The sequence below is a fragment of the Clostridium neonatale genome (assembly GCF_900465025.1).
In the GTDB taxonomy this organism is placed as follows: Bacteria; Bacillota; Clostridia; order Clostridiales; family Clostridiaceae; genus Clostridium; species Clostridium neonatale.
This window is the reverse complement of the sequence record NZ_UICR01000001.1, coordinates 1,124,385-1,182,055: the sequence shown is the minus strand read 5'-3', so window position 1 is coordinate 1,182,055 and position 57,671 is coordinate 1,124,385. Positions and strand designations below refer to the sequence as shown.

47 protein-coding genes and 1 other annotated feature (2 of these 48 cut by a window edge) are annotated in these 57,671 nt (G+C 28.6%); all 47 genes read right to left on the bottom strand.

Features of this window, described 5'->3' with window-relative positions:
• Positions 1-316 carry the 5' end (the start) of a pentapeptide repeat-containing protein gene (locus tag CNEONATNEC86_RS05325; RefSeq protein ID WP_159135639.1) on the bottom strand. The gene continues 329 nt to the left of window position 1, outside the view, so 316 of the gene's 645 nt are visible here — the first part of the coding sequence; it begins with the start codon at positions 314-316; its stop codon lies off the left edge, out of view.
• Between the two features lie 358 nt (positions 317-674).
• Positions 675-2,021, bottom strand: a complete 1,347-nt coding sequence (accC, locus tag CNEONATNEC86_RS05320; RefSeq protein ID WP_159135638.1) for an acetyl-CoA carboxylase biotin carboxylase subunit — start codon at positions 2,019-2,021, stop codon at positions 675-677.
• Between the two features lie 20 nt (positions 2,022-2,041).
• Positions 2,042-2,488, bottom strand: a complete 447-nt coding sequence (locus CNEONATNEC86_RS05315; protein ID WP_058294213.1) for an acetyl-CoA carboxylase biotin carboxyl carrier protein — start codon at positions 2,486-2,488, stop codon at positions 2,042-2,044.
• Between the two features lie 191 nt (positions 2,489-2,679).
• A complete protein-coding gene (locus CNEONATNEC86_RS05310) occupies positions 2,680-3,681 on the bottom strand; it encodes a 5-oxoprolinase subunit C family protein (protein WP_058294212.1) in 1,002 nt (333 codons plus the stop codon).
• On the bottom strand, positions 3,678-4,385 hold the full coding sequence (pxpB, locus tag CNEONATNEC86_RS05305) for a 5-oxoprolinase subunit PxpB (RefSeq protein ID WP_058294211.1): 708 nt from the start codon (positions 4,383-4,385) through the stop codon (positions 3,678-3,680). The genes CNEONATNEC86_RS05310 and pxpB overlap by 4 nt, the downstream gene beginning before the upstream one ends.
• Before the next feature lie 19 nt (positions 4,386-4,404).
• Positions 4,405-5,529 carry an alanine racemase gene (gene alr / locus CNEONATNEC86_RS05300; RefSeq protein ID WP_159135637.1) on the bottom strand — a complete coding sequence of 375 codons (1,125 nt, stop codon included), beginning with the start codon at positions 5,527-5,529 and terminating at the stop codon, positions 4,405-4,407.
• A 22-nt stretch (positions 5,530-5,551) separates the two neighbouring features.
• A complete protein-coding gene (locus CNEONATNEC86_RS05295) occupies positions 5,552-6,310 on the bottom strand; it encodes a LamB/YcsF family protein (RefSeq protein ID WP_159135636.1) in 759 nt (252 codons plus the stop codon).
• A gap of 101 nt (positions 6,311-6,411) precedes the next feature.
• The gene (locus CNEONATNEC86_RS05290) at positions 6,412-7,197 is read right to left on the bottom strand and encodes a putative hydro-lyase (protein WP_159135635.1); all 786 of its coding nucleotides are present in this window, start codon (positions 7,195-7,197) and stop codon (positions 6,412-6,414) included.
• Between the two features lie 15 nt (positions 7,198-7,212).
• Entirely contained in the window at positions 7,213-8,325 is a 1,113-nt protein-coding gene (locus tag CNEONATNEC86_RS05285) for a DUF4392 domain-containing protein (protein ID WP_159135634.1), read from the bottom strand.
• Between the two features lie 116 nt (positions 8,326-8,441).
• On the bottom strand, positions 8,442-9,296 hold the full coding sequence (locus tag CNEONATNEC86_RS05280) for an aminotransferase class IV (protein WP_159135633.1): 855 nt from the start codon (positions 9,294-9,296) through the stop codon (positions 8,442-8,444).
• Between the two features lie 241 nt (positions 9,297-9,537).
• Positions 9,538-9,963, bottom strand: coding sequence for an Lrp/AsnC family transcriptional regulator (locus CNEONATNEC86_RS05275; protein WP_058294205.1), 426 nt, complete (start codon positions 9,961-9,963; stop codon positions 9,538-9,540).
• A gap of 46 nt (positions 9,964-10,009) precedes the next feature.
• Positions 10,010-10,828 (bottom strand): C40 family peptidase, encoded by an 819-nt coding sequence (locus CNEONATNEC86_RS05270; protein WP_159135632.1) that lies wholly within the window; start codon positions 10,826-10,828, stop codon positions 10,010-10,012.
• A 25-nt stretch (positions 10,829-10,853) separates the two neighbouring features.
• Positions 10,854-11,828, bottom strand: a complete 975-nt coding sequence (locus CNEONATNEC86_RS05265; RefSeq protein WP_125149255.1) for an ABC transporter ATP-binding protein — start codon at positions 11,826-11,828, stop codon at positions 10,854-10,856.
• Entirely contained in the window at positions 11,818-12,879 is a 1,062-nt protein-coding gene (locus CNEONATNEC86_RS05260; protein ID WP_125149256.1) for an ABC transporter ATP-binding protein, read from the bottom strand. Before CNEONATNEC86_RS05260 ends, CNEONATNEC86_RS05265 begins: the two co-directional genes overlap by 11 nt.
• Before the next feature lie 14 nt (positions 12,880-12,893).
• Positions 12,894-13,868 carry an ABC transporter permease gene (locus tag CNEONATNEC86_RS05255; protein WP_125149257.1) on the bottom strand — a complete coding sequence of 325 codons (975 nt, stop codon included), beginning with the start codon at positions 13,866-13,868 and terminating at the stop codon, positions 12,894-12,896.
• A complete protein-coding gene (locus CNEONATNEC86_RS05250; protein WP_058294200.1) occupies positions 13,868-14,812 on the bottom strand; it encodes an ABC transporter permease in 945 nt (314 codons plus the stop codon). The genes CNEONATNEC86_RS05255 and CNEONATNEC86_RS05250 overlap by 1 nt, the downstream gene beginning before the upstream one ends.
• 82 nt (positions 14,813-14,894) lie before the next feature.
• Positions 14,895-16,742 carry a peptide ABC transporter substrate-binding protein gene (locus CNEONATNEC86_RS05245; RefSeq protein ID WP_200847539.1) on the bottom strand — a complete coding sequence of 616 codons (1,848 nt, stop codon included), beginning with the start codon at positions 16,740-16,742 and terminating at the stop codon, positions 14,895-14,897.
• 234 nt (positions 16,743-16,976) lie between these two features.
• A complete protein-coding gene (locus CNEONATNEC86_RS05240) occupies positions 16,977-17,777 on the bottom strand; it encodes a M55 family metallopeptidase (protein ID WP_058294199.1) in 801 nt (266 codons plus the stop codon).
• 15 nt (positions 17,778-17,792) lie between these two features.
• The gene (locus CNEONATNEC86_RS05235) at positions 17,793-18,566 is read right to left on the bottom strand and encodes a serine hydrolase (protein ID WP_159115769.1); all 774 of its coding nucleotides are present in this window, start codon (positions 18,564-18,566) and stop codon (positions 17,793-17,795) included.
• Positions 18,548-19,651: a dipeptide epimerase gene (locus CNEONATNEC86_RS05230; protein WP_159135631.1), complete on the bottom strand. Its 1,104-nt coding sequence runs from the start codon at positions 19,649-19,651 to the stop codon at positions 18,548-18,550. The genes CNEONATNEC86_RS05235 and CNEONATNEC86_RS05230 overlap by 19 nt, the downstream gene beginning before the upstream one ends.
• A gap of 21 nt (positions 19,652-19,672) precedes the next feature.
• The gene (locus tag CNEONATNEC86_RS05225; protein ID WP_159135630.1) at positions 19,673-20,578 is read right to left on the bottom strand and encodes a S66 peptidase family protein; all 906 of its coding nucleotides are present in this window, start codon (positions 20,576-20,578) and stop codon (positions 19,673-19,675) included.
• A gap of 58 nt (positions 20,579-20,636) precedes the next feature.
• Positions 20,637-21,479: a serine hydrolase gene (locus CNEONATNEC86_RS05220; protein WP_058294195.1), complete on the bottom strand. Its 843-nt coding sequence runs from the start codon at positions 21,477-21,479 to the stop codon at positions 20,637-20,639.
• Between the two features lie 180 nt (positions 21,480-21,659).
• Complete coding sequence (locus CNEONATNEC86_RS05215) at positions 21,660-22,850, bottom strand: phosphopentomutase (protein ID WP_159135629.1); 1,191 nt, start codon at positions 22,848-22,850, stop codon at positions 21,660-21,662.
• 389 nt (positions 22,851-23,239) lie between these two features.
• Positions 23,240-24,391 carry a toxic anion resistance protein gene (locus CNEONATNEC86_RS05210; protein WP_159115767.1) on the bottom strand — a complete coding sequence of 384 codons (1,152 nt, stop codon included), beginning with the start codon at positions 24,389-24,391 and terminating at the stop codon, positions 23,240-23,242.
• 14 nt (positions 24,392-24,405) lie between these two features.
• Positions 24,406-25,605 carry a 5-bromo-4-chloroindolyl phosphate hydrolysis family protein gene (locus CNEONATNEC86_RS05205; protein WP_159135628.1) on the bottom strand — a complete coding sequence of 400 codons (1,200 nt, stop codon included), beginning with the start codon at positions 25,603-25,605 and terminating at the stop codon, positions 24,406-24,408.
• Positions 25,606-26,167: 562 nt separating this feature from the next.
• Positions 26,168-29,020: a glycoside hydrolase family 66 protein gene (locus tag CNEONATNEC86_RS05200; protein ID WP_058294191.1), complete on the bottom strand. Its 2,853-nt coding sequence runs from the start codon at positions 29,018-29,020 to the stop codon at positions 26,168-26,170.
• A gap of 15 nt (positions 29,021-29,035) precedes the next feature.
• Complete coding sequence (locus CNEONATNEC86_RS05195; RefSeq protein ID WP_159115764.1) at positions 29,036-31,954, bottom strand: hypothetical protein; 2,919 nt, start codon at positions 31,952-31,954, stop codon at positions 29,036-29,038.
• 38 nt (positions 31,955-31,992) lie between these two features.
• Positions 31,993-33,975 (bottom strand): methyl-accepting chemotaxis protein, encoded by a 1,983-nt coding sequence (locus tag CNEONATNEC86_RS05190; RefSeq protein WP_243145347.1) that lies wholly within the window; start codon positions 33,973-33,975, stop codon positions 31,993-31,995.
• A 441-nt stretch (positions 33,976-34,416) separates the two neighbouring features.
• Entirely contained in the window at positions 34,417-35,298 is an 882-nt protein-coding gene (locus CNEONATNEC86_RS05185; protein ID WP_058294189.1) for a carbohydrate ABC transporter permease, read from the bottom strand.
• A 12-nt stretch (positions 35,299-35,310) separates the two neighbouring features.
• Positions 35,311-36,201, bottom strand: a complete 891-nt coding sequence (locus CNEONATNEC86_RS05180) for an ABC transporter permease (protein WP_058294188.1) — start codon at positions 36,199-36,201, stop codon at positions 35,311-35,313.
• 205 nt (positions 36,202-36,406) lie between these two features.
• Entirely contained in the window at positions 36,407-38,080 is a 1,674-nt protein-coding gene (locus CNEONATNEC86_RS05175) for an extracellular solute-binding protein (protein WP_058294187.1), read from the bottom strand.
• Positions 38,081-38,471: 391 nt separating this feature from the next.
• Entirely contained in the window at positions 38,472-40,220 is a 1,749-nt protein-coding gene (locus CNEONATNEC86_RS05170) for a sensor histidine kinase (RefSeq protein ID WP_058294186.1), read from the bottom strand.
• Positions 40,213-41,739 (bottom strand): response regulator, encoded by a 1,527-nt coding sequence (locus CNEONATNEC86_RS05165; RefSeq protein WP_058294185.1) that lies wholly within the window; start codon positions 41,737-41,739, stop codon positions 40,213-40,215. Before CNEONATNEC86_RS05165 ends, CNEONATNEC86_RS05170 begins: the two co-directional genes overlap by 8 nt.
• Positions 41,740-41,958: 219 nt before the next feature.
• Entirely contained in the window at positions 41,959-44,286 is a 2,328-nt protein-coding gene (locus CNEONATNEC86_RS05160; RefSeq protein WP_200848505.1) for a glycoside hydrolase family 66 protein, read from the bottom strand.
• 571 nt (positions 44,287-44,857) lie between these two features.
• The gene (locus tag CNEONATNEC86_RS05155; protein ID WP_058294184.1) at positions 44,858-46,498 is read right to left on the bottom strand and encodes a glycoside hydrolase family 13 protein; all 1,641 of its coding nucleotides are present in this window, start codon (positions 46,496-46,498) and stop codon (positions 44,858-44,860) included.
• 145 nt (positions 46,499-46,643) lie between these two features.
• Positions 46,644-47,648 carry a LacI family DNA-binding transcriptional regulator gene (locus tag CNEONATNEC86_RS05150; RefSeq protein WP_159135627.1) on the bottom strand — a complete coding sequence of 335 codons (1,005 nt, stop codon included), beginning with the start codon at positions 47,646-47,648 and terminating at the stop codon, positions 46,644-46,646.
• 293 nt (positions 47,649-47,941) lie between these two features.
• Positions 47,942-49,030, bottom strand: coding sequence for an iron-containing alcohol dehydrogenase family protein (locus CNEONATNEC86_RS05145; RefSeq protein ID WP_159115760.1), 1,089 nt, complete (start codon positions 49,028-49,030; stop codon positions 47,942-47,944).
• A 73-nt stretch (positions 49,031-49,103) separates the two neighbouring features.
• Positions 49,104-49,361, bottom strand: a binding site (T-box leader).
• 57 nt (positions 49,362-49,418) lie between these two features.
• Complete coding sequence (locus CNEONATNEC86_RS05140; RefSeq protein WP_159135626.1) at positions 49,419-50,762, bottom strand: MATE family efflux transporter; 1,344 nt, start codon at positions 50,760-50,762, stop codon at positions 49,419-49,421.
• Between the two features lie 221 nt (positions 50,763-50,983).
• Complete coding sequence (locus CNEONATNEC86_RS05135; RefSeq protein ID WP_058294180.1) at positions 50,984-51,268, bottom strand: DUF4491 family protein; 285 nt, start codon at positions 51,266-51,268, stop codon at positions 50,984-50,986.
• Between the two features lie 596 nt (positions 51,269-51,864).
• Positions 51,865-53,037, bottom strand: a complete 1,173-nt coding sequence (locus CNEONATNEC86_RS05130; RefSeq protein WP_159135625.1) for an SAM-dependent methyltransferase — start codon at positions 53,035-53,037, stop codon at positions 51,865-51,867.
• Between the two features lie 86 nt (positions 53,038-53,123).
• Positions 53,124-53,792 carry a FadR/GntR family transcriptional regulator gene (locus CNEONATNEC86_RS05125; protein ID WP_159135624.1) on the bottom strand — a complete coding sequence of 223 codons (669 nt, stop codon included), beginning with the start codon at positions 53,790-53,792 and terminating at the stop codon, positions 53,124-53,126.
• Positions 53,793-54,383, bottom strand: coding sequence for a hypothetical protein (locus tag CNEONATNEC86_RS05120; protein WP_058294177.1), 591 nt, complete (start codon positions 54,381-54,383; stop codon positions 53,793-53,795).
• A 20-nt stretch (positions 54,384-54,403) separates the two neighbouring features.
• Positions 54,404-55,108, bottom strand: a complete 705-nt coding sequence (locus tag CNEONATNEC86_RS05115; protein ID WP_125149270.1) for an LrgB family protein — start codon at positions 55,106-55,108, stop codon at positions 54,404-54,406.
• A complete protein-coding gene (locus tag CNEONATNEC86_RS05110) occupies positions 55,105-55,455 on the bottom strand; it encodes a CidA/LrgA family protein (protein ID WP_159135623.1) in 351 nt (116 codons plus the stop codon). Before CNEONATNEC86_RS05110 ends, CNEONATNEC86_RS05115 begins: the two co-directional genes overlap by 4 nt.
• Before the next feature lie 128 nt (positions 55,456-55,583).
• Complete coding sequence (locus CNEONATNEC86_RS05105) at positions 55,584-56,165, bottom strand: hypothetical protein (protein WP_159135622.1); 582 nt, start codon at positions 56,163-56,165, stop codon at positions 55,584-55,586.
• A complete protein-coding gene (locus CNEONATNEC86_RS05100; RefSeq protein WP_058294173.1) occupies positions 56,162-57,574 on the bottom strand; it encodes a sensor histidine kinase in 1,413 nt (470 codons plus the stop codon). The genes CNEONATNEC86_RS05105 and CNEONATNEC86_RS05100 overlap by 4 nt, the downstream gene beginning before the upstream one ends.
• 10 nt (positions 57,575-57,584) lie before the next feature.
• Positions 57,585-57,671 carry the final stretch of a response regulator transcription factor gene (locus tag CNEONATNEC86_RS05095; protein WP_058294172.1) on the bottom strand. It continues 576 nt past the right edge of the window, so only the last 87 of its 663 coding nucleotides appear in the window; the start codon falls outside the window, past its right edge — the gene reads right to left on this strand; it ends in the stop codon at positions 57,585-57,587.

Sequence of the window (57,671 nt, the reverse complement as noted above, 5' to 3'; positions counted from 1 at the left end):
TTGCTCCTAGTAGTTTACAATTAATAAATTCAACTCGCATTAAGCTTCCACCACTAAAATCTATATTAGATAAATCACAATTTTCAAATGTTGTATCTAATAAATCTATATTTTTTAAAGTACAATTATCAAATACCACATTCTTAAATATACATGAATCAATTGTAATTCCAGTACCTTCTTTATTTTCTATCAATTCATTTTCTATAATTTTATTCTGTATTTTTTCAGATATAATTACTTCTTCGTAAATATCATTAATCATCTCTGGTTCATCTATAAATTTAGGTTTTTGTATCTTTATTAAATTAGACATATAGCACCTCATATTTTCAATATCTATATTTATTATAATCCAAATACAGTACTTTTGTATATTTTAAATTAGTCCCCCATCAATAAATCCCAATACAAAAGACATACCTTTATTAAAAACAATATTACTACCAAACAATGAGTTTAGTGAAAAAGAAAGAAATTCAATATATGATATGCGTAGTATTGTATTAAAAAATTTAAGCTTTTAAATTCTTAGACAGAGGCTGTTCCAAGAATGTTTGTCCAAAACTTGTTTTGGGAGCAAGCATTTTGGGTCACAGCCTCTATCTTTAGAATTTTTAGCTTAGATTTCCCTACAATCGAGCTCATCATATATTGAATTTCGGCTATTATCACTAGACTATCTTATTTTCTTCTAAAAATCTAGTATTAAATTCTCCACTTTTAAATATTTCATTATCCATTAAAGCTTTATGAAATGGTATTGTTGTCTCTACGCCTTTAATTTCAAATTCACTTAAAGCACGCTTCATTCTTTCTATAGCTTCATTTCTATCTCTTCCCCATGCTATTACTTTTGATATCATAGAATCATAAAATGGTGGTATTGAATATCCTGAATATGCTGCACTGTCTATTCTAATTCCAATTCCACCTGGCTGTATATAATTATTAATCTTTCCTGGACTTGGAGTAAAATCTTTATATGGATTTTCTGCATTTATTCTACATTCAATTGCACATCCATTTATTTTTACATCCTCCTGAGAAAAAGACAATTGCCGTCCTTCTGCCACTTTTATCTGCTCTTTTATAAGATCAATTCCTGTAATCATCTCAGTAACACCATGCTCAACTTGAATCCTTGTATTCATCTCCATAAAATAAAACTTATTATCACTATCTAACAGAAATTCTACTGTGCCAACACTATTATAATTTACAGCTTTTGAAGCATTAACGGCTGCTTCCCCCATACTACTTCTTAATTCTTCACTCAATGCCTTTGATGGGGATTCTTCTACAAGCTTTTGATGACGCCTTTGAATTGTACAGTCACGCTCTCCTAAATGAACTACGTTTCCATAATTATCGCCAATTATTTGAATTTCAATATGCCTTGTAGATTCTAAGTATTTTTCTAAATAAACATCTGGATTACCAAAATAGCTTTCAGCTTCTTTTTCAGCTTGTTCAATTGCAGACACTAGTTCTTCTTTATTGTTTGCAACTTTCATGCCTTTTCCTCCACCGCCTGCTGACGCCTTAACTATAACAGGATAACCTATCTCTTTTGCTATCTTTACAGCTTCATTTTTATCATTTATAATACCTTCTGTTCCTGGTACAATTGGTACTCCTGCCAATTTCAACGTTTCTTTTGCATTTGACTTATCTCCAAGCTTATCTATTATAATATAATTTGGGCCTATAAAACATATATTAAACTCTTCACAAGCTTTAGCAAATGCTGTGCTTTCAGATAAAAATCCATATCCAGGATGAATAGCATCAGCTTTTGAATGAATAGCTACATTTATTATATTATTTATATTTAGATACGTATCTTTAGGCAAACTTTTTCCTATACAATATGATTCATCCGCTAATTTTACATGAAGCGAATTCTTATCACTTTCTGAATAAATTGCAACTGTAGAAATTCCAAGTTCACGACATGCACGTATAATTCTTACTGCGATTTCTCCTCTATTGGCTATAAGAATTTTATTGAACCCCATAAATTATCACTTCCTTACAATTATATAGGTTTAATTTCGAATAATGGTTGTCCGTATTCTACAAAATCCCCATCCTTAACTAAGATATCTATAACTTCTCCATTAATTCCTGATTCTACTTCATTAAATAACTTCATTACTTCAATTAATCCTACAACTGTATTTTCATTAATTACATCATGAAGCTTTACAAATTCTTCTGCGCCCTCTTCTTTTCTTATATAAAATGTTCCTGCCAACTCAGATTTTATATATATCTTTTGAACATCACTTTCTTTATTATCTTCTTTTAAATTAATCATTTTTTTATCTTGTTCATTATAAACATCTTCATTATTTAAATCACATTTTTTTGAATTTTCCTTATCTATTATTACTTTGCTTTTCTCCTGTTCAAATTCAAAATGTGAAATATTATGCTTTTCAACGATTTCAAGTATTTTTTCTAAATCTGATATATTAATCAATTTTCCACCTCCAAGAAACTCAATATATTTTTAGGTTTATCACAGAATTTTGTGAAAAGGTACTTTTTCAACATCAATTCTTTATTCAAAACCAAGTAAATAGGTCATATAAGAGATGTAGATTATTATTTATCACAAAATTTCAGGATGAACCTATTTTTATTTAATCTAAAACATCTATTATAACAGTTTTATATACTTACTATTTTTATTGATTTTTTTAATTCTTCTATATATAATTCTCTTTTAAAATATAGTTCTTCAGCTTCTTTTAATGTAATTTTTTTAAATATAATTTTATCTGATGGCTTAAGTTGAACTAACTTTGGAATATCATAAAGAGCTACATGTGCTATCTTAGGATATCCACCTGCTGTTGCCCTATCTGCTAAAAGTATTATAGGATTACCATCAGGCGGAACTTGAATGGTACCAAATGATACCTCTCCAGATATCATTTCTATTTTTTCACTTAATTCTACTTTAGGGCCATTTAATCTATATCCCATTCTATCTGACTTACTGTCTATTATAAAAGGCTTAGTAAAAAACTCTCTAATGCTCTCTTCTCTAATATCTTTAAATTGCATATCTTCGAAAACTCTTATATATATAGGAGAATTATGATTCATATTTAAACTTTTTGCATACCATTTTGTATAAACAAAACTTTCCTTTGTATTTATTACCTTCAATTTATCTATTATATCTAATGACATACTAGTCTTCTTACCTATATTTATTACATCGTCTTTTTTTATTGCCCTTCCATCTTGTCCACCAATTCCACATCTTAGATATGTACTTTTGCTTTCCATAACAACTGGAACATCAATTCCTCCGGCTATGGCAACATATGCTCTGCATCCACTTATACATTTTCCGAATTTCAGAATACAATCTTCATGTAAATATATAGGTCGTCCCATTGGAACTTTTTTTTCATTAATTGTAGGAGAAATATCTGCACCAGTTATTGAAATAAGATTTCCCTTTCTTATCTTTAGAGCTGGTCCGATTAGGGTGATTTCGAGAACACCTTCATTTTCATCATTTCCAACAAGAATATTAGCTATTTTCATTGAATACTGATCCATTGCGCCGCTTACAATTACACCGTATTTTTCGTACCCATATCTGCCTCTGTCTTGAATAGTTGTTAAAAGTCCTGAATTTAAAACAGATATACTCATGATATCTTCTCCTTTAATTTCATATATTCCTCATAAGATATAGGATAAAACTTTGCGATATCACCACATTTTAAAATAGTTTTCTCTTTGTTATTTAAATCAAATAATTTAAATGGAGTTCTACCTATTATCTGCCATCCTCCTGGTGTTTCTATTGGATAGATTCCTGTCTGCATTCCTGCAATACCTACTGATCCTTCTGGTATTACTGTTCTTGGAGTATCACGTCTTGGAGTAAATATCTTCTCACTTAATCCCCCAAGATAAGGGAAACCCGGAGCAAATCCAATCATATAAACTAAATATTTTCCATTTGAATGAATGTTTATAACATCCTCTATTGTAATATCATTTTTCTGAGCAACAATTTCTATGTCTGGTCCTAATTCATTTCCATAACAAACTGGAATTTCAACCACATGATCTTCATACTCACACGAAAAATCTAGATTTGAAATTATTTCTTTTATCTTAAACTCCATATATTTAAAAGGTTCTTTACTCTTTAATTTCATTGGATCATATATGATTGAAACACTCGTGAAATATGGAATATATTCCACAAGACCATAAAACAGATTTTCATCAAGCCACTTACAAAAAATTCTTATTTTTTTATTTATATTTTCATCGATTGTATTTCCAAATTCCACAACTGCTGAAATTTCACTAGATTGTATAACTTTGAACTCATTTCCCAACATATTTTCACCTACTTTATAACTATAATATATATGTCCTTGTTACCCTTTTTCCTATACCACAGACAAATTCATAATTAAAACTTCCTGCCATTTCAGCAAGTTCTTCAGCATTAATTTTATTTTCTCTATCTGTTCCAACTAAAGTTACTTCATCTTCAATCTGTACATTTTCTAGATGCGTAATATCCACCATCATCTGATCCATGCATATTCTTCCTATTATAGGAGCATATTGTCCATGAATAAGAACTTTTCCTTTTGATGATAATCCTCTCATATACCCATCCGCATAGCCAACTGAAATAGTTGCAATCCTAGTATTTCCCTTAGTAACATATGTTTTTCCGTAGCTTACTCCACATCCTTCTGATACTTCAGAAATATTAATTACATGTGCTTTCCATTCTAATGCACTTTTTAGTTTTAATGCACTTTTATTCACTTCATCAGATGGATATAAACCATATGTAATTATTCCACTCCTTACCATTTCAAAGCGATGATTATCAAATTCCATAATTCCTGCACTATTACACATATGTTTTATAGGAATATTTATATTATTATTTTCAAGTTTTCCTATAAATTCATCATATTTCTTCATCTGAATTTTTGCATAACTTTTATCTCTTTCATCAGCACAAGAAAAATGTGTAAACATGCCTTCAACAAATATATTATCCATTTTCATTATTTTCTTTATATTTTCAATACTTCTCTCATTTGGTTCAAACCCTATTCTATTCATGCCAGTTTCTAATGCAAGATGGATTTTTGCAATATGATTGAATCTTGCTGCACACTCTTCTAATTTTTCAACCATTTCTAAATTGTATACAGTTTGTGTAATATCATATTTTATTAAATCTTCATATTGTTTATAAGAAGTATATCCCAGAATCAAAATTGGTATATCAATATTGTTCTTACGAAGTTCTATTGCTTCTTCAATAGTCGCAACCCCAAAATAATCTACTTTCGCTTTAAGAAAATTTCCTATTACTGCTGCTCCATGTCCATATCCATCTGCCTTAATAACTGCCATGACTTTCACATTATTATCTATTAATTTTCTTACTTCATTTATATTGTGTTCTATAGCGTTCAAATCTACTTTTACATAAGTCCTTAGATATCCTTCCATAAAACAAATCTTCCTTCTTTCCTTATTCTAATGGTGCTATTTTTATATTCTCTTTTTCAAGAAACTTTTTTATATCTTTTACAAATTCTAATGCCTTTATATTATCTCCATGTACACATATTGATTCTGCATGTATAGGTATATCTACTCCGTTTATTGTTGTAACTTTGTTTTCTTTAATCATTCTAATAACTCTTTTAATTGCAATTTCTTTATCTGTAATTACTGCACCATTTACACTTCTATCAACTAGTGATCCATCCTCCTTATATGCTCTATCAGCAAATACCTCATTTGCACACTTTAGCCCTATATTCTTTGCTGCTTCAATCATCTTACTTCCACTTAATGCAAGTAAAATCAAATCAGAATCGACTTCTTTTATTCCTTCACATATGGCAAGTGCTAGATTTATATCTTTTCCTGCCATATTGTATAGTGCACCATGAGGCTTAACATGATTCATCTTTATTCCATGTGCTGTGCAAAATGCCTTTAATGCACCAATTTGATACTCTACAATTGTTTTTGCTTCTTTATATGAAATATTCATATTTCTTCTTCCAAACCCAGCCAAATCCTGAAAACCTGGATGTGCCCCAACAGATATCCCGTATTCCTTTGCTAGCTTCACAGTATTATACATAACTAATGGATCAGAAGCATGAAATCCACATGCAATACTTGCTGATGATATATATTTAATTACTTCTTCGTCACAGCCAATTTTATAATTTCCAAAGCTTTCACCTAAATCACAATTTAAATCTACTTTATACATACAAATCACCTTTATCAAATACTAATCTTAATTTTTAATCTACAATTGTAATACTATTTTTCTAAATTATGGAGGTATAACTCATTTTAAATTATAGTAAATCAATATTTCAGCTCTATATTTTTAACATCAGTTATAAGCATATGACCTGGAGAGTGTGTAATGACAATTTTAGGTTTTACGTTCATTACAACAGCTTGTGGAGTTACTCCACAAGGCCAGAAAACTGGAACTTCATTTTCTTTTATGTTCACTGAATCCCCAAAATCAGGCTTGTCTATACTTTTTATTCCTATTATAGATGGATCTCCGATATGAATTGGTGCTCCATGTACCTTTGGCATTGCGCCACTCACAAGCACCGATCTTACTATTTTTTCATATGGAATAGGTCTCATACTTACAACCATATTTCCATTAAATATTCCTGCTGGTGTACACTTAATATTTGTAATATACATAGGTACATTGCATTTTTCCTCTATATGTCTTATTTCGATATTATCTTCTATCATTTCTGACTCAAATGAAAAACTGCATCCAATTAAAAAACTTACAAAATCATCTCTCCATAAATCACCTATGTCTTTATATTCTCCAGTCAAAACTCCATCTTCATAAACCCTATACTTTGGAATATCTGTAGTAATATCAATGTCTTTTCCTAAAAAGTTAAGCATTTTATTTCCTACATCACTTACTTCTAAAATTGGACATGATTTTGTATTTCTTTGAGTGAAAAGCAAAAAATCATAAGCAATATCTTTAGGAAAAATTACTAAATTAGCTTGAGCATATCCTGCACACATTCCTGCGGTAGGAATTGTAATTTTACCATCTCTTATTAATTTACGAACATCATAAGGGTGCATTTCTGAATAATCCATATATACTTCCCCCTTTTACACTATTATTCTTACATTTTTATCTCTACATTCTTCTAAATCTTCTTTTTCAAAAAAGCCAAGATCAATTACCTTCTCAAACCATGTCACACATGTTTTCTCAAGATTTATTGCTGATAGGACACATTCTCTCATTAAATTCACAATTGAGCAGTTTATTTCAAGTCCAAATCCATCTATAGCTGGAATTAAATCTCCATACATGTCTATCATTCCACTCCTTGAAGATGCAATCATTGCGTCTTTTTCCATCTCTTTTGTATGCATAATATTTAAGTCATTTTTCAAATAAGAAAGTGCTGCAATAAGTCCATAACATCCCCAATCTGAAACTGTTGCTGTTATAATATTGTCTGCTTTTGTTTCCGCTACAATCCCTCCATTGCATCCACAATTGCAAGTTCCTTTTGCAGCATATGGTACATATTCGTACAAATGCTCCTTTATAGTTCCCATTCCTATTTCATTTCCAAGATCACCAATAGCTATATTTAAAACACCTTTTTCTTTTAATTTATTGAATAATACATCTTGCTTTGCTTCTAATTCAGTAACATCTAATCCAACTGCATTATGATAAACACCTTTTGAATTAGCACCTGGACATTCTATGCTTATAACTGCACTTGGAAAGCCTTTTGAAACAAGCTCATCAGCTTGTTTTGATGCTTCTTTTGCCTCTTTTGTAAATGGTATTGCCGCTAATGATAAAGGATACTCTGATAGACCCTCTATGCTATCATGAAAATGAAGCCCAACTACATATGCAAGATTTTCAACTGCTTTCATATTATCTTCAGGGCACACTATTACTGGCTTTACATTAAATCCTTTAACAAGTGCTCTTGCAAGAAGCATAGTACTTACAATCCCATCCATCTCTGCTTTTTTAAATGGCCTTAAAACAAAACCTGTCATTATATAAACTAGATCCCCTTCTTTTAGTGTATCTACTAATTTCTCTGCACTATTTATTGTTAATGGCTTTTTTGTATATTCTCTTGAAGCATTGTATAAAATCCTACACACGCCATAACCTCTTGGATCTAGGTTCATTAAATTATCAAGATTTTCTCCAAGATTAAATACTGTTAAATCCTTCTGATTCATACTAATTCATCAACTCCATCATATAATTATAGTTGTAAAATTTAATGCAAAACTATCTATTCTCTATGAGTAATCTTCTATATCTCATATCTTAGATATTAGTTTTAAATTATTCTTTACTTCTTTAAGCCTGTCTTTTCTTTAACTATTTTTAAATATTCATCTTGAATAAACTTAAGTAGTTCTGGTGCTTTTCCCCCTACTGGAATGCCATCAATTTCAATAGCTTGAATAGCAAGTAAGCTTGAAGCTGAAACAATAACCTCATCAGCTTCCATTAAATCTTTAACTGTAAATGGAGTTTCATCAACAGGTATATTGTTATCCTTACAAATTTGTATCATGTGTTTCCTTGCAATACCCGGTAAAATCAGATTATCAGTTGGTGCTGTTCTAAATATTCCACCTTTTAATATACTTACGTTATTATGAGCACATTCAGTTACTCTGTCACCTCTATGGAATACTACTTCATCGCATCCTGCCCTTTTAGCTTTTTCAGATGCTAAAACATTTGGTAGTAAGTTCAATGTTTTAGCATTACAGTGATAAAATCTTGTATCTTCAACTGTTATTAATTTATATTTTTTTTCAAAAGGTGCTATATCAGCTGATTTAAGCGGCTTTAATGTAACCCATAAATTCGCTTTTGAATCAGGATATGCATGATTACGTGGTGCTGTTCCTCTAGTTACCTGCCAATATACAAATTGCTCTGGTGAATCTACTTTTTTAACTAACCAAGTAAGTAAATCTCCAAGTTCTTGCTTTGTACATGGAATTTCTATTCCTAGTAATCCAGCGCTATTATAAAATCTTTCAATGTGATCATCCAATGCAAATATTGTGTGATTAGCACAAAATGTTGCATCATAAACTCCATCACCAAAATAACATGCGCGATCATTCATTGGTATTTTCATATTTTCGATTAAATCATATTCTCCATTGTAAAACCCTAAGTTCTCCATAAATAATTCCTCCTAAACTATATTAAAAAATAAAAAACCACATACATATAGACATATGAAACTGACTTCTTTGTCTGTATGTATATGGTCTTTTGGCTTCTCTAATTTATAAATTCATCATATATTATCAAATTATTTTTTTCAATAACTTACCCATATTTTGCTGTATTTTATTTTTATTTTGTATATTTGCAGAAATTTTTTCTGTAATTTCATTATTTTCGGAAATTTATCCATTTCACTAACTTTTTATATCTTTTAAAATAAAATATGTTTTTGTTCTAGAGACACCTTCTAAACTTTTTATATCCCTATGAATTTTTTCTAATTCCTCTGATGAACTGCATAAAATTTTCAACATAAAATCAAACTCTCCAGTTAAATAATAGCAAAGAACAACTTTATCATTTTGTTCTATTATATTTGTAAAAGATTCATAAAACTTCGGATGATCCAGACTCACTTCCATTAGTGCACTTGTTCCATTACCAAGCTTATTATTATCTACTGTTATTGTATAATTCTTTATTATATTATTGTTCTCCATTTTTTTTATACGTTCTAAAACTGCTGAAACTGATAAATGGATTTCTTTGCTTATTTGTGATGCTTTAATTCTAGCATTGCTCTTTAGACACTCTAATATTTTATAGTCTAGGTTATCCATATTATCTCACCCCGAATACTTAGTTTATAAACTTTAAGTTTTTATATTAAAATATACTTCCAAATCTCTTATCACATTTATCTAGATATTCATAATAATTATCTGCATTCTTATCAAAGCTATTAATTGATACTACGTCATTACTTGTTGCAGAATGTACATACTCTTCATTACCTAAATACATTGCAACATGTCCTGGAAAGAAGATTAAATCTCCCTTTTTTAATTTATCTCTTGTAATTTCCTTAATAGGAAAACCTTCTTTTATATCTGCATCCCTATAAATTAATATTCCATTTACCATATATGACATAGAGCAAAGACCAGAGCAATCTATTCCCATCGGTGTCTTTCCTCCCCATCTATACTGAGTTCCAATATAGCTTAAAGCCGATCTCACAAGATTTTCTCTTAAGTTTTCCTCATCCTTTACATCATAATCTGTTTTTAAATCACACAAAAACTCTTTACGTGTCCAGCCAATTCTGCCATCAGGTATCTTTACTTTTACAAAGCGATTATTTTCACTCACTTCTTTAAGACAGACAATATGTGCACCGCGTGTCATAGTTGTGATCTGACATCCTGATGCCTCAGGCTTGTCTAAAACATCTGCAAAACTATTTAATACTACTTTATTTTTTTCACTTTCATATTCTTTTGCTTTATTATCATCAATAAGAAGACTACTTCCATCTATATATCCTTCATAATTATAATGAGTTCTTATATAATACCAGTCATTTTCTAAAGCTTCTAGTATTTCAACATTCATTCCAAATAATACTTCATCTGCATTTTCTGAAAATTTATCAGGTTTACTTTTAATAAATCCAATAGCGCTATTTACCACTGCATATCTCATAAAGTTAATCCTCCTCGTAATTAAACTATATATTACCTACTGCTTCATTATTTAATGAATACATCATGCTCCCTGTAGCTTTATATTGTGAAATCTCTAATTCATTTGCCAATACAAAATGATCTTCTTCAATTTCAATGAACTTTGGCTTATCTTTATCATAACAATGACATTCTGGATCATATATAAGTATCTTTTTATTTCTTTCTTTTCTTGGATCAGGCTGAGGTATAGCAGATAATAATGCCTGAGTATATGGATGTATTGGATTATTAAATAAATCTTCTGCTTCTGCAAGTTCTACTATTTTTCCTTTATATATTACTGCAATTCTATCTGCAATAAACCTTACTACAGATAAATCATGAGCTACAAAAAGGTAAGTTAATCCATATTCTTTTTGCAATTTAGATAATAAATTAAGAACTTGTGCTCTTATTGATACATCAAGAGCTGATATTGGTTCATCAGCAATTATGAACTCAGGTCTCATTACAAGTGCTCTTGCTATCCCTATTCTTTGCCTCTGTCCACCTGAAAATTCATGTGGAAATCTGCTTGCAAATTCAGGCAGCAATCCAACTTGCAATAAAACTTTTTCTACTATTTCCTTTCTTTCTTCTTCATTTTTATAACTTTTTAAGTTATATAGGCCTTCTGATATTATATAATCAACCTTTGCTCTCTCATTTAATGATGCCATAGGATCTTGAAATATCATCTGAATTTTCCTTGTTATTTCATTATCTAGATCTCTTGCAATTTTTCCGCTTATTTTTTGTCCATTATATAATATTGCACCATCTGAGATTTCATTTATTCTTATAATTGCTCTTCCTATTGTTGTTTTTCCTGAACCTGACTCACCTACAAGACCAAATGTTTCTCCTTTATAAATTTTAAAACTCACATCATCAACAGCTTTAAATTTATCCTTACCACTTCCAAAATTAATGGTAATATTCTGAACATCTAATAAAACTTCATTATTATGCTTCATATTTATTCTCCTCCCATAGATTAAATAATCTTTTAAGTGATTTTGGGTATTCAACTTTAGGTGCTCTTGGATCTAAAAGCCATGTTTTTGCTTTATGTGTTTTACTTACCTCAAAATATGGAGGAGCTATTTCAAAGTCTATTTTAAGAGCCCTTGGATTACGATATGCAAATGCATCTCCCTTTATTTCCTTATATAAATTAACCGGAGTACCATTTATTGAATAAAGTTCTTCCCCTTTTACGCCTAGCTGCGGCAACGATGATAACAATGCCCATGTATATGGATGCTTTGCATTATAGAATATTTCTTCTACAAGTCCAACTTCTACTATATCACCTGCATACATTACAGCAACGCGGTCTGCAACATTTGCTACAACTCCAAGATCATGTGTTATAAAAACTATTGTAAGCTTATATTGCTTTTGAATATTTTTAAGCAAATCAAGTATTTGAGCCTGCATAGTTACATCAAGTGCTGTTGTTGGTTCATCGCATATTAAAATCTTAGGATTACATCCAATAGCAATTGCTATAACAACCCTTTGTCTCATTCCACCTGAAAATTCATGTGGATACTGATTATATCGCTTTTCTGGATTTGCTATACCAACATCCTCTAAAAGTTCTATTGCAAGCCTTTTAGCTTCAGCTCCCTTTAATCCTCTGTGGAGTTCTATGGCTTCCTGTATCTGCTTTCCAACAACTTTAAGTGGATTCAATGATGTCATTGGATCTTGTGATACCATTGCAATTTCTTTTCCTCTTATAGCCTGCCACTCTTTATTGGTTTTAAATTTTGCTAAATCCATCCCCTTATACATTATACTCCCACTATTAATATATCCATTACTTTCAAGGAGTCCCATAAAAGTTTTTGTAAAAACAGACTTTCCTGAACCTGATTCTCCTACAATTGCAATGCTTTCTCCTTTATATAAATCAAGTGAAATGCCACGTATTGCATTAAGTACTCTTCCTCTTACTTTAAATTTTACATCTACTTCCTTAGCAGAAAGTATTATTTCTCTATCAGTATAATCAGCCATACATTATCCTCTCCCTATTTATGATTTTTTGGATCTGCTGAGTCTGCAAATGTATTTCCTATAACATAAAATGATATTGTTATTATCGAAATTACAATAGTTGGAAATACTAATTGATATCTAAGTGCTGGCGTCATCATAAGCATTCTGCCTTCATTAACCAAATTTCCAAGTGAAGGAATGCTTATTGGCAATCCAAGGCCTATATATGTTAAAAATACTTCTGATCCAATTGCACTCGGGATTGCAAGTGCAATTCTAAGCATTATAACAGATACTAAATAAGGCAGTAAATTCTTGAGTATTATTCTCATTGTTGGAGTTCCAAGACATCTAGAGGCTAAATTATATTCTCTGTCACGTATTATTATTATCTGATTTCGTACAAATCTAGCCATTTCCAGCCATCCAGTAAGACATAAAGCAAAAATCATAGTTCCAATACTAGGTCTAAATATGTAAGTCATAAGTATTAAAACTATTGTAGTTGGTATATTATCCACCACATTATATATTTCAGTAATAATTTTTTCTAAAGATTTCACATACCCCCAAAGTGCTCCAACTACTATTCCAACTATGGCTTCAACTGCTCCAACTACAAATCCAATTAATAAAGATGTACGCGTTCCACTCCATATTCTTGCCCATAAATCTTGTCCAATTGAATTTGTACCAAACCAATATTCTAAAGAAGGTGCCAAATTTTTATCTTGCATTTGTGTTTGTTCATTTAAATATATTGTTGTTGGAGATTTTTGCCCAGGAATAAGTGGTTGAATCATTGTAAATACAAGTATGCTTATAACTAATATAAGCAAAAACATAGCTACTTTATGCTGCTTAAACGAATTCCATGTTGACTTCCAATAAGAGTAATTTGAATATCCTGTTTTCTCAGCTTCTGTATTATCAAACTCTGCAAACTCAAACAAAGATTCTTCTATTTCATCACCAAATTTTCCTACCATTTTACCAGTAATACTCATTATCTTCCACCTCCGTTTCTTTGTAATTTTATACGTGGATCTGTTATAGACATAGCTATATCACCTAATACCAATCCTAAAATTCCAAGAGAAGAATAAATAATAACAAGCCCTTGAACTAATGGATTATCTTGCCTTTGTATTGCTTCAACAAGTAACCCGCCCATTCCCGGTATTGAATACAATGATTCTATATATATTGATCCTGCAATAGTATAAAGAATTGATGCTGGTAGATATTGCGCCATTGGCACAAATGCATTTCTTAACACATGATGAACCATTATATTTTTTTCACTAACACCTTTTGCTCTTGCAAGTTTTACATAATCACTATTCATCTCATCAACCATATATCGTCTCATCCACATAGCGTATGCTGCTATATTTCCAAGTGACATTGATATTAATGGTAATATCCAGCTTACAGGATTGCTCTTATCAAATAGCATAGGTAATTTACATACATCTGTTACATATAACTGAATTACAAGATAGTAAATGGCTGCTGGAACTGCATTTATAAAAACTATATATCCATTTCCCAATTTATCTAAAATGCTATTTTTACTTTTTGCCATCATTATTCCTAAAGATATTCCAACAACAAGTGATATTACAATAGATCCAAGTCCAAAATATAAAGAATACGGTATCTTATCCTTTAATATTTTACTTACCTTGACATCAGGTCTATATGTAATTGACTTTCCAAATTCTCCTTTAGCAAGATCCTTATAGAAGTTTCCAATTTGTACTGGCATTGGATCTCTAAGACCTAAGTTAGTTAATATTGTTTCCTTTTGAATTTCACTCATTTTATCAGCATTCGATCCTAAATAGCCTTCCTCAGGCATTAATCTTAGTAACATAAACACAACTGTTATTATCACAAATAGTGTAAATACTGATTGTGACAATCTTTTAAATAGATATTTTACCATCGCTAATTCCCCCATATTATTGTCTATTAAAATGGGGTACTGCAAAACTTTTGTAAAGTCTCACAATACCCATTCCTATATTCTATGCAGCCTTCTTTAATGCTTCAGTACGTTCGCTTTGCCATTTTTCTAAAGCTGCTTTATATTCTTCATTACTCATAGATTTTTCAAGCATTGTTTGTCCTTTAAACTTCTCAGAAATAACTCCAAATGGAGAGAATTGTGCATCAAATGGATTTAATTTAGATACTTCATAAGTTCCACCATTTACTGTATAAGGTATAACTAAAGCTTTATTTATTAAATAACTTTCAGCACTTGCAAATAATTCATAGCGTTTTTGTATATCAGTAGATTCTGCTTTAGCTTCATCAAGCATCTTTTCATATTCTTCTCCAACACCATTTTCTGCAAGCTCAGGCTTATTATACGAACCACCTGTTGCAAATGGATCTGAATATGTTTCTGGATCAGCATAGTCTGGTCCCCAGTTACATAATAATAATGCATAATTTCCTGCTCTTCTTACATCTTTTAAATATCCTGTAGGTGGCTTTGCCTCAATTTGCACATCTATAAAGTCAGTTCCAAGTGTTCTTTCTAATTGCTGTTCTACTACTTGTTCACGTTTTGCATTATCAGAAGTTCCTGAGTTATACGGCAACAATACTTTTACTGGGAATGTAACGCTTCCTTGTAATTCTTTCATAGCTTTTTCTTTAAATTCTTTAGCTGTATTTTCATCATATGAATCCCTATTGGTTACTTCTGCAAGCCCTCCAACTTGAGTATAATCAGTTCCTTTAATATCAACAAAATTTTTAGGAGTTATTGTATTTAACATTTGTGATTGTGGATCATATGGTTCTGAAACCATTATAGCTGCTTTTCTATCTAAAGCATGGAAAATTGCTTGTCTGAAATTCTCATTATTAACAGCTTTCTTCCAGTTTGCCGGTTCATATTCTTCTGAGAATTGTGGATCAAAATTAAAAGCATAGAAATATGAGTAAAATCCATTTTTTCTTTGATGAATTATGTCTTTTTTCTCATCAGATTTAAACCATTCTTCCACAAGATCCGAAGGTATTTGCTCTACATAATCTATTTCATTTCTTAAATACATTTCTGGAGCTAATGTAGAAGCTTCTTTGTTATATATTAATTTTATCCTCTTTATCTTTATATTATCCTTGTCCCAATACTTATCATTTGCTACATATACTCTGCTGCTTTGTGGTTCAAATGTATCAAATACATATCCTCCATTGTATAAAATATTTTCTGGATCTGTCCCAAATTCATCTCCCTTTTCTTCTAAGAACTTTCCATTTACAGGGAAGAAGCATACATAAGTAAGCATTGACAAGAAATATGGTGCTGGTTTTTCCAAAGTATACTGTAAAGTATACTTATCTACAGCTTTTACACCAACTTCATTAAAATCTGTGATTTCTCCACTATAAAATTTTTCACCATTTTTAATTATGCCTGCTGCAATATCAGCTGTTTCAGATTCATTTTTATTGTTAAGTACATATTTTAGTGAATCTACAAAATCTTGAGCTTCAACATCAGCATATTCATCTCCATCTTTTGTAACCCACTTAACACCTTCTCGTATTTTAAATGTCCATACAGTGTTATCTTCATTTGCACTCCATTCAGTTGCAAGGCAAGGTTTAACTACTCCATACTTATCATATTCAACTAATGTATCAACCATATTGGCTAATGCCCCAAATTCATTTGTTTCTGCTGTTTTTAAATAATTTAATGTTTTAATTTCTTCAGAGTAAACTTGCCTATACTCTGCATTGTCTCCATCTGCACTACTTCCGCTATTAGAACCGCACCCTAATACACTTGTACTTAATAAAACTGTTGAAATAGCCATTGATATTAAACGTTTAAATAAGCTTTTTTTCATTTATATGTCCCCCTTACTTTTGTATAAAAAAATCATCATACTCTCTAAAAATAATCATAGTATAAAACCATTATTTTTATACTGATAAGTATTTAGTAGTAAAGCATGATGACCTCATTGCCATATTTTTAATAATGTATGTTAATATTTGATATTTTTTTAATATATTTTATATTTTGTTATAATTATATCACAAAATATCTTTTTGTAAATTATTTTTTCATTTTATTTCTTCTAAGTTAAAAAATGAATTATTCTTAAAATCTCATAGTAATTATTAGTATTAAATGTCACTGATCTTGGTTCTTTATATTCTGCACCTGGATAAAATGAATATCTATATGCACATTTATGATCTTTATATTCTATTTCTAATTGAAATTCTTCTGGCAATTTAACTTTCTTTAAATTCAAATCACCTTCTAAAGCTTCTTTAACTAATTTTTCTGTTTCAGTTACAGCCATCTTTGGATTCATATTTATAGTTGCTCCTCCTAAGCCATCTTTCACTCCAAGAGTAACTATTTGCGGGTTCACTTCTTTTACTTTTTGTGTAAGTCCGATATCTCCGCTTACAAACACAACAGGAACATCAAATAAGGCAGCTGCATATGTATTAAGTAAAAATTCACTTACATATTCTCCATTTAATTTAATAGACGATACTTCTGATATGCTCATTGTATGAGCTAATGGATTGCTTATTGTTCCTGCTGCATTATGATAACCAATAAATATTGCTGCATCAAAACTTTCATCTATTCCTCCAACCATTGATAGAGGATCACCAGTCCAGCCCCTAATTAATCTGGCCTTCTCTGGAAGTTCATCCATATCTATATTTCTTGCACTATCATGAGCATCTTTTATTATTATTTCATCTGCACCTGCTGAAATAGCACCATTTGTAGCAGCAACAACTTCTTTTGTCATTTGCTTTGCAAATTGCTCCCAGTCTGGAAGATTTTTTTCTGTTTCATTCCAATGAGTAGTTCCTGTTATTCCTTCAATATCACCACTTATATATACTTTCATCTTGCACCTCCACTTTTATATATTTTTATAATAATCATAAACTTCCTTAGAAATTTTGCCTATTATTTCATATGCATCCTTATTCTTTTTTACATCATGAACAAAAATGCCAATAAAATAATTATGATTCTTAGTATAAAATATGCCAACATCATTATTTAACTTATCAAGTTCGCCAGTCTTATTAGCTAATGTTACATTATCTCTTATATATCTTTTCAGCATAAAGTTATCTCTTTGATTTTTTAGTATATCTATTGCTTTTAAACTCATTTCAGAACTTATTAAAACTCCTCTATATAAACCTTCCATAGCTATCAGCATATCATTTAAGGATGTATAATTATTTCTTCCATATTCTATAGCCTTAAAATCCATCATTTTTCTTTCAAGTAGTGTATTTTTCATGTTAAGCTTCTTGATTCTATCATTTATATTTTCTAATCCAAGTATATCAATCAATACATTAGTAGCTGTATTATCACTACTTATAATCATCCATTCTATTAGTTCTTCAAAAGTGCATTCCTTAAGGTCTTGTTCTGTAATAACGCTGAAATCAACTTTATTATCATCACCTATATTAAATTTATCATCAAAATTTATTTCTCCTAAGTCAACTCTTGATAATGCTTCAATCATAATTGGAACTTTTATTATGCTTGCTGATACATATTTTTTATCTTCGTTATATTTAAAAATCACTTTATCTTCTTTTAAATCCTTAACTAATACAGCTATATCTGCACTAGAATTTTTAATAATATAATTTATTCTGTTAGTAAGCATTGTTTATCTATAGCCACCTTATCTCCAAAACCTATTCCAAAGTTTTCACTCATTTTAATGTTCTTTCCATTAAATATAGGACCACCACTTACAGGATCTATTTTACAAAGGGCTGGTCCATCTAAATCAACCATTGTAATTACTTTTCTTGCAGCACCAAGATTAGCTGCTGCACTTACACTTATTTTGCTTTCAAGCATACATCCAATCATACATTCAACTCCATAAATATCTGCAATATCACAAATCTTTAGAGCATTATATATGCCACCAGTTTTCATAAGCTTTATATTTATTAAGTCAGCTGCACCTTCTTCAATTATTTTCACAGCATCTAATGGAGAGAATACACTTTCATCTGCTAAAATTCTTGTGCTAGTATTATTGGTTACATATTTCATGCCTTCAATATCATGATATTTAACTGGCTGCTCTACTAAATCAATATCAAGATTTCTATCTTCTAAAGCCTTTATTATTTTAACGGCCTGCTTGCTTGTCCACCCTTGATTAGCATCAACTCTAAGCTTTATTTCTTTTCCCACTGCTTTTCTTATTTCTGTTATTCTTTCAATATCCTTTTCTCCCTCTTTGCCAACCTTTATTTTTAATATATCGAATCCATCATTTACTGCTTTTATACTATCACTAACCATTTCTTCTACACTATTTACACTTATAGTTATGTCTGTTGTAATTTCATTCCTATATCCACCTATAACCTTATATAAAGGTGATTTAATATTCTTAGAATATAAATCGTATATTGCCATATCTACAGCTGCTTTTGCACTTGTATTTTTTAATATGCATCCATGCATTTTTTCCATTATTATTTCAATACTATCTATCTCAATCCCAACAATAGCCGGTTTTATATAGTTTAATATTGCACTCTTTATAGATTCCTTTGTTTCACCTGTTATTACTGCTGTGGGTGCCGCCTCACCATATCCTATTTCACCGGTATCTGAAATTACTTTCACAATTATATCATTAACACATTCTACAGTTCTTAATGCGGTCTTAAACGGTGTTACTAATGGTACTGAAATTTCAGCTACTTCAATATTCTTTATAATCATTACTTTTCCCCCAATACGTCTTTATATTATAAATTTATCATTATCAATTTTAGCAAAAGCTCCCATTGGAATTGTCATTGTAGGTGTACTGTGCCCACAGGCTATATTACAAATTGTTGGCTTGTTCTCTGTTACAATAAGCTGTTTAAATATTTCATTTAATTCAAGACTATTTTCTTTATTTTTTGCTTCGCATCTTGTCCATTGTCCTAGGATTATTCCCACTGCATCTTTAAATTTTCCACTTTGCTTTAACTGTAGCAGCATCCTATCTATTCTATAAGGAACTTCATCAACATCCTCTAAGAACAAAATCTTTCCTTTAGTATTTACTTCATATTTTGTACCAAGTGATGAAGCAAGTAATGTGAGATTTCCTCCAGTAATCCTTCCTTCTGCATTTCCTTTTACAAGGATTTCAATCTTCTGATCTTTTGGATTTTCCATTATTCCTAAAGAATCATTACAGAAGATATTTCTTTTAAAAAAACTCATTGTATATTCATCTACACCTTCATAAAACTCAGATGCAGGCATTGGTGCATGAAATGTAATAAGATTACATTTTTGATTAAATGCAACATGAAGCGCAGTTATATCACTATATCCAGCAAAAACCTTCGGATTTTTTCTTATGGTTTTATAATCTAATAAATCTAAAATTCTGGCAGAACCATATCCACCTCTCATAGCAAAAATACCTTTTATGCTTTTATCAGCAAACATCATATTAATATCGTCAGCACGAATCGTATCCTCTCCTGCTAAAAATCCATTTTTTGATGTACAACTTTTCCCAACAACTGCTTCAAGTCCTAATGCTTCTACTGCATTAATTGCCGGTTTTATTCTTTCATCAGCAACTGGACTTGATGGAGCTATTAATGCTATTTTATCACCTTTTTTTAATGGCACTGGATGTATCATTTTTTTCTTTCCCCCTTTAGAGATAAAATATTAAAGACAAAAATTATATAATATACTTCTATTTAATTTTTCCTTTTAAAGCTATAAATTCATCAAATATCATTCTACTGACTTTTCCACCATAAACAGTTGCATCATGATTTGCATAATACAAGCTATCATGGAATTCTTTATTAAACATTACTATTACATATGGACCATATGGAGTAAACACTAATCCCCCATCATTTCTACATGCATCCATGCTTCCGCTCTTTGACGCAACATATATAAGTTCTTCCTCACCAGTATCTTCACTATCTAAATAATATTGTGGAAAATCTCTTACTATCATGCTGTTATAATGCTGCATTTTAAATATATCTAACATTTTATTTGATGCCTCTTCACTTATAAGCTCTTTTTTAGCAATCAATTCAAATAATCTACCATAATCTCTTGGCGTTGTTGTTCCTAGCTTATCATATTTCTCAAAATCTATTTTGTTGTGAAGTATTGTATCTTTAAATCCAAGTTCCTGTATTGTTTTATTTATGTGATCAATTCCTAAATAGTCTATCAATATATTTGTTGCAACATTGTCACTAACTATTATCATAAGCTTAGCAAAATTTATTGCAGTCATCTCTACTCCTTCATCTAAAGATTGAATAACCCCACTTCCGTTTATATAATTTTTCTTTGTATATTTTAGCTTTTCGTATAAATCTTTTGTTCCATTTTCCACCTGGCTAAATAGATCTGCTAAAATAAAAGACTTAATACAACTTGCAGTTTCAAATTTTTCGTCAGCCCCTATTTCAATTGTATTTCCTTTAAAATCATTTACATATACGCACATTTTTCCTGCATAACTTATTAATTCAGCTTCTATTCTTGCTTCTAATGATAACTTGTCCATATTACATCCCCCAATGCATTTATCCTATTTTAAATTTATTTAATAAAAAAATCCATAAAAACAAGACATAATTTTGACTTCGTTGTCTAGTTTTATGGATTTTATTACTATATCTACTAATTAATATTATAGTTTGTATATATTTTTTTACAAGTAGTAATTTTACAATTACTTTATATATTATTTAAGTTTTTCTAAAACAGATTCACCTATTGTATTTTCTGGCATCTTAACTTCAAAGTTTTCTGCTATTGTTGCTGCTATTGCTGCAAAGCTCTTACTTGTTTCTAATTGTCCATGATTCTTCATAGATGGTGAGTATGCTAAGAATGGAACATATTCACGAGTATGATCTGATCCCTTATAAGTTGGATCATTTCCATGGTCAGCTGTGATTATTAATAAATCATCTTCTTTTAAATTTTCTAAAACATTTCCTAAGTTTACATCAAATTTTTCTAATTCTTCTGCATAACCTTGTGGATTCCTTCTATGTCCCCATAAAGCATCGAAATCTACTAAGTTTACAAAACATAAACCTGTAAAATCTTTATTCATTATTTCTAATGTTTGCTCCATTCCATGAACTGAGCTCTTTGATTTATGAGTTTCTGTAACACCTTCACCATCAAAAATATCATTTATTTTTCCTACAGCAATCACATCAAAATTATTTTCTTTTAGTGTGTTCAGTATAGTTTTTCCATATGGCTTTAGAGCATAATCATGTCTGTTACTAGTACGCTTAAAGCCTTCTTCTTTATTTCCTAAATACGGTCTTGCAATTACTCTTCCAACTTTCCATTCATCTTTAAGAGTTAATTCTCTTGCAATTTCACAGCATCTATAAAGTTCATCTAATCCAAAAGTTTCTTCATGGCCACAGATTTGCAGAACTGAATCAGCTGAAGTATAAACTATCATATCACCTGTTTTCATTTGATGATCTGCAAGTTCATCTAATATTTCTGTACCACTTGCACTCTTGTTTCCTACTATTTTATGTGCTGTTCTTTTTTCTAATTCATCTAAAAGTTCTTTTGGAAAACCTGTATCAGTAAATGTTTGGAATGGCTTAATTATATGAAGTCCCATCATTTCCCAATGTCCTGTCATTGTATCCTTTCCGACACTTGCTTCTTTCATCTTCATTTGATATCCAAGTGGAGCATCAACCTTTTCTACATGCTTTATTGGATGAAGATTAGCTATTCCCATCTTTTGTAGATTAGGTATTTCAAATTTGTCCACAGATTCTGCTATATGACCTAAAGTATCCACATTTATATCGCCATACTCTTTTGCATCTTCCATTTCTCCTACACCTAATGAATCTATAACTATAGTAAATATTCTCTTATATTTTTTCATATTTTAATTCCTTTCTTGTTTTAAATAATCTATATTGCTATGTTTAGCATTTATTTATTTCTCCTCAATTATACAATAAATCACTTAATTATTTTATATTTTTAGTAGAAATCTGTATTTAATTTTAATACTTTTCATCATATTATATAAATTTTTTACTATTAATTTGTTAATTTTCTTCGAAATATTTCAATAAAACTTTCACAATTTTATTATTTTCAAATTATAACCCTATTATAGTTAATATATTATTATTTCTATTACCATATTATAAATAATAACAAAGACGCAACATATTTATTGTTACGCCTTTTTCTAAGAAGAAGATATTATTAATTTAAAATATCTAGCTTAAATTAATATTATACATATTTTATTTATATATAGAACTATTTTCTTAATTCTAAAAGTTTAGTTTTTAATTGTTCCTCAATATTTTGAAGTTCTGCTTCTGCAGCTTTACGTTTTTCTCTACCTTCAATTTGTATCTTAAGAACTTCATCAAGAGTTGTAATAAGTGATTCATTTGTTGTTTTTAAAGTTTCTATATCAACTATTCCACGTTCAGAAGCTTTTGCAGTTTCTATTGTTGACATTTTAAGTGTTTCTGCATTTTTTCTTAAAAGCTCGTTTGTCATATTTGTTACTTCATTTTGTACTTTTGCTGCATTGCTAGAATGGGCAACTCCAAGTGCTAATACAATTTGACTCTTCCAAAGCGGTATTGTATTTACAATTGTAGATTGTATTTTTTCTGACATTAATGAATCATTGTTTTGAATTAATCTTATTTGTGGTGCCATTTGAAGTGAAATCATTCTTGTAAGTTCTAAATCATGTATTTTCTTTTCAAATCTATCGCAAAGAGATACAAAGTCATTTGTTGCTTGTGCATCTTCTGGAAGTCCACTAGCTTGCGCTCTTTCTACTAGTTTTGGTAGTTCTTCTTGTTGCAATTTATTGAGCTTCTTTTTACCAGCTAGGATATACATAGAAAGCTCTTTAAAATATACTTTATTTATTTCATACATCTTATCAAGCATAGCAATATCTTTCAAAAGCTGTACTTGATGTTTTTCAAGCATTGTACAAATTTTGCTTACATTACCGTCTACCTTATCATATTTTGCTTTCATTTGAGAAAACTTTTCTACTGGTTTTTTAAATATACCTAAGAATCTTTTTTTTTCATCTGTAGCTTCGAAAGTTTTAAGTTCATTTACTACATTTGAAAGCATTTCTCCTACTTCACCTAAGTCTTTAGTTTTTACATTACTTAAAGCTGTTTCAGAAAAATCTGCAATTTTCTTTTGAGCTCCTACTCCATATTGCAAAATTGAATTTGAATTATTTATGTCAATTTTTTCTACAAAATCATCTACCATCTTTTTTTCTTCTTCTGTAAGATAACTTTCGTCAAGTACATCCTTCTCTGTAACTTCTTCATTTTTCTTTATTATTGAAGCTACTGATTCATCTTCAAAAGGTTCAAACGATAAATTTGGAACAACATTTATATCTTCTTTAAATTCATCTTTCACTTTAGTGTCCTCCTTTATTTTTCATTCATATCTTTTTCAAAATCATTTTTAGTTAATCCTTCTTGTTTAAATAGAGTTTCGAGCACAGAAATATCTGAAGAAATATCTAAAACAACATCTTCAAACATGTCATCTAATAAATTTTCAAAAGCAGTATTTATAAGATTGATACTCTTTTCAATTTCATTTTTAGCCGTTTTAATATTTTCGCCTTGCACTAATTGTTCATTTAATTCTTTATATGATGTAACCAATTTTAATGTTATTGGCAAATAATGATTTGTAAATTTACTAACATCAGATAATTTATTAGGATTTTTTTCAATATATTTAAATATTTCTGCCACTATTTTCTCTAACCTATATAATTTGTTGGATATGTTTTCCTCGGGAAGACAATCATTTATTTTTCTTATCTGCTTAATATAGTAATTCCCATTTTCTATTATTTCTCTTAATTCTTTCTTTTGAGGATCATTCATTTCTTCTTTTAATTCTTCATTTCTTCTTTCTTCTTCTTCTTTACGTAACTTTAATGCTTCTTGTGAATTTAAATAATTTTGATACACTTCATTAGTTAACATAAAATAAGTCTCTTCTTTATCTATATGTCCTTCTAAAAACATACCTTTGTGTATCATTTTTTCTAAATCTTTAACAACGTATTTCTCTGACTTGCTAACTGAATCTCCTAATTCTTTAATTAAACAATAGCTTCGTCCTTTTAAACAATGTACATATTTCCTGAAGCGTTTTATTCTTTTTCTTAAACTTGCTCCTCTAAATGTCATAAATATACTTCCAGTAAAAAAAGCCAATAATACTCCTAAACTTATACTGCTAAGTATAGAAAAACTATTCCATATAGAACTAAATACTGAAAATACAATTAATTGAATTGCAAAAATCACACTGCCAATTGTCCCCAAGGTCATATAAACTATCCCTGATACTTTTCCTTTTGGCTTTTTGCAAATATATACTTGTTTATTCTTTATATGTTTTTGTGTTACATTAATATTTGTTTTTAAATCTTCCATATTTCTATTAAAATTTTCTGATGCTCTTTTAAAACTTGTTTTTACATCATTTAAAGTACTTTCTGTTTTTTCATAAACATTATTTTTTATTCCTGTAAAATCTATAGAATTGAATGCATTTTCCACTGTAACTCTTATTTGTTCTTCTAAATCAGAAAAATCTTTTCTATCCATTATTTATGCCTCCAAGACTTTTTTATCTCATGAAAAATATAATAGACCAATTATATTTTATCATCTTAATTATATATCATCTTCAAATGAATTACAATTTATCACAGGTTTATCTATATTATGAATGTTTAATTACTCTTATTAATCGAATTCAATATAAATTTCGAATTCTTATATTCTTATATTCCTAAAAATATAAAAATAAAAATCCCTATATTCTCATATTGCCCCAAATATAAGACTATATATTTTTACTTGTATTATTATTTATTACTTTAACGTTACATCAATTATTAAAATACTCTTTGTAACGTTACTGGATTACATAAAATCATGTTACAATATTTATATCTTTTTCTCTGATATTTGCTTAATAATATATATTTATTGTTTGATTAGAAATTGTTATCTATTTAAATACCACAACAACATATAATTAATCTTTATATACTTATTACTCATAATTTTATTAATAAATAGATTTGTTTAATCAAAAAAAAGCTATTGCACTAGATGGATTAACATCAGTTAACAATAGCTTATCTTTATATATAATAGGGTTTTAATTTAAAATTAATTCAACATCATCAATTTGTAAGTTTGTCATATCTGCTGAATCTTGTATAAATGAAATTAATAAATTACCATTAGTGACATTGACATCTGCTGATATTTCCACATATGAATCTCCATGTGGAATTTTCACTTCAATTGGTTCTCCACCATAATTTGACATTTCTAATTTTGAAGATGTAGGAACTCCTGTATTTTGTTTAACTTTTGCCTTTATTGTATAACTTCCATTTTCTAATTCAGTTACTTTTTGTTGTAGCTTTTGCTTTCCTTGTCCCCAAAAATAACATTTATATTTTCCCGAATTAGCATCTTCGTCATTAACTCCAAATCCATCTTCAATGGCAGCTGTCCAACCTGTTGAATCTCCTGTCTCAAAGTCACCATTTGTTATTTTGCCAATTGATTCAGATATATTATCTATATTCGAAGTTTCCCCCTTCTTTACTGTCTTTTCTTCTTTTGATATTACTTTTCCATTTTCATCTACCAATTGAATATCATCAATTTGTAGATTTGCTTCACCATTTAAACTTGAAGTGTAGTTAAAAGCTATATTTAGCTTTCCATCCTTAACCTCAACACATCCTTCTATCTTCTGATAATCTTTAGTATGTTTAATATTAATTTTTTCAGTTTTATCACCTGTTGTTAATTCCATATCTGCATAATCTGGTATACCTGTATTTTGTTTTACCATAGCTGTAACAGTATATTTTCCATTTTTTAATCCAGTTACTGTTTGATCAATTTTTTGTGTATAAGGCTCCTTACCATAGAAAAATAATTTATTATTTCCTGATGCTGAATCCGATGAATCTATTCCATATTTATTACCTGTTATAGTCCATCCTAGGCTTCCATCTTCAAAACCTGGATTAGTTATTTTTCCTTCACTACCTGTTATATCATTATTAGTGTCAATAGTTTCAGAATTTGCTTTAGTTAAATAGATCATATTCCAATATTCCAATGATGGAACAGTAAATTCTATATAGCTACCATCATCATCACTACCTTTTGTGAATTGTAAATTTTGTGATATACAATCATTTATATCAGGTGATGCAATTGAAACACTCTGAATACTTTGATCTGTATAGTATTTAACTGCAAAGTTTTCTACTTTTTTAGGGGTAGATTTTATTCCATCTGCACATCTCCAGCCATTATCGTAAACTCCTAAAAGGTTTATCATTTGAATAACATCATAATTAGAATCTTTTTTGCTATATGTCCATATTTTATTAGCTTCACCTGTTCTGCTGTTTTCATATCCATTTACTTTAATTTCATTACTGCTATTTATTTGCCCATCTCTTAATAGATTTTCATAAGCCACAATAAAATCATAATACTTTCTTTCTCTAGCCTTTAATTCCTCATTCATTACAACATTTTTATTCGGGAAGTACTCTTGTGTAAGCATTCTTGTATCATCCCCAAGCTCAAGTCTTGACCCACCTGCTGCAAATACTGACGCACCTGTAAGTAATACTGATGAAGTATTAAAAGTACCAGGATTTTCTTCACTGTGCTTATTTGCAACATTATAGTTCATATATGCAGGTACTATTAATGACTTGCCTTTTGTTTCCATTCTAGCTTGATCTACAACTCCTTTTAAAGAATTATAAGTTGGGAATCCATCCCAATCCCAAATTTCTGTGTATACTCCATCTACATTACTAGTATTTACCTGTTCATGTCCCTTTCCACCAACAGGATTCATAATTATATATTTATTTGGGAAATTCTCTTTAGCTGTATTTAAAAATTCTTTAAAGGTTTCTGTTATTGATACAGGTGTTCCATCAGCTCTATAAACAGTTCCGAAATCCCCTACTGTATCCATATGCCACCCATCAAAATCAAAGGCTTCAAATACTTCCTTTTCTCTTGCAAAAAGATAATCCTGCCATTCTTTGTTTAATGGATCCATAAAATAAAGTGCATCTGTTTCCCATCCGCTAGGCATTCCCATTGTCCATTGTTCTCCATCAATTCCACTTGGGTCTTTATAAAGTCCCCATTCCTTCTTTACTCCAGTTCCATCCTTATAGTAATTTTGAGTAGCTCCATATATTAAATTATATTGCATTGATGCCATTCCAACATTATGACCATTTTCTATATATCCATCAATTGTTGACTTATATACATCATGTTGTGATAAATCCTTCCACTTTGGATCAACATTTGATACTTCACCTGCTACTGGATCATGATGTTTATCCTGCCAATCATAGTACTGTATTCCATTTATGTGGAATTTTTTCAATTGATTTATTATATCTTTTGTATTTACATCTTTTCCGTAGTTAGTTACATATCCATACCTTGGGAATTTCAACCAATTTGATGACACATCTACTGCTGTTGATGATCTTTCTATAACTTTTCCATTTGCATCTTTAGATGTTATTTCTATTAGATAGCCTTTATAGTCATCATTTGGAGTTGTCCAACTCAGTGTTAAATCTTTAGTCTGCTTATTTTTAATTGAAAAACTTTCTTTTATTATGTCACCAACTTGCTTATCTAAATGTTTTACTACTAACTCTATAGTTCCATTTTTAATTTCATTTCCAGTATAATTAACCAATTCAATATTTATATTTACAGTTGCCCCTGGATCATACATTGATTTGTCTGTATACACATCATATAGCAAAGTTTTCTGATTAAACACGTCTTTCCCAGAAGTATTAACTACAGGAAGTTTAATAAAATTTGAATCTGCATATGCAATATTAGGTATAGTACAAAAAGTTGATATAATTGTTGTGGATACAAGTGTTAAACTGCATAAAATTTTTATTTTTTTTCTCAAATTCTTCATAATTCTGCCTCCATTTTAAACTAAAGTACCATCACTTCCAATTTTATAACCATTAATAATGGTGTTAGTTAACATTCTTCCACTTCCATCCAAATAATACCATTTTTTATTATATTTTAACCAACCTATACTCATCTCACCATCAGTCCCCAAATGATACCAATTTTTAGAATCATTTACCCAACCAATTGCCATTTCTCCTAATTCATTAAAATAGTACCAGCTTCCATTTATATTTTTCCACTTAATTGCCATACTTCCATCTGATTGTAGATAATACCATTTACCATTTAAATTTTTCCATCCAACAACCATACTTCCATCCGGTTGGAGATAATACCACTTATTACTTAAATTTTTCCATCCTGTCTCCATAATTCCATTTTCATTAATTAAATACCATTTTTCATTTACCTTAATCCAAGAATTTTTTATTTGATTTCCATTTTCATCAAAATATTTCCATCCCTGTTTAGTTTCAAGCCATCCTTTTGCAATATTTACTTCATAATCTGATTCATCAAAGTTTTTTTCTTCTGATTCAGTACCATCATTATCTACATTACTATCTTTTTCATACTCATTAATATTAGTTACATAAACATACTCATCATTTCCATCATCGCCCCAAGCTACTAAATTAGACTTATTATAGACATCTAAATTATTTATTTCTAAAGGAACTACAAATTCTTCATTAAATCCAGATCCATTAAGTTTATATATTCGCTTTAATCCAAGTACCCATAATTCTCCTTCTGAATCTATTGAATAATATGGTTTCATTAAATTTCTAATTTCATCAGCATCTGTAGTTTCTATTTTTCTATTTTTCAATCTTGTAGAAACAGAAGGATCACAAACTTTACTTATTTTATTTCTGCTAACTCCTAAAACGTTATCTCTATTAGTTTGAAAATTTACTTGAATACACTGTATTTCATTTTTCTTATTCTCACCATCTTTGTTAAACCTTATAATATACAAATTTTCGTTTTTGGCAAATATATCTAAGTTATACCAGTCATCATTTATTTTAGGCTGAATCCATGATTTAAAATCTGATTCTCCATTCATTTCATAAGCATCAACTTGCTTAGGTACATATGCCTCATCAACTTTCTTACCTAAAGATTTAGATATTTTTAAAATATATTCTTTGCTATTTTCACCATCTGCATAAACTACATCTATATCTCTATCTGCTGAAAATTCTACATTAACCCTAGCATATACATAAGTTGAGTCTTGTGCTAAAATATCTAAACTTTTTAAAGTTGCTGTAATGTTTTCTTCTCCATATTTTTCTCCAAATTTTTCAATATTAGCTGTTTTAGTCTTTCCATCAACTTTATATATAAATTTAATATTTGCATAACTTGAAATATCCATATACTTTCCTAAATTATTTACAATTCCATAATATACAGGTAAATCACTTTCTATAGATAATCTAGAAGAGTTACCGTACAATCTTGCATCTACAAAATCATTATTTATTTCCACTGCTTCTGGTGATGTAAACACACTACTATTTTGAGTATCTAATACTTCAGGATTTTCAGGAATGTTATCAACAGTTGTTTTCTTTGTTGTTATTGAAATATCGTTATTATGACTTACTATTACATCTTCATCTAATTGAGTTGTTGATATTATTTGAATAACTACCTTCCCATCTACTGTTATAACTTTAACATCATCACATCCACAATATTCTCTTAATCTTCCTGCTATATACTCTGATGCCGCCTCTACATCTCCATTAAACGTTTTTCCTTGACCATCTAACTCTTTATTATCTGCTTCATTGGCTGTTACTGAAAACCAAAATTGATATTGATCTCCAAATAAAGTAGCTTCCACATTACTTCCTTTCTTTAAAGTAATATTGTCCCATTCATCCTTTGAATTAGCATTTATATCAATAGTAGTTATATATCTTGTTATACTTTCGTTTGGAGTATCTGGTACTTCAGGATCTACAGGAACATCTGGTTCACTTGGAATATCTGGTACTTCAGGATTTTCAGGAATGTTATCAACAGTTGTTTTCTTTGTTGTTATTGAAATATCGTTATTATGACTTACTATTACATCTTCATCTAATTGAGTTGTTGATATTATTTGAATAACTACCTTCCCATCTACTGTTATAACTTTAACATCATCACATCCACAATATTCTCTTAATCTTCCTGCTATATACTCTGATGCCGCCTCTACATCTCCATTAAATGTTTTTCCTTGACCATCTAACTCTTTATTATCTGCTTCATTGGCTGTTACTGAAAACCAAAATTGATATTGATCTCCAAATAAAGTAGATTCCACATTACTTCCTTTCTTTAAAGTAATATTGTCCCATTCATCCTTTGAATTAGCATTTATATCAATAGTAGTTATATATCTTGTGTTTTCATCATCTACTCCGTTATAGTCCACACTATATTGATACCAAACATCTCCAAAGCTTTCTTTGTTTGTAGATATTCTTTTATCCAAATTAAGATATTTACCAACATCCTCACCATATCTATCTGTATCTTTTAATTCTTTTATTAGCTTTCTTTTAATATCAAACTCTTGATCTTCTATACTTTCATCTTCAAATTTTCCAGTTTGTAAATTAAATAAATTTTTACCATTGTCATCATCTAATTCTATATACTTATTATCATACTTTTCTATGTCATATGCATCAGTATCCTCTAACTCTTTATATTTTCCATTACTATATAATACAGTTTTTTCTTCTTCACTTTCTCTGTTCCCATCATATAAATACTTATTGGAATAAGCTACAGCATTAGAAAAACTTCCCTCCTTTGATTTCAAAGTTTCTGCTGCAAATACTTTTACTGATGGGCATAATGTTGTGGCAGTAGTAGCACTTATAATTAAGGCTAATATTTTGTTAGTTCTTTTAATCATTATTTTCTCCCCTCTTTTGAAATAAATTTAATATATTTTTAGCCAACTTTAAATTCATCTATTGCTGAATTTAAAGTTTGAGCTAATAAACTTAATTCCTCTGAAACTTCAGATAATTTTTCAATCTTTTCAATCTGCTCTTTAGCTCCTAACGATACCTGTTTAGTCATTGCTGCCGATTCTTCCGAAATCAAGCAAATATTTTCCATTGATTCTTCTGTTTTATCTTTTGATTTGACTATCTCCTCAATTGAATCTACCATCTTTTCTATTTGATCTTCTATTTGATTCATACTTTCAAATATAATATTGAATGCATTGTCTGTTTTATCAACTGATTCCATCTGTTCTTCAATAATAATATTAGATGTATTAGCTTTTTCCATTACACTTTCTGATTTACTTTCTATTTGAGCAATGATTTTATTAATTTCTTCAGAAGATTTCTTTGATTTATCTGCAAGTTTTTTAACTTCTTCTGCAACTACTGCAAATCCTTTACCTACTTCTCCAGCTCTTGCCGCTTCAATTGCTGCATTTAATGCTAATAAATTAGTTTGTTCTGCTATTTCACTTATTAATTCAACTATTCCTCTTATATTTTTAATATCTGAATTCAAAACCTTTATATCATTTATAACATCACCAGTTACATTTTTTGTCTCTTCTGCTTTATTTTTTAAGATTTCAGCTGATCTAATAGCCTGACCTTTAATTTTTTCAGTTTCTCCAATAACCAAAGATACTTGTTTAGTTTTTGAATTTACATGATCTATTCCATTAGATAGATTATTCATACATGCTATTCCATCGTTTACATTGATTACTTGGTTCGCAGTTCCTTCTGCAATTTCAATCATTGCTGCTCCAATTTCTTCAGAAGATGCACTAGAATACTCTGAAGCTGTCTTAATTACATCTATAGCTATTATTACTTTTTCTGATAGCTCCTTAACATTACTAACTAAAGCGTTTATTTTCTTTAACATACCATTAAATGCAGTTATCACCTCTCCAATTTCATCATTACTTCTATCTATTATATTTAAGTTTAAATTTCCTTTTTTCCCTTCATTCATAAGCAATACTAACTTTTTTAGCGGATTTGATATACTTTTTTCTATAACTAGAGCTGCTATCATAGCTACCAAAAAAGATATTAAGCTTACTATTATAGTATTAATTTTCAAAATATTAGACTCTCTATCTAGATAGCTGTAGGGAATAGATCCTAATACGTACCAATCTGAATCACCTAATTTTGAATACGCAACTAATTCCTTACCATCATCTGTTGATAAATATTTATCTTTCTTTTTTCCATTCGATATTCCATTTTCTTTAATTTTTTCAACTAAATTTACATTCTCATACTGTGTTCCAATTAAGCTACTATTACTACTTAAGACAATGAGACCATCGGAGTCTATAACAAATATACTTGAACCTTTTCCTAGGTCTACATTTTTAAACAAATCAACAAATAATTTAGAGTTTATCTCTTCAATAATTGTTCCAAACTTTCCTCCTGTTTCTAAACTTTTAGCTTGAGCACATCCATAAATTTTATAACCTGATGGGCTTTTATTTAATGAAAATACAAACTTCCCTTTTTTCTCATCAGACAGTTCTTGTAGCTCTTTAACCAACATATCAGATAATTGATTTGAAAAACTTCCTATTTTTTTATTATCTTCGGTTATTATCCCTACCCCTGTCATATTATTTTGTGTAGATATCATACTTCTAATTGATTTACTTAACTCGCTTATCTTAATATAATCTGCTACTGAATTGTCATTTCCATTAAAATATTCTTGGATTTGTGGTTCTGCTATTATAGTCCTTGCAAAGTCAGAAGCTTTATTCATTTCACTATAAATATTAACTCCTATTTGTTCCATTATTTGATTTGAAAAGTTTGAAATTTTATTATCAATTGACTTTTTAGATTGCAATACTGCTGTTGTTCCAACTATTAACAACGGAATCAAAACTAATATGCTATAAGATATTATCAAACGAAATTTTATCTTCGATTTTCTTATGATTCCATTAAACTTTTTATCTTTTATATTTTCATTTTTAAACTTTATTTTCGATTTTTATTTTCTATGCTATTCTCTTTTTCAATATTTTCTGCCTAAAATAATTCCCTTATATATTTTTTTTATCCTTAATTTCTTTTTATCAGTTATATTAAAATTTTTTCATTATTATATACCTTTTCTATAAAAAATTGCTTTATACTGTTTATAAAAGATTGATATAAATAATTTATTGGGATGATTTAAGTTATATATATATTGCAATAATAAAACTTCATTTAAAATGTTTATAGGCAAGTAAATACCGCATACAAAATGTAGAAAAGTAATTTCAACATATAAATTTATATTCTATAAATTTATATAACTTACTCTTATTTCATCATTTTAAACAGTACAAAGCTTTAATTATACTTATTCCTTTACAGATCCCATAACCATTCCTGTAACAAAATATTTTTGTAAAAATGGGTATATAACTAATAATGGAATTGTTGACACAACTATTTTTGCTGAATTAAGTGTTTTATTAGAAATATCTGCAACACTTTGTAATTGAGCAGCATTTGTTACTTTAGTAATATCTACTGATAGTTGTTGTATATAAGTCTGTAATGGATAATTAGCTGTTTTATTTATATATAGCAAGCCACTAAAAAAGTCATTCCAATGCCCAACAATACTAAATAATGCAATTGTTGCTAATGCTGGAAGTGATATCGGAATATATATTTTAAATAAAATCTGCCATTTATTACAGCCTTCTAACATAGCTGCTTCTTCCAATGATTTTGGCACGCTTTTAAAGAAATTCATTAATAAAATCACATTAAAGATAGGAACTGCCCCTGGTAAAATAAGAGCCCAAATACTATCCAATAGATGCAAATTCTTTATTGTTATAAATAGTGGTACCATTCCACCTGAAAATAACATAGCAAATATCATAAGATTCATATAAATATTTCTTGCACCAAATTCTCTTTTATTCTTTGATAATGGATATGCCATTAAAACTACTAAGATTAGATTTAGCCCTGTTCCAAGTACAACTCTAGCTACTGAAATGCCAAATGATCGCCAAAACTGACTTTCTTTTAGCAACGTCTTATATGATGATAAAGTGAAATCTACTGGAACTAATCCTACAAGATTTCCTGCTGCTGCTGATTTATTGCTAAACGATATAGCTACCATATTTATTAGAGGAAATAAGCAGGCAGCCGTAAGTATCAATATTACACTCCATATACATATATCTGCTGCTCTACTTCCAAAGCTTTTAGATTTTATCATAATATCTCCTCCTTAGAAGATTTGCATATTAGCAAATTTTTTAGACAATTGATTTGCTGATACTAAAAGTATGCATCCAACCACCGATTTTAATAATCCAACTGCTGTCGCAAAGCTATACTGCATTCCAACTAGACCTACACGATATACATATGTATCAATTATGTCAGCTGTTTCATAAACAATAGGATTATATAAGTTAAACACTTGATCAAAACCAGCATTCAAAATATTTCCAAGATTTATTGCTGTCATAAGCATTATTATAGGTAAAATTCCTGGAATTGTTATATTAATTAATTGTTTAAATCTATTGGCACCATCTATGGCCGCTGCTTCATACAAACCCGAATCGATTCCTGTAAGTGCAGCTAAATAAACTATTGATCCATATCCAAACTCTTTCCATACATCAGTTCCTATTAAAATAGGTCTAATCCATGTGTTACTTGCCAAAAACAATGTTGGCTTGATTCCAAACATACCTAAAAATGCATTAACCGGCCCTTCAAAAGAGAAGATATTGGCTACAACTACTGCCAAAACTGCCCATGATAAGAAATGTGGCAAATACACAACTGTTTGAATTGTTTTTTTAGCCCATTTAATTCTTATTTCATTAAGTAACAATGCAAATGTTATTGGCACTATTGTGCTTAAAATAATTTTTCCTATAGCAATTATTAATGTATTTTTTAAAATACTCATACTATCTGGTATTTCAAGCATATATTTAAAATTATCAAGTCCTACCCATGGAGATCCTAGTATTCCTTTTGTAGGAATATAATCTTGAAAAGCCATTATTATACCAAACATAGGTATAAAACTAAACAATATTAAGAACATCATTCCTGGTGCAAGCATCATATGGTATCCTAATTGAGATTTTCTTTTTTTCATAAACGCGCCAGCCTTTCATATTTATTATTATTTATTTAACACGCATGTTATGTTAAATAAACAATTGATAAAAAACTTAAATATACCTTAATTGTCCTCAAATCCCTTTGAAATATTTATAATACTAATAAACAAAGAAATTAAGGACAATTAGACAATTATTTATTACTTCTTAAAGTTTAAAACACATAGTGTTAAATCTAGTTTATTTTTTTATGGCTTCCTCAACTTCTTTTGTAATTTGATCTCCGCCCGTACTCTTCCAAGTACTAACAAATTTATCAAAAGAATCTATAGGCTCTTCTCCTGTTACAATTTTTAAGAATGTTTCATCTTGAAGCTTTTGTAAGTTAGCCCACTTTAATTTCATACTTTCTGTTTGTCCAAAAAATACTGGATTAACTTCATTTACTTTTGTTTCTTCCATTAATTTTGGAGATATCATTCTTGAAGTATATCCACTCCATGCATCAGCACTTGGAGAGTTTGGATTTTCAAGATATTCCTTACATTTTTCATAATTACCCTTATCTGCGCCTAAAGATTCAGGATCTTTTTCTCCTTTTAGTGCTAAATCAATATTTTTATACATGTCAATTGTTGCATTATAATCATTAATAAGAATATTTATTGGTCTTACACCTGTATCAACGCCTTGTTTAGTATAATTCATAAGTTCTTCTCTTGCATAATCTTCATATACCATCTTGTCATTAATAACACTTGCTATTTTTACAAGTAATTCTGGATGTTCAAAACCTTTTCTAACAACATAAAATTCACTTGCTGGATTTTGTGTGTAAGCTGTAACACTTCCATCTTCATTTGCTGGTGCAATATACGGAGCCCATTGTGCATCTGGATTTAATTTTTTAGCATCATTTAATGGATAGTCTGGTGCCCACCATGGCCCAAAAAATGCTCCACATTGTCCATTAATAATAAGTGAAGTAACATCGTCCCCTTCTCTTACTGCTATTTGTGGATCAATTAAACCTTCTTTATAAAGTTCTGATAGTTTTTCTAAGCCTTTTTTCATATTATCAGTAGTAGATCCAAATACCACCTTACCATTTTCTTCAATCCATTGTCCTGGAAATGCATTATACATGCTCAAAATATTATCCATTTGGAATAATCCACCATATACTCCTCCTATGTTAGATGATCCTACAAGACCAATTGTTTTTCCAGCTCCATTATTACCAGGATCCTTTGTTATAAACTGTTGCAAAATATTCTCAACATCATCCATTGTCTTAGGAGCTTTTAGCCCCAACTTATCCATCCAATCTTGTCTGAGCCAAAGCATTGTAGGTACATTAGCACATTGAGTAGATGGTAATGCCATAAGCTTTCCATCAAACGTAGCGCTTTCCAAAGCTCTTCCACTATATGAATTATACATTTCTTTGATTTTGTCAGTAGCACAGTCATTATACGCATCTGTTAAATCTGCAATCATATCATTATCTACCAATTGTTTTAAAGTTGTTGCATCTACTTTCATAATATCTGGTATATCACCTGTTGCAATAGCCATTGAAACTTTTTGATCATAAGCATCTCCATTAGCTGCTTCAAATGCATTTTCATTTTGTACATTTAATATTTCTTTTAGATACCTTGTATACGCATTATCTTCATAAGTATCACCTTCTGGAAGTCGTGGACTTCCTGGAGTATTCTTTCCTATCGTATAAGTAACTAATTCATCATATTTACCATATGGTGTAGTTGATGCTTCTGTTTTTTCCTTTGCTGGTGCATCCCCTTCCTCTTTACTTGAACATCCTGTAAAAAACATTCCCAGCATAATAGCTGCCATTCCAACTGATGTGATTTTTTTTAATTTTTTTAGAAAATTTCTTCTTAACATCCCCTAAGCCTCCTATTTGTAATAAAATAAGTTATATTTTTATCTCTTCATTTGTTAATCACTCTATACTTAGATTATAAAATCTATATAGTTAAGCGTATATACTAAAGATTTTTGATTTATGCAAATTTCTTATAAACTTAAACATTTACATTGATATTGGGGTATTATCTTAGTTTCAATATTGTAGATAAAAAATAAACTAAAAGCGCATTTTATATATTTAGGTTAATAAATACATAAAATGTGCTTCTAGTTTTAATACTTTATAGAATTTTTAGTATCTCTTTTTAAATACTCCTTAATTTATTTAACTAGTTAAATTATATTTGATTAATTGCCTTTTAAAATTTCTATTATATTTTAAATACATTAATTTTTTAGAATTCTTTTATTCATCTAAATAAACATATTCATTAAACTTTTCTTTGCTTTTTTCTGCTGAAATTCTTATTCTCGCAATAGTTCCTTGATTTTCTATGCTTATAAATTCTAAGCCATACTTATCTCCATATACTACTTTAATCCTATCATATACATTCTTTATTCCATAACCCTTACTTTTACTGGTTAATATTTTTTCACACATTTCTTTAGTCATGCCAACTCCATTGTCCTCTACTTCAAATACAATATCAACATCTTCTTTTTTAGCAGATATTCTTATTCTTCCTCTACTATTTCTTTTTTCATCAATTCCGTGATTTACTGCATTTTCAACTAAAGGCTGAAGTAATAAATTAATCATATAATATTCTTTTATTTCATCATCAATGTCAAAATCCACATCAAAATTATAATTATGCATCATTAGTTGAATTTTAATATAAGCTTCTGTATTACTAAGCTCATTTTCAACTGATATTACATTACTTCCTTTATTTAAAGAAGTACGATAAAAAGTTGATAAAAGCTGAGACATTTCACTAATTTCTTCCTCTCCTGCTCTAATTGCCTTCCAATTAATTAAAGAAAGGCTATTATACAGAAAGTGTGGGTTAATTTGAGCCTGTAATGCTCTCATTTCATATTTTCGCTTTAATATTTCACTTTTATATACTTCTTGTATAAGAGTTTTAATCTTTACAATCAACTTATCGAAACTATTTATCAGAATTCCAATTTCATCTTCTGAATTGTTTTTTACTGTAACTTCTAGATGCTCAATATCCATGTCTTTCATATTTTCAGTTAACTCTTCAATACGATTTACAACCATATAAGATACTCCATATCCTACGATTAATAAAACAGCAAAACAAATAGCTACTACAAATAAAACAGTATAAATTATATTTTTAGAAGACTGCACAACTAAATATGATGGTTTATACAAATACCCAGTCCATCCTGTACTTTTGATTTCAGCTTTTACTAAAATATAATCTACGTTGTTATAATTAAGTTCTCCATTTTCTGCGTTATCTAACTGATTAACTGGAAGTAAATAATCCACCCCATTATCATAATTTCTATTTTCAAAAACTATATTCTTACCTTTATCTAAAATAACAACGCCACAATTATCATTAGAAATATTATATAAGGATTTAAAGAAGTCCCTATAATTCAGTTTTACATATAAAATATTTTCTATGTTCTTATGTTCATCACTAATAAATTTAACTGCTAAAGATAAATTTTTATTATTATCTAAAAACCAATAAGGTTTATATTGTCTATATATATGTTTATACCATTCATCTTCTTTAATGTGATTAATTGGTATTATGTAATCTGAATGCTTAGTAATATTATTACTAGTATATACTGTCATTTGTTCTATATCATTATGCAAAGCTTTAATCATATCAATATATGGATCTAAAACATTCTTAAATCTATAATACATTTCATAATAACTGTTATAATCATAATTAACTGTATCTAATATAGAAGATGTAAATGTGGTATAAGTAGATAAGTTATTATAAATATTACCTGAGTTATCTATTCTAGAAATTTCTTCTGAAAATGCTTCTACTAAGTTTTCCTTTTCTTGATTAATTAATAATTTATTTGTTTCTTTATAGCAAAAAACACCTAATATTGTAATTGGAATAATGCTCACTATAAAATAAGTTAAAATTATTTTTTTTCTAAACTTTAAATTTATTAAAAAATTTTTTATTCTATTCATTTGTTTCATCTCTTTGTCTATATTTTTCAGGTGTTAATCCATAAAATTCTCTAAAGCTTTGGCAAAAATAAGATATATTTGTGTATCCAACCCTATTTCCAATATCCTTAATTCTTATATTTGTGTTTTCTAACATATCTCTGGCTTTTTCCATACGATAATTTTTAATAAAATTATTAATCCCCATATTAGTTGTTTTTTTAAATATGCTACTTAAATAACTTGGAGTCATATAAACATATTCCGCCAATTTATCCAAAGACAAATCACTACCATAATTTTTATAAATATAATTTTTCACCATTTCTACATCATGTCTCTCATTGGACATTCCTTTAGAAGACTGTTCCTCAAGTTTATTTATAATATTATTTAATATTTCACTAATCTCTTGTATTGTTCTACAAAAATAAATTTTATCTATTTTCTCATTTAGATCAGTTTCATTAACTTTTCGTATTTCTTCATATACTTCCTTGTATATATTAGATAAAATAAATTTCACATACATCTGTGAGAAACTTTTGTGCGAACCATATTTCCTAATTAAACAATCAACATGTTTTCTTAAACTAAAAAATTCTCTAGATTTTATGTCATATTGAATATTTTTAAACATTGTGTCATCAAATTTTTCATCTGTTGACTCTAATTGTAGTTTTGAATCATAAAAAAACACATAATTATTAGCTATAAAAAATCGCTGTTCCATAAGTTGTTCTATATTTGAATATTCTTTTGTAAGCGTATACGAAGATTTCAATAAATTACTTACTGCAAAATAACAATTAATCTCATAATCATTAAAAATTCTATTATGAACCTTAATTAATATATTCTTTAATTCTTCCTCTTCTATAGTTTCAAAAGTAAATATTATACTTTGCTGAGGATTTAAATTTAAATAATCTATTTTAATATCTATGTTATTTCTAATTTCTTCCATATATTTTTGATTATCATTAAAAAACTCATCATCAAATTCCATTAAAATCATATTTTTATATTTATCCATAAAATCTATATGTTTGTCCATAAAAAATTTCTCTTTTAAATCATCTATGGAACTTCCATTTATTATCTTTAATAAAATATATTCCTTTTCTCTAAATTGCCTAAGTTCATTATTTTTATTTTCTTTCTTCTCCTCATTTACATCATTAATAACCTTCTCCATAGTTTCTTTAAATTCCTTTGGATTTATCGGCTTTAATATATAATCACTTACACCAATATCTATGGCTCTCTTGGCATATTCAAACTCACCAAAGCCACTAAAAATTACTATTTTTAAATTTGGATATATTTCTCTAGCCTTTTTTGATAATTGAAGTCCATCCAAAAAAGGCATCTTAACATCAGTAAACAAAATATCCACTGTATTTTCCTTTATATAATTTAAGGCTTCCTCACCATCACTGCATTCTTTTATATCTAATTCAAAAGAAAATTTGTTAATTAAAAATATAATTCCATCTCTTTCAACAAATTCATCATCTGCAATTAAAATTTTTATCATACATTCCCCCCCTTACATATAATATAACATTCTATATTTTTCTACAATAAATCATCAATAATATACAAATTTAGTTTAAATTCTCTACATATCATTCTTTATTTTATATAATTAGGTATCAAACTAAGAAAAATATGCGATATATCATATTCATAAATTCATTATACTAATAGATATATCGCATAAAATTTCTTAATGAATCAATCTAATCATATTATTCTATGATAAAAATAAATAAACATTATCAATTTGTAAATTTGTATTTTCTTGTGCATCTTGATAAAAGGACACATTAAGCCTTCCATTTTTAACTTCTACTGTTCCATGGATTTCTATATAAGAATCTCCATGTGGTATATTTACATGTACATCCTCTCCACCATAATTAGTAAGTTCCATTCTGCTTATATTTGTATTTCCAGTATTTTGTTTAACCATGGCTTTTACTGTGTATTTTCTATTTTCTAATCCAGTTATTGTTTGTTCTATTTTTTGAGTATAGCTTTCAGTGCCCCAAAAATAACATTTATAATCACCATCTTGCACATCTACATCATCTACTCCAACATTTGTACCAGTTGCTATCCATCCATCTAAATTTCCATTTTCAAAACTTCCATTAATGATTTCATTATCTAACTGGCTTATTGGTTCATCTTCACTCATATAAATCATATCCCAATATTCTAATGATGGAACTGTAAATTCTATATATTTTCCTGTATCATCTGAAGATTTTTTCTCAATTTTGATATTTCTTGTTTCACAATTATATTCTGGATCTGGTGATGCTACATAAACAGAATTTATGTCATCTGTATAATAATATTTCACTTTAATATTAGTCTGCTTATCTGGTGTCTTATCACTATTATCATAATTTGCCCATTGATTATCCTTTATTCCTATTAAATTAATCATTTGAATAATTTGATATTTATCATCAGCTTTGGTGCTATACCATATATTTCCCGTCTCATCTTCTCTGCTTGCTGATTTATCATAAATATACACTTCATTATCTGTTTCATTCTGTCCATCTCTTAATAAATTTTCATAAGCAACTATAAAGTCATACATATTACGTTCACGATTAATTAATTCATCACTCATCTTTAAATTTTCAGCTGGAAAATATTCGTGATTTAACATTTTACCATCATCGCCAAGCTCCAACCTGGATCCTCCTGCTGAATAAACTGCTGCATCAGTTAAAATAACAGCTCCTGTATTAAAATAATTTCCTGGATTATCTATACCATAATCCTTTTGCATATAAGCTGGAACTATTAGGGATTTACCACCACTCTCAATTCTTGACTGTTCAACCTCTTTCTTTAATGCTCCATAAGTATTATATTGAATCCCTTCACTATCATGATCCCAAGGCCAGATCTCAGTATAAAGAACATCTACATTACTTCTATTTACATTTTCTATTCCTTGTGCTCCAACTGGATTACACATTAGGTATTTATCACCAAGAGCTTGTTTTGCATTGTTCAAAAAATCTGTGTATGTATCTTTTACTGTTATGTAATGTCCATCAGCAGTTTTCATTTCTCCCCATTCACCTATAGTATCTCCATGCCAACCATCATATCCTAAAGCATTTAAAGACTCATTTTCTTTTTGAAAAATGTAATCCTGCCATCCTTTATTCCATAAATTGAAGAAGTATAATGTACTATCTCCTGTCGGTGTGTCTCCCATAAAGAAGGTAAATCGTTCACCTCTTTTATCTACATGTTCATTATTTTCTGAGTACCACAATCCCCATCCTTCATCAACACCATCATCCCAATAATTACTTCCATCAGTACTATTAGAAGTTGCTGCATAAATCATATTATATTGCATATTTACCATATTTGATGCTCTAGCTGAAGAAATATAACTGCGAATTGTATCTCCATAAATATCTCTTCCAGTCCAATCTTCCCAAACATCTGTATTATCTGCTGCTGGTTTATGGTGTCTATATTGTGCATCATAATATTCAAGTCCATTAATATGATAATTTTTAAGAGTCCAGATATATTTTGCTGTATCTACATTTTCTGAAAAATCAGTTAAATATCCATATCTAGGAAACCTTCTCCAATCTGATGATACATCAACTCCAACAGTTTCTGTATCTAAAATAATACCATCTTCATTTTTGCATATGGCTTGTACAAGATACCCTTTATAATCTTCATTAGGAACAGTCCACTCGTAATTTATATAGGCTTCTCCACCATTACTAATTGCCGAATACGTTACCACCTTTGAATCACTTACTTCTTTTTCAAGATGCTTAAATTTAAAAGTAATTGTTCCATCTTCTATATTATCTTCAGTATCATTCTTAATATCAAGATAAATTTTAACTATGTCCCCTGGATTGTACATAGATTTATCAGTATTTAAATCTTTTATCATTTTCCCTGTACTAGATGATGTTGCTAACACTTGGCTACCTCCTGTAATCATAATTGAAAAAATTAAAATCAATGAGAACAATAAACTTTGAAGTCTTTCTAATTTATTTTTTCCATCTTTCATAAATTAAAATCCTTCCTATATTAATTTTTTATTTATCAGTCATTTCATATATAATTAGAGAAATAACTTTATTTTAATTGTATTTAAATAATTCTAATTCAATAACTTTAAATATTTTAATAAATTATATTTGTTTATTTATTATGATTTTAACCTACAATAATGGTGCTAGAATCTATAATTTCACACAAAAACTATCTTCCTCCAATTAATTATTCTATTATCATTATTAGATTTGCTATCCAATATATCTCAGAGCATCTTTAGCTTACAAATTTGCCTTTCTTATCTGCTGTTTTCTCAATCAAATCATTTTCATTCTTATATATACCACCACCCAATAACAATAATTTCAAATTAATTACACTTTCAATATTAGCTAAAGCTTTTTCTAGTTATGGTTAAATTAATATGCTAATTTATCACCATTCTTTTCAAAATCAAAATATCATTAGCTGATAAATCTTAAAAATCTTTTAATTTAAGCTTTCCTATAATTCTTTAAAGATTCATCAGCTAAATTAGCAACGTTAATTGCAATTTAAATAACTTTACCTATTTATTACTTTAATTATAAAGTGAGTTTATATATCCTAGCTTCATATGGCTTTAATTCTATACTATCTATTGGGTCATTTATATCTACCTCATAATTAGAAATGAGCAATTCTCTACAAGTAAAATTAATTTCTCTATCTAAATTGAAATTTGTATTGTTCTCTGTAAAATTACATATGACTAATAATTTTTCATTTTCTAAACTTCTTAAATATGCAAAAATCTCTTTATTTTCTTCTAAAATTAGCTCATATTTTCCATAAACAACTACTGGATTTGCTTTTCTTATTTGTATTAATTTTTTATAATATTTGAATATGGAATTTTCATCTTTTAACTGAGATTTAGCATTTATTTCTTTATAATTAGGATTTACCTTTATCCAAGGCTTTCCACTTGTAAATCCAGCATTTTCACTATCATCCCATTGAATTGGAGTACGTGCATTATCTCTTCCTTTTGCATATATAGACTTCATTATTTCTTCGTGTTTATATCCTTTTTCAATCCTTTCTTTATACATATTTAAAGTTTCTATGTCTTTATAATCTTCTAAATTATAAAATTTTATATTTGTCATTCCAAGTTCTTCTCCTTGATATATATAAGGAGTTCCCTTCATCCCATGTAATAAAGTGGCAAGCATCTTTGCACTTTCTACTCTGTATTCTTTGTCATTTCCCCATCTTGAAACTATTCTTGGCACATCATGGTTATTCCAAAACAAACTATTCCATCCTGTACCTTCTAATTCCACCTGCCATCTAGATAAAGCTTTCTTTAAATCTAATAACTCCAACGGCTTTAAATCCCATTTTTCTTTACCTGGCTGTTGATCTAATAAGATATGCTCAAATTGAAATATCATACTAAGCTCAGTTCCATCAGGATTTGAATATTGCTTTGCTATTTCTGGATTAGAACACCAAGCTTCTCCAACTGTTAATAAATTTTTATCTCCAAAAGTTTTTTTATTCATTTCTTTGATGTATTCATGAAGTTTTGGTCCATTTTCTTTGATTTTTTTATCTGGAATCTTACCTATTAATTCAATAACATCCATTCTAAATCCGCCAATTCCTTTATCAATCCAAAAATTCATCATGTCATAAACTTTGTTTCTAACCTCTTCATTTTCCCAATTTAAATCCGGTTGTTTTTTACTAAATAAATGTAAATAATATTGTCCTGACTCTTTATCATATTCCCATGCACTTCCGCTGAAAGTTGATGTTAAATCATTTGGTTCCCTTCCATCTACAGGATCTCTCCATATATAATAATCTCTATATGCATTGTCTTTTGATTTCTTGGATTCAATAAACCACTTATGTTCATCAGAAGTATGATTAACAACTAAATCCATAAGAATTCTTATCTCCCTTTTATTAGCTTCAGATATAAGATTATCCATATCTTCCATTGTTCCAAACTCATCCATTATATTTTCATAATCACTTATATCATATCCATTATCATCATTAGGAGATTTATAAACTGGAGATAGCCAAATAACATCTATTCCAAGCTCTTTTAGATAATCTAATTTTTCTATAATTCCTCTTAAATCTCCAATTCCATCTCCATTGGAATCATTGAAACTCCTTGGATATACTTGATAAACTACACTTTCTTTCCACCATTCTTTTTTCATTAAATTTCCCTCCATTATATTATTTATTTCTATACTTTAAGCAAACATTTACTATAGATTTTTAAAATAAATTCTAGATGTTATTACGTATATTTTGCTTATTTTTACTTAAACGCTTACGTAAATTTCAAAAATAAAATTACTATTATTTTAGTAATTTTACTGTCTCTCTTTCAACAATCTTGTGAGAAAGAATTATATTATCTCCGCTATTCCCTGTTTCTAAAACACTTAATATTTTAGCGAATGCTTTTACTCCCATTTCGTAAAGAGGTTGAGCAACTGTAGTTAGAGGCGGATTACTCATTTGAGCTATTAAAGTATTATCATATCCTATAATAGATATCTTTTCTGGAACTTCAATCTTATTTCTATGCATAACTGATAAAGCTCCAAGTGCCATCTCGTCACTAGTTGCAAATACAGCTGTAAAATCTTCTTTTTCCTGTAAAAGATCTTCCATGCACATAATCCCACTATTATAAGTAAAATCCCCATATTTTATTATATTTTCATTAATATTTATATCATAGTCTTGAAGTGCATTTCTATATCCATTCACTCTAGTTATTCCAGATATTTTATCTTCCTTGCCTCCACTTATTAATGCAATTTTTGTATGCCCTTTTTCTATTAAAAATTGTGTTGCTGTATACGCTGCTTGTTGATCATCAACTTTTATGTAAGGTATTTTATACTTATATGATAAAGTTGATACTAAAATATATGGTATTTTTAATGAATTTAGCAAATTATAATATTCATCATTTATAGTTAAGCTAACTACTATTATTGCATCAACTTGACGTTCTCCTAACATTTTTATATAATTTACTGCCCTAACTCCATTAACTCCAGTATTACAAAGAAATATTCCATAGCCATTTTCATTAGCTTTTTCCTCTATTCCATTTAATATCTCAGCATAAAGATATGCTGAAACAATTGGTATTAGAACTCCTATTGTCTTTGTTGTCTTAGTTACCAATCCTCTTGCTATAGCATTTCTTTGATATCCTAACTCTTTTATTGCCTCTAAAACTTTTTCTTTAGTTTCATCGCTATAACCATCAAGATTATTAACAACCCTTGATACTGTTGCTACTGAAACATTAGCCCTAGTAGCTACATCTTTAATTGTTGCTTTCATAAAAATTCTCCTTTAGTTTACGTAAACGATTAAGTACAAGTTAAATATAACATATATTTTCCTAATTGTCTATTAACCAATATTAATTTTTTTATGAATTCATTTTTTTATTAAAGTTACATCATTATCTTTTGTGGATTCAATTACTTTCTTTGAAATATATCGATAATTTTACGTGTTTCTAAAATTTCAATAAATTATCATGGCATTATTATAAATGAAATACCTTATATGAATTTTATTCATATAAGGTATTTCATTTTATAATTCTAGTATAAACTATCCAGATTATATTACATTAATGATTTTCCATAAACATCTGTGTCAAAAATTGCTTTTACAAATTCTTCTTTAGTTATTTCATATGGTGCACAATACCATTCAGTAACAGTTGAAGCCTTTTCAACTATTGTAGCTACATCATCTTCACAAAGATCAATATCTCCTAAGCATACAGGAAGTCCTATTGACTTATTAAAGGCTGCAATTTTATCTCTCTCTTCAAATTGTTTGTCATAAGTAAGAAGACATAAAACCCCAAATGAAACAATCTCTCCATGAAGATGCTTAGCTGCTTTTTCAACCATAGTTGAACCATAATATACACAATGTGCAAGGCTACTATTATAATAATATGACGGATCCGAAGTCATATTTGAAACTATTCCAGTTGAAATAATTATATCTAATGCAACTTGCTCTAATTCATAACTTGCTTCATTGTTCTTACAATCTTCTAATGCTTTCTTTCCACATTCTAATAATGGTGCTCCACATGCTTTACTTAATTGAGCTCCCATAAGGGTAGTATGAAATAATTTCTCAGCACGTGTTGCAAATAATACTTCTGGTTCTTTTGATAATGCATCCCCTATTCCTGCCCAGAATAAAGAAACTGGTGCTTCTGCAATTATTTTTGTATTTATGAATGTATGATCTGCTGGTGTTTTAGGATAATAGTATTCTCTAAAAGTATCATCCTCATTATATATTACTGAAATAGCTGTGCATGCTGCACAGTTAGATGCAATTGTAGGAAATGTAAATAATGGTTTGTCCAATTGATCGCAAACAACTTTACAAGTATCTACTGCTCTTCCTCCTCCAACAGCAAATACCATATCTGCTTCTTTTACTAATTGGTTATTTTTCAAGTTATCTACATTTTCATATGTAGAATTACCACCATACCAAATAAAATCAGAAATTGTTACTTCAGAATCCTTTATTCCCTCTAAAAGTTCATTCTTAGCTTTTTCAATTGCTGTTTTTCCTCCAATGACAACTGCCTTTTTTCCATATCTTCTTGTTATCCATGGCATTGCTTTATAAGATTCAACTCCTACACTATAATTAGGTAAAAATCCATTATAATATTTCATATTTTTTCCCCCGTTCTTTTATTATATTGCTTATTAATTATAAAAATTTGTATATAAAAAGGGCTTGTCTATATATTAAGACAAAACCCTAGTTCTGCGGTACCACTTAAATTGCTGTATTGCTACAACCTCTCTTATTACATCTTAAGCTGATTCTTGCTAATGTAAAACATTTTAACGGGTGTTATCCGTCCTTGCTTAATTGAAATTTCTTCTTTCAGCAGGCTGTTCATGAGTGATTTTCTAAATACAAAATATATACCACTTTTCAGCATACCATGGCTCTCTTTAATAATTTTGTAAGTATACTCTTCTCAATCAACACATTTATATTTTTCATTATATTCCTTTATTTTTGTTTGTCAATATCCCATTATTTAATACATTCTTATCCATTTAACTCTTTAAGCCAATTACCTTTTACGTAATATGTAATAAAACATATTGAACATATAATCCATGATACTGGATAGCACCAGCTTAATACTTTTATATCACTTTTAATTGGAAGTGCTACAATCATCCATATAATACGAAGTACACATATATTTAATGCTGTTATTACCATAACTTGAACAGCTGATCCTGCACCACGTATTGCTCCGCCTAAAATTTCTGTAAATGAATGTGTCCATGTAAAAGGTGCAAGTATAAACATCATTAATATACCTATATTTTTAACTTCTTCATTATCTGTAAATACATTTAATAATCTACCACCTGTAAGCAAAACTATCGCACTTCCAATCATTGTTATTATTACAGACAATACTAAACATACATTTACTCCTTTTTTTATCCTTTCATATTTTCCTGCACCAATATTTTGTCCAACAAAAGTTGAAATTGATAATCCCAAAGCCATCATTGGCATATACAAAAATCCATCTATCTTTTCATATGCAGCACATCCTGCCATTGCAACTGATCCAAAATCATTTATTTTTATTTGAACAATCATATTTGAAATATTAAACATTGATGATTGTAACCCACAAGGAACGCTAATTTTTATTATTTGCTTGGCTGTTTCTTTGTTGAACTTAATCTTACGAATATTTAATCTATAGCTATATGGTATTCTTACAAGATTCATTATTACCAAAAATGCTGAAAAAAATTGTGAAATTGCTGTGGCTAAAGCAGATCCAGCTACCCCCATATTAAATCCTGCAACAAAAATCAAATTAAGTATTAAATTTAAAATACCACTAAACATTAAATAATAAAGTGGGTGCTTTGAATCACCACAGGCACGTATAATACCAGATCCAACATTGTATACAAGCATTCCTACCATTCCTAATAAATAAATTCTTAAATATGTAGTAGCTAGATTTATTACATCTTCTGGGCAATGCATTATTTTTAATAAATCAGTTGTCCATATAAGTCCAATAATCATAATAAAAATACCACAAATAATACTTAACATCACAGCAGCATTCATTACGTCTAAAAGCTTCTTTTCATCATCTGCACCAAAATATCTTGAAAATATTACACCTGTCCCTGTAGAGATTCCAAGGAAAAATCCAACTAATAAATTAATAAGTGCACCTGTGGATCCTACTGCAGCTAGTGCTTCACTTCCTGCAAAATTCCCAACAACAGCACTATCACATGCATTATATAATTGTTGTAATAAATTACTCAGCATTATTTGAATAGCAAATAATACGATCTTCTTCCATATAACACCTTCAGTCAAATTTTCTATTTTGTTTTTCATTTGATATGCCCTTTCTTTTAATAAACAGATTATATATTTTATATAATTAATTGTTTTATTCTACTGGCTATACTTAATAGATAATTATAGATTTCTATTAATAAACTAGCTAATAATCCACATAAAAAAGAATCATGATAAACATGATTCATTTATTATTAACCCTCAAAATATATTTTTTAAAAGTTTTCTTTTAATCATTAAAAAATTTCATATTAAGTTTATTTTCTCTTTGGATTTTTAGGGAACCAACCCTTATTTACTCTTTCTTCTTGCTCAAATAATTCTTTTATACTCCAAAAGCAAGTAAAACCTAATGCTCCAAGCAAGATGCTTACTATATCATTTGTGCAAAATAGTGATACAACTGAAAAAATTATTCCCATTATTAAAAATGCAGGCCAAATTTTTTTAGTGAAATAATACTCTGCCTTAATCACAATAGGATGAAATATACCAATAATTAAAAATACTGACACTCCTATAATCAAACCATTAAACTGCATGTCCTTCCTCCTGTTATATTATAAAACACAAAGTTTATATAATAGTCAATTTCAACTTTCTAACTAATTATATCATAGTTTTAAAATTTCTCCATAAAAATACAATAAATATATTATATAGTAAGTTTCATCAATATCAAGCAAAATTCACTATCTGATATGCTCGATTATAGAGATATCTATTCATATTCATTAAGATTCACCCCCAAATGCAAAATTTAGATTTCATATTTATATGAAACAAATAAATAAAGCTATTATTTTCTGCAGAAACTTTTCATTCAAATAAAAAAAGGTTAGAATTTTTGCATAAACAATTATCCCAAAATTGTTTCTCCATTTTTTATATGATTAATTATAACCTTTGTTCAATAATATATAGGCACATATCATGGCTATAATTATTGAAACAACAACATTAATCCTTCTTTGTTAATTTTTATTTTAGCTGCATAGCTTGATATACTATCAAATTTAATACTTCCGATTAAAGTTCCAATAATTTTATCATTTTCTTTAATTGGATAAGATATAAAAATAGCTGTAACGCTACATGAAATGTGTATAGCGTTACAGCTATTTTAATTATAAATATATTATTTATACATATATTCTCTTGTCCATGGCAAATCATTATTTACTCCTTTAGTAAATAAGAATTGATGTAAATTAATATTTCCACAATTGAATGAAGCTGCACAAGAGTTTAAATACATCCTCCACATTCTTATAAAAGTTTCATCCTTCATCTTTTCTATTTCAGGCATCGCATTTTCAAAATTAGATGCCCAGCATTCCAATGTTTTTCCGTAATGTAATCTAAGATTCTCAACATCTATTACATTAAAGTTTTTCTCCGACATATAATTAACTAATTCTTGAATTGATGGTACATATCCACCTGGGAATATATATTTATTTATCCAGCTGTTAGTTCCACTATCAGAAGTGTTAGTTATGCAATGAAGCAAAGATACACCTTTATCATTTAATAATTCTTTTACAGCAGAAAAATACTCAGAAAGATTATCTTTACCAACATGTTCTAACATTCCTACACTGACAACTCTATCGAATTTTCTATTTTTTATTTCTCTATAATCTGTAAGTTCAACTTCAACTAATTCATTTAGTCCTTCACTTTCTATTCTTTTTTTAACTTTTTCAAATTGCTGAGTACTTAGTGTTACGCCCATAGCTTTAACTTTATACTTTTTAGCTGCAGTAATTATTAATTCTCCCCATCCACATCCTATATCTAATAAAGTTTCTCCTTCTTTTAGGTTCAACTTTTTAAGTATGTGATCAACCTTATTTTTTTGTGCATCAGTTAATGAATCATTTTGAGATTTAAAGTATCCACAAGAATATGTCATAGTATCATCTAGCCATAACTTATAGAAATCATTTCCTACATCATAATGGAATTCAATATTTTTTTTGCTATTTTTTATATTATTCTTAACCATCTTTATTAAATTAGCATACTTTTCATTACCTAAAAAGCTCTCTTTACTATTATATAATGATTCTATAACATCTTGAATACTTCCTTCTATATCTAATTTCTTAGTCATATATCCTTCACCAAAAGCAATTGATGGATCTTTAATAATATCCGCTTTTGGAATTGGTTCATTAAAAATTATCTTAAATTTTGGTTCTCCTTCACCATAAATCTCCGAACTTCCATCCCATAGCTTTAGTTCAAATGTGTCTACAAATAAATTTTTAAATAATGTTTTATAAAACATTTTATCACCAATCATAATATACCTTCTTTCTTTATATATAAATCAAAGGATATAGTAGTGTTTAAAGTAAAATTTCACATACTTAACATGTATCCTTCTATTTAAATAATGCCCAACTCTAAATGTTTTTTTACATATTCAGAAGCTTTCTTAGAATCTCGACTTTCTAAGGCCTTGTATATTTCTTCATGTTGAAGTTTAACAACTTTTTTATTTATATTGTGAATACAAGAGCTATCAATATATTTCTCTATAAGAGATGAAATTGAAAACATTATTGTAGAAATCAAATGATTTCCTGAAGCCTGTGCTATTTTATAGTGGAATTTTTTATCTAATTGTGCACAAATTTCAGCATCTAAAGAATTATTTAATTCTTTCATTATTTCTTTTAAATCTCTAAGCTCAGATTCTGTTATATTTTTTGCAGCAAGACCTGCTGCTTCTGGTTCTATTATTCTTCTTAATTCAATAATATCTTCATTTTTACTTCCTATAAGTAAAAAAACAATAGATAATGGCTCTAATAAACTATTTTCAAAATTACTTTTTATAAAATTACCTTCACCATGTTTAGATTCTATTAGTCCAAGCATAGTTAAGGCTTTCAATGCCTCTCTCACTGATGTTCTGCTCACTTCAAGCTTATCAGCCAGTTCTCTTTCGGATGGAAGTTTCTCTCCGCTTTTTAATTCTCCCTTTTTAACAATATCTTTTATCTCTTCCATTATTACTTCATATACTTTTGTATTTTTTACTGGATTCAGCATCTATAACTTCCTTTCATTAGCTATCTTTTCTGTTAAATATGAATTTAACTCAGAGTAATTCTTTTCTGCTAAATCTTCTCTACCTTCAAAGTTCTTTATTTCACAATTATGTTTATCAATATTATCTTTAAAATTAGCTAATGTACTAAGAAGTTCTCTTTTAAATAATGGTATTACATCAATTATTCTCTTTATTCCATATAAATATTCATTATCACCAATAGAGAAACATTGAAATAATCCAGATGTTAATCTACCGTCAGAAAACATATAAATATACCTATCTTTCATATCATCCGATAAATCTACTTCTATCTTATGCTTATATAATCTAAAAGTAGCATTATTATCATTTATAAATATAGGAAATATACTGTCAAAAAGTTTAACTACACTTTCTTCTTCATCAATTATTCCTGTAAAATCACATTCATTAAGCTTAGCTAATATATCATCTGTAAAAATACTGTTTTTTATTTGCTTGCTTAATTTTGCTTTTAATCTTTGTTCTTTTCCTTCTATCAATAACTTATCAATGGAGCAGATAATTTTTCCTATTGACATTATATTTTTTCTTGAGTTATCAGCCATACCTATTCCCCCTTAAATTACTAATTAATAAGTTTCAGAAAAAAATTCCACAATATAGGTGCCAACACAACTGTTATTATCCCTGAAATTGCAATAGTTAAGCCGCTCATTGCGCCTTCTGTTTCACCTATCTCCATTGCTCTTGCCGTACCAACTGCATGAGATGAATTTCCCATAGCTATTCCCATTGCAACTTTATCATTTATTTTTAATAGCTTGTACAAAAACGGTCCAATAATTGATCCCAATATTCCAGTTACTATAATTGCAACGACTGTAATTGATGGCATACCTCCTAACTGTTCTGATAATGCCATTCCTATTGGCGTTGTTATTGATTTAGGTATTAATGATTCTGTAAGCTCATTTGAAAGATGAAATAACTTTGCAAGTCCAATAACACTAATTATTCCTGATATAGCCCCACATAAAATTCCAGCCAAAATAGGCAGTGCATTTTTCTTAAATAGAGAAAACTTCTTATATAATGGTAATGCCAAAGCAACAGTGGCTGGTGCTAAAAAGAAAGAAATTATTTCTCCTCCCTTATTATAATCACTATATTGAATATTAAATTTTGATAAGATTATAACTAAAAGTATTATTGCAATTAATAATGGATTAAAAATTGAGAACTTTAATTTGTCTTTAATTAGGCATCCTGTTAAATAAACAGCAATGGATATTAACACCCCAAATACAGGAGAACTAATTATATCTTTCACTTAGAACACACCTTTCTTAAAAATTTCACTACATATGCAGTAACCACCCATACAATAACAGTTGAAATTATTATTATAGCTGAAAAAGCCATAATTTTTCCTTGTAAAAATTTGAAACTAGTGATTAATCCAACACCTGCTGGAATAAATAAAAAAGACATATGGGATATCAAAATCTCACACATATCTTCAATCATTTCTGCTTTAATTATTCCACTATATAATCCCAAGAAAAGTAAAATTAATCCTAATACAGTTCCTGGAATTGGTAAGTTAAAGGCAACTTGTACTACTACCCCTAAAATATATGCTGCTAAAATAATCATTAATTGTTGTAAATATTTCATCAAATTCACCTCCTCACAAAAACAATTGGTACAGTGGTATTACCACTATACCAATGTAGCACTTTTTTTACATTTTTTCAATAAATATTAATGTTAAATTTTTTAATATTATGCTATTTATAACTTAATTAAATATAGTAATTGTATTCTAATAACTCACCAGTCACATAATCTATAAAAATAGATATTTGTCTACTTGAATATTTATTTTTATAATAAATCGCAAATGTTTCTCCAAAAAATTCATATTTATCTATTTCAAAACTGTCTATATCATATATTTGAAGCTTCTCTATATTTTCTTCTGCAATATCCAATAATTCATCTAAAGACTTCTGCGTATCTTTAGATTTAATTTCAACTTTTTCAATTTTTATTAAGCTATTTAAAATTCCTTCATCTATATTAAAACTTACAAAATAACCTGTTGTCTCTTCTGTTAAGAAGTAAGCATAAAAAATACTATCTGATGATAAATTTATATCAATGTTAAATTTGGTAAAATCATTTTCATTATATATTGCTGTTAGTATTTCTTCTGATTTTTCTATAATTCGAGTGTCATCAATGTCAAGCGGTGCACCTTTACCAGCAGAAAAATCTATATTTTTAGTATATATTTTGTTTTCTTCAATTTTAGTACTTGTATGATTATACGAAATATAAGTTACTATAAAAATTACTATTACAATAACTACTACTTTTTTCACTCTCTTAAGCTCCCTTTAAAATTCAATATTATTTCTGTTCCCACATCAATTTCACTTTTTATTTCAATGTTTATATCTAATAAATTGCTAATTTCTTTACATATACTAAGTCCTAATCCAAAGCCATCTACAGATTTATTTCTTGATTTATCAGCCATATAAAATGGTTCAAATATTTTATTTATATCACTTTTTGAAATACCTTTACCAGTATCCTTTATTATCAATATATTTTTATCAACTATTGATATAACTTTTCTTATATCTCTATCAATTGTTGCTTTAATTGCATTATCAATAAAATTAGAAATTAAAATAGTTAATAAATTTTTGTCTGAAAAAACTTCAATATCATCGCCTTTAATAAGTAGCTCCACATCATATTGAATTATTTTCATGTTTAATGCATTCCTAACATCATACAAGATCTCTTTTAAACTATAGTTATTTAATTTTAATGATTTTTTATCTAGCGTAATTAATGAAACAAGATTTGATGTCAGTGCTAAAATACGTTTTCCTTCCCTATTTATATTATTAAAGGATTTATAAATTAAATCTATATCTTGTACTTTCTTATTCATCATTAAATCAGAATATCCAATAATTGATGTTAAAGGTGTTCTTATCTCATGGGTTAAATTATCAATAAATCTCTGTTTAGAATTATTTTGTTCTCTAAGTTGTTTTATTTTTTTCTGTATTTCCTCATTCATAAGTGAAAAATTATTGGAGATTGAATTGATTTCAGAAATATTGCTTTTATAAGTAAATTTTTTGTTATAATTTCCTTCTATAATATCTTCCATACTATCAATTAAATTATTAATTGGTTTTGTTATTTCTATTGATATTAGATATATAATAAATAGTAAAAAAACCCCAATTACCACATTTAGCTTTATAAGAGTAAAAATACTCTTTATCCTATCGTTATATAAATTATCCAAGTTGTTCATATATGTAAAATAGTATTTATTATTATTAATTGAAATAATATTAGTTATTAAAAGAATCTTATTATTTTCTTCTTTATATATCATATAATTACTTAAATTATCTTTAATATTATAAATCTTTTCCGAGTATAATATATCTGAATTCTTAGTACTATAAAACATCTTCTTATCAAGTGTTCTAAACTCTAATGAGATATTTGGGTTATTAATATTTTTAAGGTATGAATCACTCTTTATTTTAATAATATCTCTATTAGTTAAAAAAATATTACTCATTGTTTCTTTAGATTCAAGATTAGTGTAAATAACCGAATATTCACCTAATGAAGCATTCACTGTATTTTTAACTGTTAAATTAAAATTTGATTGAATTAATACCATTCCAAATATATTTATCGTAAAAAAAAATAAAATACCAAAATATAAAAATAACTTATTTGTTAGTTTCATAAAATCTCCCTCAGTCTTTTAATATATATCCTACCTTATACACAGTCTTTAAATACTCTTTCAAATCTAGCTTATCTCTCAATTGCTTAATATGCAT

Bases quoted from the DNA above. Each gene is read 5' to 3' on its own strand.
- CNEONATNEC86_RS05160 (WP_200848505.1), bottom strand. From the start codon at position 44,286: ATGAAAGATGGAAAAAATAAATTAGAAAGACTTCAAAGTTTATTGTTC.
- CNEONATNEC86_RS05185 (WP_058294189.1), bottom strand. From the start codon at position 35,298: ATGATAAAATCTAAAAGCTTTGGAAGTAGAGCAGCAGATATATGTATA.
- CNEONATNEC86_RS05205 (WP_159135628.1), bottom strand. From the start codon at position 25,605: ATGGATAGAAAAGATTTTTCTGATTTAGAAGAACAAATAAGAGTTACA.
- CNEONATNEC86_RS05235 (WP_159115769.1), bottom strand. From the start codon at position 18,566: ATGCTTACTAACAGAATAAATTATATTATTAAAAATTCTAGTGCAGAT.
- CNEONATNEC86_RS05140 (WP_159135626.1), bottom strand. From the start codon at position 50,762: ATGAAAAACAAAATAGAAAATTTGACTGAAGGTGTTATATGGAAGAAG.
- CNEONATNEC86_RS05155 (WP_058294184.1), bottom strand. From the start codon at position 46,498: ATGAAAAAAGAATGGTGGAAAGAAAGTGTAGTTTATCAAGTATATCCA.
- CNEONATNEC86_RS05180 (WP_058294188.1), bottom strand. From the start codon at position 36,201: ATGAAAAAAAGAAAATCTCAATTAGGATACCATATGATGCTTGCACCA.
- CNEONATNEC86_RS05145 (WP_159115760.1), bottom strand. From the start codon at position 49,030: ATGAAATATTATAATGGATTTTTACCTAATTATAGTGTAGGAGTTGAA.
- CNEONATNEC86_RS05285 (WP_159135634.1), bottom strand. From the start codon at position 8,325: ATGAATCAGAAGGATTTAACAGTATTTAATCTTGGAGAAAATCTTGAT.
- CNEONATNEC86_RS05245 (WP_200847539.1), bottom strand. From the start codon at position 16,742: ATGAAAAAAAGCTTATTTAAACGTTTAATATCAATGGCTATTTCAACA.
- CNEONATNEC86_RS05135 (WP_058294180.1), bottom strand. From the start codon at position 51,268: ATGCAGTTTAATGGTTTGATTATAGGAGTGTCAGTATTTTTAATTATT.
- CNEONATNEC86_RS05195 (WP_159115764.1), bottom strand. From the start codon at position 31,954: ATGATTAAAAGAACTAACAAAATATTAGCCTTAATTATAAGTGCTACT.
- accC (WP_159135638.1), bottom strand. From the start codon at position 2,021: ATGGGGTTCAATAAAATTCTTATAGCCAATAGAGGAGAAATCGCAGTA.
- CNEONATNEC86_RS05200 (WP_058294191.1), bottom strand. From the start codon at position 29,020: ATGAAGAATTTGAGAAAAAAAATAAAAATTTTATGCAGTTTAACACTT.
- CNEONATNEC86_RS05110 (WP_159135623.1), bottom strand. From the start codon at position 55,455: ATGAAATATTTACAACAATTAATGATTATTTTAGCAGCATATATTTTA.
- CNEONATNEC86_RS05100 (WP_058294173.1), bottom strand. From the start codon at position 57,574: ATGAAACTAACAAATAAGTTATTTTTATATTTTGGTATTTTATTTTTT.
- CNEONATNEC86_RS05120 (WP_058294177.1), bottom strand. From the start codon at position 54,383: ATGGCTGATAACTCAAGAAAAAATATAATGTCAATAGGAAAAATTATC.
- CNEONATNEC86_RS05270 (WP_159135632.1), bottom strand. From the start codon at position 10,828: ATGAGATATGCAGTGGTAAATAGCGCTATTGGATTTATTAAAAGTAAA.
- CNEONATNEC86_RS05130 (WP_159135625.1), bottom strand. From the start codon at position 53,037: ATGATTGGTGATAAAATGTTTTATAAAACATTATTTAAAAATTTATTT.
- CNEONATNEC86_RS05230 (WP_159135631.1), bottom strand. From the start codon at position 19,651: ATGATTATAAAGAATATTGAAGTAGCTGAAATTTCAGTACCATTAGTA.
- CNEONATNEC86_RS05280 (WP_159135633.1), bottom strand. From the start codon at position 9,296: ATGGAGAACTTAGGGTTTTACAATGGAGAATATGATTTAATCGAAAAT.
- CNEONATNEC86_RS05265 (WP_125149255.1), bottom strand. From the start codon at position 11,828: ATGAAGCATAATAATGAAGTTTTATTAGATGTTCAGAATATTACCATT.
- CNEONATNEC86_RS05310 (WP_058294212.1), bottom strand. From the start codon at position 3,681: ATGAGTATATCTGTTTTAAATTCAGGACTTTTAACAACTATTCAAGAC.
- CNEONATNEC86_RS05125 (WP_159135624.1), bottom strand. From the start codon at position 53,792: ATGCTGAATCCAGTAAAAAATACAAAAGTATATGAAGTAATAATGGAA.
- CNEONATNEC86_RS05170 (WP_058294186.1), bottom strand. From the start codon at position 40,220: ATGAATAGAATAAAAAATTTTTTAATAAATTTAAAGTTTAGAAAAAAA.
- pxpB (WP_058294211.1), bottom strand. From the start codon at position 4,385: ATGTTGGGAAATGAGTTCAAAGTTATACAATCTAGTGAAATTTCAGCA.
- CNEONATNEC86_RS05290 (WP_159135635.1), bottom strand. From the start codon at position 7,197: ATGGATTATTCAGAAATGCACCCTTATGATGTTCGTAAATTAATAAGA.
- CNEONATNEC86_RS05225 (WP_159135630.1), bottom strand. From the start codon at position 20,578: ATGATACATCCAGTGCCATTAAAAAAAGGTGATAAAATAGCATTAATA.
- CNEONATNEC86_RS05240 (WP_058294199.1), bottom strand. From the start codon at position 17,777: ATGAAAGTATATATAAGTGGTGATATTGAAGGAATAACAGGAACTACT.
- CNEONATNEC86_RS05295 (WP_159135636.1), bottom strand. From the start codon at position 6,310: ATGTATAAAGTAGATTTAAATTGTGATTTAGGTGAAAGCTTTGGAAAT.
- CNEONATNEC86_RS05275 (WP_058294205.1), bottom strand. From the start codon at position 9,963: ATGGATAACCTAGACTATAAAATATTAGAGTGTCTAAAGAGCAATGCT.
- CNEONATNEC86_RS05255 (WP_125149257.1), bottom strand. From the start codon at position 13,868: ATGAGTATTACTGGTAAAATGGTAGGAAAATTTGGTGATGAAATAGAA.
- alr (WP_159135637.1), bottom strand. From the start codon at position 5,529: ATGGAAGGATATCTAAGGACTTATGTAAAAGTAGATTTGAACGCTATA.
- CNEONATNEC86_RS05220 (WP_058294195.1), bottom strand. From the start codon at position 21,479: ATGGACAAGTTATCATTAGAAGCAAGAATAGAAGCTGAATTAATAAGT.
- CNEONATNEC86_RS05260 (WP_125149256.1), bottom strand. From the start codon at position 12,879: ATGGCTGATTATACTGATAGAGAAATAATACTTTCTGCTAAGGAAGTA.
- CNEONATNEC86_RS05150 (WP_159135627.1), bottom strand. From the start codon at position 47,648: ATGAAAGCAACAATTAAAGATGTAGCTACTAGGGCTAATGTTTCAGTA.
- CNEONATNEC86_RS05250 (WP_058294200.1), bottom strand. From the start codon at position 14,812: ATGGTAAAATATCTATTTAAAAGATTGTCACAATCAGTATTTACACTA.
- CNEONATNEC86_RS05165 (WP_058294185.1), bottom strand. From the start codon at position 41,739: ATGATAAAAATTTTAATTGCAGATGATGAATTTGTTGAAAGAGATGGA.
- CNEONATNEC86_RS05215 (WP_159135629.1), bottom strand. From the start codon at position 22,850: ATGAAAAAATATAAGAGAATATTTACTATAGTTATAGATTCATTAGGT.
- CNEONATNEC86_RS05175 (WP_058294187.1), bottom strand. From the start codon at position 38,080: ATGTTAAGAAGAAATTTTCTAAAAAAATTAAAAAAAATCACATCAGTT.